Annotated in this window: 38 protein-coding genes; 17 read left to right on the top strand and 21 right to left on the bottom strand. The window is 60.8% G+C overall.

Going from position 1 to position 40,776, the window contains the following annotated elements:
• Window positions 1-542 (bottom strand): chromate transporter (locus AAIS01_RS25350; RefSeq protein ID WP_343471212.1); only part of this gene is annotated, 542 nt, incomplete at its 3' end.
• A 120-nt stretch (window positions 543-662) separates the two neighbouring features.
• Window positions 663-1,880, bottom strand: a complete 1,218-nt coding sequence (mhpT, locus tag AAIS01_RS25345; protein ID WP_343471211.1) for a 3-(3-hydroxy-phenyl)propionate transporter MhpT — start codon at window positions 1,878-1,880, stop codon at window positions 663-665.
• 335 nt (window positions 1,881-2,215) lie between these two features.
• On the opposite strand from mhpT, the gene AAIS01_RS25340 reads away from it, so the two are divergent.
• Window positions 2,216-3,526 (top strand): OprD family porin, encoded by a 1,311-nt coding sequence (locus tag AAIS01_RS25340; protein ID WP_343471210.1) that lies wholly within the window; start codon window positions 2,216-2,218, stop codon window positions 3,524-3,526.
• A gap of 103 nt (window positions 3,527-3,629) precedes the next feature.
• Here AAIS01_RS25340 and AAIS01_RS25335 read toward each other — a convergent pair whose 3' ends face one another.
• From AAIS01_RS25335 to AAIS01_RS25320, 4 genes are all read right to left on the bottom strand, one after another.
• On the bottom strand, window positions 3,630-4,130 hold the full coding sequence (locus AAIS01_RS25335) for a lipocalin-like domain-containing protein (protein ID WP_343471209.1): 501 nt from the start codon (window positions 4,128-4,130) through the stop codon (window positions 3,630-3,632).
• 51 nt (window positions 4,131-4,181) lie between these two features.
• The gene (locus AAIS01_RS25330) at window positions 4,182-5,570 is read right to left on the bottom strand and encodes a tripartite tricarboxylate transporter permease (protein WP_343471208.1); all 1,389 of its coding nucleotides are present in this window, start codon (window positions 5,568-5,570) and stop codon (window positions 4,182-4,184) included.
• On the bottom strand, window positions 5,567-6,043 hold the full coding sequence (locus AAIS01_RS25325; protein ID WP_343471207.1) for a hypothetical protein: 477 nt from the start codon (window positions 6,041-6,043) through the stop codon (window positions 5,567-5,569). Before AAIS01_RS25325 ends, AAIS01_RS25330 begins: the two co-directional genes overlap by 4 nt.
• 69 nt (window positions 6,044-6,112) lie before the next feature.
• Window positions 6,113-7,411 (bottom strand): hydroxymethylglutaryl-CoA reductase, degradative, encoded by a 1,299-nt coding sequence (locus AAIS01_RS25320; protein ID WP_343471206.1) that lies wholly within the window; start codon window positions 7,409-7,411, stop codon window positions 6,113-6,115.
• Window positions 7,412-7,548: 137 nt separating this feature from the next.
• Between AAIS01_RS25320 and AAIS01_RS25315 the strand changes: the two genes are divergently transcribed.
• A complete protein-coding gene (locus AAIS01_RS25315) occupies window positions 7,549-8,919 on the top strand; it encodes an aminotransferase-like domain-containing protein (RefSeq protein WP_343471205.1) in 1,371 nt (456 codons plus the stop codon).
• Window positions 8,920-8,952: 33 nt separating this feature from the next.
• Here AAIS01_RS25315 and AAIS01_RS25310 read toward each other — a convergent pair whose 3' ends face one another.
• Window positions 8,953-9,195, bottom strand: a complete 243-nt coding sequence (locus AAIS01_RS25310) for a hypothetical protein (RefSeq protein WP_343471204.1) — start codon at window positions 9,193-9,195, stop codon at window positions 8,953-8,955.
• Window positions 9,196-9,725: 530 nt separating this feature from the next.
• Here AAIS01_RS25310 and AAIS01_RS25305 point away from each other — a divergent pair.
• The 7 genes from AAIS01_RS25305 to AAIS01_RS25275 all read left to right on the top strand — a co-directional run bounded on the left by AAIS01_RS25305 (window position 9,726) and on the right by AAIS01_RS25275 (window position 17,369).
• Window positions 9,726-11,468 (top strand): OPT family oligopeptide transporter, encoded by a 1,743-nt coding sequence (locus AAIS01_RS25305; protein ID WP_343471203.1) that lies wholly within the window; start codon window positions 9,726-9,728, stop codon window positions 11,466-11,468.
• Window positions 11,469-11,559: 91 nt separating this feature from the next.
• Window positions 11,560-12,000, top strand: a complete 441-nt coding sequence (gene tspO / locus AAIS01_RS25300; protein ID WP_343471213.1) for a tryptophan-rich sensory protein TspO — start codon at window positions 11,560-11,562, stop codon at window positions 11,998-12,000.
• Window positions 12,001-12,319: 319 nt separating this feature from the next.
• Window positions 12,320-13,024 carry a heavy metal response regulator transcription factor gene (locus AAIS01_RS25295; protein ID WP_343471202.1) on the top strand — a complete coding sequence of 235 codons (705 nt, stop codon included), beginning with the start codon at window positions 12,320-12,322 and terminating at the stop codon, window positions 13,022-13,024.
• Complete coding sequence (locus AAIS01_RS25290; protein ID WP_343471201.1) at window positions 13,021-14,397, top strand: heavy metal sensor histidine kinase; 1,377 nt, start codon at window positions 13,021-13,023, stop codon at window positions 14,395-14,397. Before AAIS01_RS25295 ends, AAIS01_RS25290 begins: the two co-directional genes overlap by 4 nt.
• Before the next feature lie 133 nt (window positions 14,398-14,530).
• Complete coding sequence (locus AAIS01_RS25285) at window positions 14,531-14,791, top strand: DUF2790 domain-containing protein (protein ID WP_186653136.1); 261 nt, start codon at window positions 14,531-14,533, stop codon at window positions 14,789-14,791.
• A 45-nt stretch (window positions 14,792-14,836) separates the two neighbouring features.
• Window positions 14,837-15,892: an oxidoreductase gene (locus AAIS01_RS25280; RefSeq protein WP_343471200.1), complete on the top strand. Its 1,056-nt coding sequence runs from the start codon at window positions 14,837-14,839 to the stop codon at window positions 15,890-15,892.
• A 70-nt stretch (window positions 15,893-15,962) separates the two neighbouring features.
• Window positions 15,963-17,369, top strand: coding sequence for an NTP/NDP exchange transporter (locus tag AAIS01_RS25275; RefSeq protein WP_343471199.1), 1,407 nt, complete (start codon window positions 15,963-15,965; stop codon window positions 17,367-17,369).
• Between the two features lie 5 nt (window positions 17,370-17,374).
• On the opposite strand, the gene AAIS01_RS25270 is transcribed toward AAIS01_RS25275, so the two are convergent.
• Window positions 17,375-17,869 (bottom strand): DoxX family protein, encoded by a 495-nt coding sequence (locus tag AAIS01_RS25270; RefSeq protein WP_343471198.1) that lies wholly within the window; start codon window positions 17,867-17,869, stop codon window positions 17,375-17,377.
• A 230-nt stretch (window positions 17,870-18,099) separates the two neighbouring features.
• Between AAIS01_RS25270 and AAIS01_RS25265 the strand changes: the two genes are divergently transcribed.
• Complete coding sequence (locus AAIS01_RS25265; protein ID WP_343471197.1) at window positions 18,100-19,008, top strand: LysR family transcriptional regulator; 909 nt, start codon at window positions 18,100-18,102, stop codon at window positions 19,006-19,008.
• A gap of 11 nt (window positions 19,009-19,019) precedes the next feature.
• On the opposite strand, the gene AAIS01_RS25260 is transcribed toward AAIS01_RS25265, so the two are convergent.
• The 4 genes from AAIS01_RS25260 to AAIS01_RS25245 form a co-directional block, all read right to left on the bottom strand.
• Window positions 19,020-21,155 carry a xanthine dehydrogenase family protein molybdopterin-binding subunit gene (locus AAIS01_RS25260; RefSeq protein ID WP_343471196.1) on the bottom strand — a complete coding sequence of 712 codons (2,136 nt, stop codon included), beginning with the start codon at window positions 21,153-21,155 and terminating at the stop codon, window positions 19,020-19,022.
• Window positions 21,156-21,197: 42 nt separating this feature from the next.
• The gene (locus tag AAIS01_RS25255) at window positions 21,198-21,653 is read right to left on the bottom strand and encodes a (2Fe-2S)-binding protein (protein WP_343471195.1); all 456 of its coding nucleotides are present in this window, start codon (window positions 21,651-21,653) and stop codon (window positions 21,198-21,200) included.
• Window positions 21,654-21,939: 286 nt separating this feature from the next.
• Window positions 21,940-22,854 (bottom strand): hydroxymethylglutaryl-CoA lyase, encoded by a 915-nt coding sequence (locus tag AAIS01_RS25250; protein WP_343471194.1) that lies wholly within the window; start codon window positions 22,852-22,854, stop codon window positions 21,940-21,942.
• Between the two features lie 58 nt (window positions 22,855-22,912).
• Entirely contained in the window at window positions 22,913-24,115 is a 1,203-nt protein-coding gene (locus tag AAIS01_RS25245; protein WP_092396567.1) for a CaiB/BaiF CoA transferase family protein, read from the bottom strand.
• Between the two features lie 182 nt (window positions 24,116-24,297).
• Between AAIS01_RS25245 and AAIS01_RS25240 the strand changes: the two genes are divergently transcribed.
• On the top strand, window positions 24,298-25,218 hold the full coding sequence (locus tag AAIS01_RS25240; RefSeq protein WP_343471193.1) for a LysR family transcriptional regulator: 921 nt from the start codon (window positions 24,298-24,300) through the stop codon (window positions 25,216-25,218).
• A 119-nt stretch (window positions 25,219-25,337) separates the two neighbouring features.
• Window positions 25,338-26,345, top strand: coding sequence for a DctP family TRAP transporter solute-binding subunit (locus AAIS01_RS25235; RefSeq protein ID WP_343471192.1), 1,008 nt, complete (start codon window positions 25,338-25,340; stop codon window positions 26,343-26,345).
• 51 nt (window positions 26,346-26,396) lie between these two features.
• On the opposite strand, the gene yghU is transcribed toward AAIS01_RS25235, so the two are convergent.
• From yghU to denD, 6 genes are all read right to left on the bottom strand, one after another.
• On the bottom strand, window positions 26,397-27,236 hold the full coding sequence (gene yghU, locus AAIS01_RS25230) for a glutathione-dependent disulfide-bond oxidoreductase (RefSeq protein ID WP_343471191.1): 840 nt from the start codon (window positions 27,234-27,236) through the stop codon (window positions 26,397-26,399).
• A gap of 128 nt (window positions 27,237-27,364) precedes the next feature.
• Window positions 27,365-28,018 carry a substrate-binding periplasmic protein gene (locus tag AAIS01_RS25225; protein ID WP_343471190.1) on the bottom strand — a complete coding sequence of 218 codons (654 nt, stop codon included), beginning with the start codon at window positions 28,016-28,018 and terminating at the stop codon, window positions 27,365-27,367.
• 106 nt (window positions 28,019-28,124) lie between these two features.
• Entirely contained in the window at window positions 28,125-29,468 is a 1,344-nt protein-coding gene (locus AAIS01_RS25220) for a diguanylate cyclase domain-containing protein (protein ID WP_343471189.1), read from the bottom strand.
• Between the two features lies 1 nt (window position 29,469).
• Window positions 29,470-30,240, bottom strand: coding sequence for a substrate-binding periplasmic protein (locus tag AAIS01_RS25215; RefSeq protein WP_343471188.1), 771 nt, complete (start codon window positions 30,238-30,240; stop codon window positions 29,470-29,472).
• 380 nt (window positions 30,241-30,620) lie between these two features.
• Window positions 30,621-32,027 (bottom strand): GntP family permease, encoded by a 1,407-nt coding sequence (locus tag AAIS01_RS25210; protein ID WP_343471187.1) that lies wholly within the window; start codon window positions 32,025-32,027, stop codon window positions 30,621-30,623.
• Between the two features lie 59 nt (window positions 32,028-32,086).
• Entirely contained in the window at window positions 32,087-33,043 is a 957-nt protein-coding gene (denD, locus tag AAIS01_RS25205) for a D-erythronate dehydrogenase (RefSeq protein ID WP_343471186.1), read from the bottom strand.
• A 191-nt stretch (window positions 33,044-33,234) separates the two neighbouring features.
• On the opposite strand from denD, the gene AAIS01_RS25200 reads away from it, so the two are divergent.
• The 5 genes from AAIS01_RS25200 to otnI are packed head-to-tail and all read left to right on the top strand — an operon-like array spanning window position 33,235 to window position 37,572.
• The gene (locus AAIS01_RS25200; protein WP_343471185.1) at window positions 33,235-33,951 is read left to right on the top strand and encodes a FadR/GntR family transcriptional regulator; all 717 of its coding nucleotides are present in this window, start codon (window positions 33,235-33,237) and stop codon (window positions 33,949-33,951) included.
• 21 nt (window positions 33,952-33,972) lie between these two features.
• Complete coding sequence (gene ltnD / locus AAIS01_RS25195; protein ID WP_343471184.1) at window positions 33,973-34,881, top strand: L-threonate dehydrogenase; 909 nt, start codon at window positions 33,973-33,975, stop codon at window positions 34,879-34,881.
• A gap of 2 nt (window positions 34,882-34,883) precedes the next feature.
• Window positions 34,884-36,155 carry a 3-oxo-tetronate kinase gene (gene otnK, locus AAIS01_RS25190; RefSeq protein ID WP_343471183.1) on the top strand — a complete coding sequence of 424 codons (1,272 nt, stop codon included), beginning with the start codon at window positions 34,884-34,886 and terminating at the stop codon, window positions 36,153-36,155.
• Window positions 36,152-36,790, top strand: a complete 639-nt coding sequence (otnC, locus tag AAIS01_RS25185) for a 3-oxo-tetronate 4-phosphate decarboxylase (protein ID WP_305389779.1) — start codon at window positions 36,152-36,154, stop codon at window positions 36,788-36,790. Before otnK ends, otnC begins: the two co-directional genes overlap by 4 nt.
• A 5-nt stretch (window positions 36,791-36,795) precedes the next feature.
• A complete protein-coding gene (gene otnI / locus AAIS01_RS25180) occupies window positions 36,796-37,572 on the top strand; it encodes a 2-oxo-tetronate isomerase (protein ID WP_076384251.1) in 777 nt (258 codons plus the stop codon).
• Between the two features lie 87 nt (window positions 37,573-37,659).
• Here the strand turns inward: otnI and AAIS01_RS25175 are convergent, their stop codons facing one another.
• From AAIS01_RS25175 to AAIS01_RS25165, 3 genes are all read right to left on the bottom strand, one after another.
• Window positions 37,660-38,883, bottom strand: a complete 1,224-nt coding sequence (locus AAIS01_RS25175; protein WP_343471182.1) for a zinc-dependent alcohol dehydrogenase — start codon at window positions 38,881-38,883, stop codon at window positions 37,660-37,662.
• A 97-nt stretch (window positions 38,884-38,980) separates the two neighbouring features.
• Window positions 38,981-39,934, bottom strand: a complete 954-nt coding sequence (locus AAIS01_RS25170) for a sensor domain-containing diguanylate cyclase (protein WP_343471181.1) — start codon at window positions 39,932-39,934, stop codon at window positions 38,981-38,983.
• Between the two features lie 3 nt (window positions 39,935-39,937).
• Window positions 39,938-40,776: response regulator (locus AAIS01_RS25165; RefSeq protein WP_343471180.1), on the bottom strand; the 839-nt coding region annotated here is incomplete at its 5' end.

Below are 40,776 nucleotides of genomic sequence, written 5' to 3'. Positions count from 1 at the left end.
AACAGCACGAGGCCGATGATCGCTGCGATGGCAATGACCGTTACCTGTCCCCATGCCGTCGGCATCAGGAGGACGAAGCAGGCCGCTGCCGCCATGAGGGTGATGCGCGGTGCATCCGGGCAAAGATTGCGCGCCATCCCCCATACCGCTTGGGCCACCACGGCGACCGCCACCACCTTCAAACCATGCAGCACGCCGGAAGGCAGCGCATCGCCGTAACGGGCGATGCCCAGCGCAAACAGAATCAGGGCAATCGCTGACGGTAGTGTGAAGCCTGCCCATGCGGCGGCCGCCCCGGCGTAGCCAGACCGTGACAGCCCGAGCGCGATCCCGACCTGGCTGCTGGCGGGCCCTGGCAGGAACTGGCACAGAGCAACCAGATCCGCATAGCTGCGTTCGCTCAGCCACTGTCGCCGCGTCACGAACTCTTCGCGAAAATAGCCCAAGTGGGCAATGGGGCCACCGAAAGAGGTCAAGCCCAAGCGTAAGAAAATCAGAAAGACCGCCCAAGGGCTACGGTCAGTTCCAGCGGGATCGGCCATGGTCACACCTGGGGTTGTGGCAGTGTGGGGGCGATCATAATCCAATTACATTAACGAAAAACGATATATAGGCGAGCACCACCGAACGCTGACTGAGCGGGCGGTGCGCCCCTGCGGTTATCAGGCTTTGGCCTTGTTCATCGAGACGGTCAGCGGGGCAGAGCGGACAATGACGCTGATGACCGTCAATGCCGCAATCACCAAACCGGGCGAGGTGGCCAGCAAGACACCGGTGGTGCCGGCTCCGGCCGCCAGAATCTGCCCGGCGGCCAAAGGGCCGGCCACCGAGCCCAAACGACCGATCGCTACCGCTGCGCCAACGCCGGTGGCCCGCACCGACGTCGGGTACGAAGGTGGCGCCAGGGCGTAAAGCACCAGTTGCGCGGCCATCACGAACAACCCGGCTGCAAAGCCGGCGATGGCCATCGGAACGATGCCCACGGACAGGCCGACCCCGCCCAGCGCCGCCAATAACCCGGTGTACACGAACAGCACCACCTTGATGCCGTTGCAGCGATCCAGCAACAGGCCGCCAAGCAGGGAGCCGAGGGCACCGCCGATATTGAACAGCATCTGCACCAGGCCTGCCTGGGGTTTACTGAAGCCCTGTTCCAACAGCAGCGAGGGCAGCCAGTTGAGCAACATGTACATCACGGTCAGGGTGAAGAAGTAGCTCAGCCACAACGCCAGGGTCACGCCGGCCCGGCCTTCACCGAACAAGGCCTGGCCGGTTGAAGTGCGCGTGGGGTTGGCGGTGTCTTGTTGCTGGCGAAAGGCGCTGGACTCGGGCAGCAACACCATCATCAGTGGCACCACCAGCAACGGCGCGAGCCCGCCGATGATGAAGGTCGTCTGCCAGTGTTCGGGAAACAGCATGGCGACCACCGCCGCCAGAGCCCCACCCAATGGCACGCCGGCATACATGATGCTGATGGCCGTACCGCGCCGTTGCTCGCCCACGGCTTCGGCACACAGGGCAATCAGGTTGGGCAGGGCGGCGCCCAAGCCCAGGCCAGTCATGAAGCGCACCAGCAGCAGGCTGGAAAAAGAGCCGACATAGGCCGTGCTGAGCGAAAACACGCCAAACAGCAACACCGCGGCGATGAGGATTTTCTTGCGACCGATGCGATCGGCAATCCAGCCACCGAAGAAGGCGCCCGGCAGCAAACCGATGATGCCGGCACTGAACACCCAACCCATCATTTTCGGGTCCAGGGCGAAGGTCTGGCGCAGCCCTGCGGCGGCAGTGCCAGCAGCTTGCAGGTCAAAGCCTTCAATCAAAGCGACGATAAAACACAGGGCAATGGTCAGCGTCGTGCGACGTGATGGGGTGTCCATGGCAAACCTCTTTATTGTTTTTGTGAGTGTGCTGACGTGCACGCAGGCTTGCTCGCATCCCGCTATGTCAAGCCGCAATTAAGATTAACAAAGATAACTAAAAAATGAACATTCATGAAAATGACTTGGAAAAAACCGAATAAATCTATGTGGATCAATAGGATGACACCTACGTGTTGTCTTATTTTAAAAGTAGATACGAATATTAACGTTCGATTATCGGCCATTATGGATTGACGGCGCTTCAGGCTTTTCCCACTCTCAGGCCCAAGAGATCCCAGGGACGTACCTGGCGATCCCGTTCAAAAAACAACAACAATAAGTGGACATCGACCATGACGGATTCACCCCGGGGCGTCTTTGCGACGGTCTCAGTCTCACCTCTTTGCACGCAACGTCTGGTTCTGCTGGGCTTGTGGGTGATTGCCACCCCAGCCCTGTCGGAAGGCTTCATCGACGACAGTCATGGCACATTGACCTTGCGCAACTTCTACCTGGATCGGGATTACAAGGACGAGGGGGCAAAAACCGCGGCTCGGGAATGGGCTCAGGGCTTCATCATGAATGTGGAGTCGGGTTTTACGTCGGGCATTGTCGGTTTCGGCCTGGACGCCCGTGGGTTGATGGGGGTCAAGCTGGACTCCTCACCGGACCGCAGCGGCACTGAATTGCTGCCGGTGTCCAGCAGCGACAAGCGCGCGGCGGACGAATATTCGCGCCTGGCCATGACCGGCAAAATGCGCTTTGCGCAAACCACGGTGAAGAGCGGCGATGTGTCGATCTTTCTGCCGTTCGCCTTCGCCAGCCCCTCGCGGTTGCTGCCGCAGACGTTTCGCGGCACCACGCTCAGTTCCAAGGACATCGACGGACTGACGCTCAATACCGGCTACATCGATCGCATCAACAAGCGTGACTCCACCGACTACCAGCCAATGAGCATCGCTTCGCCGAACGGTCGTTTCAACGGTGCGGCCACCTCATCGCACATGGCCTATGTCGGTGGCGATTATCAGGTAAACAAAGACCTCAGCCTGCGGGCTTATCACGCTGAAGTAGCCGACCTGTACCAGCAGAACACCCTGGCCTTGCTGCATAACGTGCAAGTGGGCGAAGGCACGTTGACCTCCGATCTGCGCAGCTTTTTCAGCGACGAAGAGGGCAGTGCCAAGGCCGGCAAGGTGGACAACCGCAACCTCTCAGCGTTGTTCGGTTATCGCTTTGGCGGTCATCGCCTGAGCCTGGGTTACATGCATGCCAGCGGCGATACAGCGACGCCTTATGTGTCAGGCACTGAGTTGATGGGCATGAGCGAGTTGACCATGAGCTCGGACTTTCTCAACGCCAAGGAACGGACCTGGCAGGCGATCTACGATTATGACTTCGCCGCCGCCGGGGTGCCCGGCTTGAAGAGCCGGCTGCGTTACGTGCGCGGTGACAATATCGAACTGGCGGCACTCAATGCCGACGACCGTAAGGAGCGGGAATTCCAGATGGAACTGGGCTATGTGATCCAGGGCGGTCCGCTGAAGAATGTCGGGTTGATGGTGCGCAAATCGATCTATCGCAACGACTTCCCGGCCGGGGCGGCGTTTCGCGATGAAAACCAGACCCGCTTCCTGGTGCTCTACACGGTGCCGATCTGGTAAGCCGTGGGGCAAGTGGATACCCGCGTTGCGCAAGCGTGGGCTGAGCTGTGCTCAGCTCACCTTGGATTGAGCCGGCCCGGTCTGGGCTGCTCGCGACGCACAGCTACTTCACCCGCTCAAAGATGATATGGACCTTCGTACCATCGGGACGCTGGAAATTTTCCACCATCCGGTTGCCCTCGACTTTCAGTTGCAGGTCATCTTGAGTACGTGTCGCGCCCACCCAATTCGGGAACGTCGATCCTTCGACGGTATTGCCGGTGAATTCACCGTTCTGGTCGACGGTATATCGTCCGAAAAAACCGATGCTCCCAGCCATCGCTGCTCGGTTTTCCTCATCGGTTCCTTCGCCCCGAACGCTGGATCGAAACGCGGGCACTCGCGGATCGGTGAGCACCTCGACAAACGTCAAATCTTCAGTGAACACCAGCCATCCATGTGGATTGGGGCCGTACGCATCCGATCGGATGCCCTCGCGTTCAATGGTTGCGCTGACCATTTTCCATGTTCCGACCAGTGGGCTTTTCGTAGCGGAAAACGCTGCGGTGCAAAGCGAAAAGGCCATGATCGCACCCGCTGCCAGTACCGATATTTTCAGAGTCATTCGCATCACCGTTGTGGGTTATCTGAACACTGTTGTAGAGGGTTAAAAACATCACGCATTCATCAGGGCAACCAGGGCGGGAACAGACAGTACGGCTGTGTAATAGCCCATGAACTGCACACCGATGTTGAACCCCAAAAAGCGTGAGAGGAAACCGCCCAGCAGGCCGATGGTGACGATCACCAGCAACCCCAGCAGGCCACCTTCCCAAATGCCGATCACCAGGATCAGGCCGACAAAGGTCGAGATCACCGCTTCGTGACTGATCTTGCGCGACACGTAGGACGCGGCTCTGTGGGCGTAATTCATGGTGAAGGGGTAAGCGATCAGGATGGCGACGACCACCGCCAATAACCCGTAGCCAAAAAACTCCCAGGTGCTGAGCAGTGAATGCAAGTTGTTCACCTCGCCTGTCGCCGCGTCCACGCTAAAGCGCGGCGGAGCGTTGAACAGTGGCGCTGCCGGGCCCGCTGCGACAGGGCTCAGTGGCAGGCCGAAGGCGATCAGCGGGATCAAGGCTTCGGCCAGGTAGGTTGATTCCGTAACGCCGTTTCGGGCGGTGATGACCGTGGTCAGGCGATGGTAGACATGCTTGACCCTCGAACCGACGAGCTCGCCCATGATGACGGTCATGGCCACCGGACTGAACACAAAGGTCGCGCTGGAGATCACCGCAGTAATGGCCGTCCACAGGCTCTGCTTGCTGTCCAGAACCCTGAGCGGATTAGGAAAAAATCCGCCCCAGCTTTTTACGTCGGGCGACAGGGAAAACGTGCGCACTTGTTGGCGTCGCATGGTTTCCCGCTCGGCGGGCGCGAGCAGCGAGAACAGCGCGGCGATCAACGGGCCAATGGCGATGCCCAGAAAGTAACTGACACTGAGCTTGACCCCGAACTGTGCGGTCATGGTTTGCAGGCCAACGATGATCATGACGAACGGAATCAACGTCAGCACGGCCGCCAGACGACCTTTGGAGAACCACGCGATCGCCACCGCCGCGAGCAGGAACACCCAAGGCGCAGCCTGCTTGATCATGTCCCCGAACGGCGCCAGCATCAGCGCGAACAATACGGCCATTGGCACGGCGATCAACGCGGCAATGACCGCCCCGGAAATCATCTTGCGCAGGGCAATGTGGGGCACGCCCAAGTTGCGCAGAAAGTTGGCCTCGCGCATCAATGGCGTCGCCATGGTGTCGCCAGGAATACCCAGCAACGCCGTCGGGACAGCATGGGTCATATGTTTGGCGACGGCGCCGGCCAGAAAGAACGTCAGCACGCCGGGGGCCGGGACACCCAGCAGGACGACCAGCAAGGTCAAAGGGGCGAGGGTGGTGGTTTCATCGCTCCCGGAGATGAGCCCGATCCCGGCAAAAATCACCGCCCCCAGGATCCCCATGCCCAGTGCCATCAGGACCTGATCCATCAGTGGAACGATCATGATTGACCTCCATTGCCACTGACTGCGCCGACCCCAACGGCAGCGGTTGCAGCAGGACTTTTCGCGGGCGCACCAAGGCCTTTCTCGTAATCGGCGAACAGATCATACAGGTCCATTTCACGCAGTTCCGCGATCGTGGCCGGCGGCAGATCAGCCAGACTGCCCAGTGGGCCGTACTCGTTCTGCAACTCAATCAGGATTTTTGCGCGCCAGGCCGGATCAGCCAGGTGTTCTATGACATGGCGCTTGGGTTTGAAAAGCAGCGCACTGATGGCGCCACCTGCCAGGCAGCCCACAATCCCTACCAGCATCGCGTAGGCGCGGGCCATCTGCGCGGAGTCCACCCAGCCGACAAGCAGGTGCTGGGCGATAAAAAAAGCGCCAAGGCTGACGGCTGCACCAATGCCTATGGAGTAGAGCAGGTGGCGACCATCAACCGTGTCGCCCCATACTTCGAATAGTTCGGATTTCATCAGGATTCTCCCACTGCCCCTGGAGGGTTTTATTGTTATGAATGTGAAGAGATGTGCTTGTGTTCGTGGCTACGAGTCCGACGCCTGCGCGCGTTTTTGCTCAAGAAGTTCAGCGGCTTTGTCCGAGCGTACGTCCCGAGCCTGAACCATCTGCGTGACCAGCCAATCGACCTCATCGCCCCTGGCTCCTGCCGAAAGCGCAATGTTGCGGGCATGCAAGGCCATGTGCCCGCGTTGTATCCCCTCGGTAGACAGCGCACGCAACGCCCCCAGGTTTTGGGCGAGGCCGACCGCCACGGCTATCTCGGCAAGTTCCTGAGCGGTTTTCACGCCCAGGATGCGTAACGACAATTGCGCCAGCGGGTGAGTCTTGGTCGCGCCGCCGACCAGGCCAACGGGCATGGGCATTTCCAGCGTTCCCACCAGATGGCCCCTGCCATCTTTTTCCCAGGTCGTCAGTGACCCGTAATGTCCGTTACGACAGGCATAGGCGTGTGCCCCGGCTTCCACCGCGCGCCAGTCGTTGCCGGTGGCGACGATCAATGGGTCGATGCCGTTCATGATGCCCTTGTTGTGGGTGGCTGCACGATAGGGATCGACCACTGCAAAGTTGTAAGCATCGAGAATGCCTTCAATGACGTCTTCACCCCGGTAGGCCTTGGTGGTGAGATGTTCCGGTGCAATGCGGATCTGGGCCCGGGCAAGCCGCAGGTCGGCCAGGTTCGACAGAATGCGCAGGCGTACCTTGCCGCCAGTGATCTGTTCCATCAACGGGGCCACGGCTTCAGCCATCGTGTTTACGGTATTGGCCCCCATCGCATCGCGTACATCCACGATAAGGTGGGCAACCAGCATGGGGCCGCGGGGGCTCTGGGCGAAGGTATGCACTTCGATATCGCGGCAACCGCCACCCAACTGGTTCAGCAGTTGATCCTTGCGGTTGGCCAGTTCGATGATTTCGTCCTTGCGGCGCAACAGACTCAGACGGGCATTGAAGGGATCGTCGATGTCTACGATCTGCACTTGCGCGCGCATCAGCGGCAGCGAGCTGGAGGTCTGGAAACCGCCGGCTTCGCGCGCCAGTTTGGCCATGAACGAGGCGGCGGCGACCACCGAAGGCTCCTCGACGACCAACGGCACGATGACGTCGCGGCCGTTGATCTGGAAGTTGCTCGCGACAGCGTAGGGCAATTCAAATTTCCCGATGACGTTTTCGATCATGCCATCGGCTATTTCCAGGGGCAGGGCGCCGGCATCGCGAAGCAGGGCAACATCAGCTTCTGCAAGCTCAAGCAGCTGTTGCAAGTGGTTCAAGCGTTCGGCTGGCGACAGGTTACGGAACATCGGGAGGCGGGAGTCGATACTCATGGAAGGCACCCAGTTGCAGTTATTGTTTTTCAATGCCTGCCACCCTATGCGTATGTGTCCTGGCAAAAAAGGTACAGTTTGGACAGACAGTACCTAAGCTGTACCCTCTGCGAATCATTCATCCAGGACTTCGTACAATGGCGCGACTGACGCTTGCCCAGGAGCTGACGGCTTCATTGGTTGCGCAGATCGGCAACGGCACCTACCAAGTGGGGGACCGTTTACCGTCCTTGCGCGAGTGCATGCGTTTGTTTGGTCATTCGAAAAATACGGTGATCAACGCTTATGAATCGCTGGCCTCCCAAGGGCTGGTCGAGGCGCGTCACGGGCAGGGGTTCTTCGTGACACGAGGTGCGCCGAGCAGCAGCGAACCGGAAGAGCCGCTGCCCTTTACCCGGGCGATGGACACCATCTGGCTGATGCGCCAGCAATTTGTCCGTGAGCCGGGTCACTCGCCCTTGGGTGAAGGTTTTCCGCCTGTAGAGTGGCTGATGGATCTGCGCTTGGACAAGTTCACGCGCCAGATCATGCGCATGGGGGTCACCACGCTTTTTCGCTACGGCAACCGGCTGGGCAACGCTGCACTGCGCCAACACCTGGTGCAAAAACTGGCGAGCTATTCAATTACCGCCAGTGCGCGGCAAATCGTAACGACCCATGGGGCCAATCACGCACTGGATCTGATCATCCGCCGTTTCATTGCCCCCGGGGATCACGTTTTTGTCGAGGATCCAGGCTATTACCCGCTGTTTGGCAAGCTGCAACTGCAAGGGGCGCGGATGTTATCCGTGCCCCGATTGCCGGACGGGCCGGACCTGGACGTGCTGGAGCAGCATCTTCTGTTGCACAAGCCGAAATTATTTTTCATTCAGTCGGTTGGGCACAATCCGACGGGCTCCGATATCTCCCCCGGCAAAGCCCATCGACTGGTCCAGTTAGCCCATGAGCACAACTTTATCCTGGTGGACGACGACGCGTTGGCTGATTTCAAACCGGCGTCGGCCATCAAGGTGTCTGCGCTGGATCAATTGAACCGTTCACTGTACGTGGGCAGTTTTTCCAAATCGGTTTCTGCGGCATTGAGGGTGGGGTTTATCGCAGGAAGCAAGGACGTCATCGACGAACTGGGTGATCTGAAAATGCTCCTGCACACCAGCACTTCGGAGCTGTGTGAGCGAACCATTGATGTCATCCTGACGGAGGGGCATTTTCTGCGACATCAGATCCGCCTGCAGGAGCGGCTCAAGAGCGCCACTGCGGCAGGTTTGCAGATGCTCGATGAGATAGGCGCCGAGGTGTTCTTTCGGCCAGAGCAGAGTCTGTATCTGTGGGCCCGGTTTGCCCACATTGACGACGCCAGGGAGCTGACCCGGCAACTGCTGCCGAAGGGATTCATGATTGCTCCTGGTCACATATTTTCACCGGAGCAGTCGCGTATCAATCCCTGGACGCGATTGAATGTCGCGTACCTGAATGACCCGTTGCTTAAGGCGGTGTTGAGTGGCTGATGGCTCACCGCTCACCGCTCACCGCTCACCGTGCTAAGGCTGGGTGTGCGCGCCGGTTGAAACAACGCTTTCGTTGCCGTCTACGCCCCGCGCCTCAACCGGCACCCAGAGGCGCTCACTGCGACATTTGAATTTCACGCTTTTGCGCGGCGCCATCGCCCGGGCGTTGTCCATGCACACCGCCCTGGAGGCAAAAGTCGGCCCCGGCTTTCGCTCTTCTACACAACCTTCAACGCCGCTGCAGATCGCCATAACCACAAAATAAACAGTCATCATCCTGAATGCTCCTATAGAGCGATGCGATTAATTGCTCTGCCGTCAGGCCCTGAAATGCTGGCGGTGACAGTCGGATGATGGGCCTGCTTTCAAATCCTCAGCAATGGCCCGCACGGTCCAATCGTCGGAAAAACGTCGTTTGTTCAGTTTTTTTCAGATTTCAAATATCGGCGCCAATTCGTTGGCGTTTTTCGCGGGGCAAGCGGGTATTCCCTATGGAAAACGCGACAAGGGAAAAAATCTGAGGTCTGCCATCAGCCGTAGTTAATGAGTCGGTTTGACCCGTTGCGCGATGAGTGTTGTGATTGCCCTCGGCTGGGCACCTGCTCAGGCTTGATCCAGAAAATGGGTGATGAACAGGAGCAGCAGTTGAACGCGACTTCTTAACCCCCCCGCGAACGCCTGGGCAGGAACGTCCCGTGCTGGCAGGGGCTTCTCGCAGTCATGTGAACCTTCCGCCAATGCAGCGCTCATTTGTTAAGTCGCCGCGTTGAGTGATCGCGCTGTCTCATTGCCGATAAGGAATTCGCATGCACCCAACCTCGCCAACCATCGCCCTGGCTTACCCTGTCGAACGTGAACTCAGTCTGCGAGCGGTCAGTACCGGCATCGTAATCGGTATCCTGTTGACGCCCTCCAATGTCTACGCCGGCCTCAAGATCGGCTGGTCATTCAACATGTCGATCATTGCCTTGCTGATCGGCTATGGCATCTGGCAAGGCCTGGCCAAGCGTTCGGCCGCTCAACTGCCTTGGACGCTGCACGAAAGCAACATCAACCAGACCGTGGCCTCGGCCGCTGCGTCAATCATTTCCGGTGGGCTGGTTGCGCCGATCCCGGCCTATACCTTGCTGACCGGTCAACAATTGGACGTCATCCCGATGGTCGCCTGGGTGTTTTCGGTGAGCTTCCTGGGGGTCTGGATCGCCTGGTACCTACGGCCCTCATTGCTCAACGACAAGGCGCTGAAATTCCCCGAGGGCATGGCGACCCTGGAAACCCTCTTGCACATCTACAACCACGGCCACGAAGCGGCGAAGCGCTTGAAGGTGCTGCTCAGCGCTGCGTTGCTGTCGGGGTGGGTCAAAGGGGTTGATACCTTTCTGTGGGCCTTCCCGCGCTGGTCGCCGACCCCGCAGTTGGAACGCCTGACGTTTACCGCTGATCCTTCGCTGTTGTTGGTCGGTTTTGGCGCGATCATCGGGATTCGCGTCGGCCTGACCCTGCTGCTCGGCGCTTTGCTGGCGTGGGGCGGGTTGGCGCCGTGGCTGCTGGCGCAAGGTCTGGTGCAACTGCCGCCGGACAGTAGCGGTCCGCAGTTCGCGGCGCTGGTGGAGTGGTTGCTGTGGCCGGGCGTGAGCCTGATGGTCTGTGCGACCCTGACCTCTCTGGCGATTCGCTTGTGGGCCTTGCACAAGTCCACCAGGGCAGGCGGTGGGACGACCTGGGTGCCCCCCAAGGCGGGGCCCGCCACCGGTTTCCTGCTGGCGATTATCTTGGTGGTGAGCTTGCAAACGCTGTTGTTCGGCATCAACCCGTGGATGGCCTTGTTGACCATTCCCTTGGCGATCTGCCTGGCGGCTGTGGCCGCCCGTGTGGTCGGCGCCACGGGCATTGCCCCCATCGGGGCCATCGGACAATTATCCCAACTGAGTTTTGGCATCGTCGCCCCGGGGCAGGTGCCGATCAACTTGATGAGCGCCAACACCGCCGGCGGTTCGGCTGGGCAATGCACGGACTTGATGAACGACTTCAAGGTGGGCCGGGCGATTGGCGCCACGCCGGGCAAGCAGTTGATCGCGCAAACCCTGGGGATATTCGTCGGCAGCATCGTCGGGGTGTTGGCCTACCTGGCCCTGATCCCGGACCCGCAAGGGATGTTGCTCACCCAGGAATGGCCGGCCCCGGCGGTCGCCACCTGGAAAGCCGTGGCGCAAACCCTGACCCTGGGGCTGGACTCACTGTCAGCGAGCATTCGCTGGGCGGTCATCATCGGCGCCGTGGCCGGCTTGCTGCTAGGGATCCTCGACAGTGTACTGCCCGCGCACCGGGCCCGTTACCTGCCAAGCACGGCGGCTTTGGGCCTGGCCTTCGTCTTGCCAGCCTCGGTGTCACTGATGATGGCCCTCGGCGCGGTACTCACCTGGCTGGTGAGCTGCCGCTGGCCGAGCCTTGCAGAACGCTTTGCCATCACCGCGGCGGCGGGGTTGATTGCCGGGGAGAGCATTACCGGGGTGGGGGCGTCGTTGTGGCAGATGTTCGGGAATGGGTAAGGGTGGGGAACGTTCGTCTACGCGCTGATGACTCAATGATTCCAGCATGACCGCTCTACACCAGACGATTAACTTGAACCAAGGGCAGATGATGACTTTCTTTATTTTTCTCCTGGCCTGTGGTGCTGCGGCGAGCACCGGCATCCTGTTCAAACCCGGCCCATGGTACGAATCCCTCGCCAAACCCAGCTTCACACCGCCCAACTGGCTGTTCCCGGTCGCCTGGGCGTTGATCTACCTGCTTCTGGCTTGGGCAGGGTATCGCTTGACGCTGATACCGGGCAGCCAAGTGGTGCTGGCATTGTGGGCGGCGCAGATAGCCCTCAACACCTTATGGACACCAGTATTTTTTGGCGCGCATCAAGTTTTCGCAGGCATGTTGATCATCACACTGCTGTGGCTTGTCGTGGCTGCGATGGTGGTGTTGGCATTGCGCCTGGACCTGATCACCGGTCTGATCCTGTTTCCCTACCTTGCGTGGCTCTGTATCGCTGCGGCGTTGAACTTTTCCATCTGGCGCGCCCACCGCTGAGGGGACACTCACATAGACATACCGAAGCGCACCCTGTGTTTTGGCCGCACGGCCATCGTTGACTGCGTGGCGGTGATCGTTCAACGATATTTGTCCAGGGCTAGTGCCCGCTAAGCGCCCTGCGCAAACGCTCCGGCCCTATTCGTTTTCTGCTCAGCCGATTCTGACAAGAATGTCAGGAAGCGGTCAGTTTGTGGACACCTTCATTGTCTAGACTGGCGGAGGGTAGCTACAGGCTACTTTGCAGGTCGTGTGCAAAAATAACGCAAACCGGGCTCCTGTTTGTCTGGTTGTCCCGCTTTCCGAGAGGAGTTACCTGATGCGCCTGCTCATCGTCGAGGACGAAGAAAAGACCTCCTCCTATGTGCATCGTGGCCTGAGTGAGCTCGGCTACATTGTTGATGTGGCGAGTAACGGTATCGATGGGCTGCATTACGCGCTGGAGATGGAGTATGACGTCGTGATCCTTGATGTCATGTTACCGGGCAAGGACGGCTATGGCGTGCTGGAGGGCTTGCGCCTGCAGAAGAAAACCCCGGTCATCATGTTGTCGGCCAGGGGCACGGTGGATGATCGCGTTCGCGGATTGCGCGAGGGCGCTGATGACTACCTCGGCAAACCCTTTTCCTTTGCCGAACTGGTCGCCCGCGTCCAGGCATTGATCCGTCGGCGCACCGCAGACTCGGCTGACCTGACCCATCTGCGCATCGACGACCTGGAGGTCGACCTGCAGGCGCGCAAGGTGACCAGGGCCGGCCTGCGGCTGGACCTGACGGCCAAGGAATTTTGTCTGTTGAGCCTGCTGGCGCGCCATCAAGGAGAGATTCTTTCCAAAATGATGATTGCCGAGCAGGTCTGGGACATGAATTTCGACAGTGATGCCAACGTCGTCGAAGTGGCGATCAAGCGTGTCCGGGCCAAGGTCGATGTACCTTATTCGCGCAAACTGCTGCATACCGTGCGGGGCATGGGCTATGTACTGGAAAGCCGTGAAGCCGACGGCAGACAAAGTGGTACGTCATGATGAAAGGATCGATATCCAAGCGGCTCGCCCTGATGTTTGCGCTTTCGGTCATGCTGATCACCGCGATCAGCGCGACGCTGCTGCGCTGCTCCTTGAAGACGTCGCTCGAAGAGCAGATGCAAAACGAGTTGATTCTGCGTCATTCCGTCCTTGATCCGGTGCTCGCAAAATACGATTCACCGGCGTTCTGGATCGGCTTGCGGGAAAAGCTGGACGGCCTGACGCCCACGGATGAGCGGGTGCGTTATTGGGTCTTGGTGGACAACCCGGCCTACAGCTATGGCGGGGGGATGCCGGACGGCCAGGATTGGTCGAAGCGCCCGGATGGGTTCTTCAGCATGGCGATACCCGAACGGGATCGTCCCATGGTGCTGCAAGTCAAGACCATCCCCGCCATGGGTAATCGCCCGGAGTTGCGCTTTATCGTGGGGCTCGATTCAACGCCGTTCATGAAGACCCTGGACCATTTCACCAAGACGCTGATCCTGACGTCGGCGCTGGGCGTCGTACTGGTGGCGCTGTTGGGTTACTGGATCGCGCGTTTCGGCCTGGGACCGGTCAGGCGCCTGAGCCGTCAGGCCAATAGCCTGCCGCCGGGTGATTCAAAGCAGCGACTGGACACCGAGGCACTGCCCGACGAGTTACAGGAACTGGCGGTGTCGTTCAACGGGGCCCTGGCTCGCCAGGAGGCCGCGTGGTGCCAGCTCGAAGGGTTCAATGCCAATGTCGCCCATGAGTTGAGAACGCCGCTGACCAACCTGATCGGGCAGACCCAGGTCGCGTTGGCTCACGGCCGTGATGTGGCTGAGCTTCAGGATCTGCTGCAGTCGAATCTGGAAGAGCTTGAACGCATGGGCACCATCGTCAATGACATGCTGTTCCTGGCGGGTGCGGAAAGTGGGCAGCGTGCAACCGAGCTCAGTGATGTCTCGCTCTACGAGGAGGCGTCAAAGACGGTGGAATACCTTGAGCCCGTGTTGCTCGACAAACATTTGAACGTGGCGATCGAAGGCGACATGTGCGTGCGCATCGACCGGCGCCTGTTTCATCGCTCCCTGGCCAATCTGCTGCACAACGCAGCGCGTTACGCGGTACCGGGGAGCACCATCACGGTGAATCTGGTCAGCCACGGTATGCAGGTCGAGGTGAGCGTTTCCAATGCGGGTGAGCCCATTGACGACGTGCACCTGCAGCGCTTGTTCGAGCGTTTCTATCGCGCCGATGTCGCCCGGGCGCGAAGCGACGCGCACCATGGCCTGGGTCTGTCCATTGTGCGGGCAATAGCGTCCATGCACGGTGGACGAGTGTTCGCCCACAGCAAGGATGGCTTCAATACCTTTGGATTTTCCCTGATCAGCCAAGCAGCCCGCTAGTCATCGTCACGCGATGCCCGGCGTGGCTCGCCGGCGTTTGACATCTTCCTGTCAGTCAGCAGTCACCTTGACGTCAGTCGCCCCTCCTTAGAGTGCTACGACCATCCCGGTAAGGACAGTCGTGGAGTCCACTATGAATATTCAAAACGTGTCGATAGCCAGTCTTCTGGCATTTATCACTCTGAGCGGTTTGCCTCTGTTTGCCGAAGAAAAAAACGATGTTCCCGCCTACGAATATGGCATGCCGCTGGACATCGCCAGGGTCATCCGCATTGAAGAACCGAAGTCGCAGGTGTGCGAGGTCGTGCGCGCCAAGATGACTTACGTGAATACCCAGGGGGTCACCGAGCGCGTCAGCTTTCTCCAGCAGTCTGAGGTGTGCACGCTCCAGTGACCGTCCGGCGGTGCTGGTTCTTCATCCAAATAAAGGGCTAAAACCATGAGCATCAGAACAGCAGCAACCGAAACTGGCCTATCGAATCATTTGAGCCGACTGGTGAAGCTGGCTCGAACACTGACCGTTGGCGCCGTGCTGCTCAGCGCGGTCAGTATCGATGCGTCCAGTCGCGCCGAGCCGAAACCGGACTGGTCGACCCGCGACATGCCTTCCCAGAAAGGTCGAATTGTCCTGATCACCGGCGGCACGAGCGGCATGGGCTACGAGGACGCACTGGCACTGGCGCGGGCCGGCGCCGACGTGATCATTGCTGCGCGCAACCCGGAGCGGGGCGCGCAGGCCATCGCGCAAATCAAACAGTCCGTACCCGACGCCAAGGTGCAGTTCGAGGCCGTGGATCTGGCCAATCTTTCATCGGTACGCGACTTGGCCCAGCGTCTCAACCAGAGACTGCCGCGCCTGGATGTATTGATCAACAATGCCGCCATCATGGCGCCTCCTGAGCGGGGCGTCTCTGCGGATGGCTTCGAACTCCAGTTGGCGACCAACTACCTGGGTCACTTCGCGCTGACTGGCTTGCTGGTGCCGTTGTTACGTCAAAGCCAGGACGCCCGCGTGGTGAGCCTGTCGAGCATCGCCGCAGCTCGCGGAACAATCAACTTCAACGACTTGCAAGCCGAGCAGCAGTACCAGCCACTGGCCGCTTATGCGCAATCCAAACTGGCCATCCTCCACTGGACATTGGCCTTGCAGCAGCGCAGCGAGGCCGAAGATTGGGACATTCGCAGTATTGCTGCGCATCCTGGCGTCGCCGTCACCGAGTTGGTCGCGCGTGGACCGGGTCTGAACAGCGAGTTCGGCCAGCGATGGGCCAAGGATCGCGACGCCTACCATTCCGCTGCACAGGGGGCGCTGCCCACCCTGTATGCCGCCACCGCACCTGAGGCGGTGGGTGGTGCCTATTACGGGCCGACCGGTGACGATGAAAAACGCGGCCCGCTGGGCTTCGCCAGGCTGCCGCCGGCCGCCACCGATGAGGCAGATGCCGAACAGCTCTGGAGCATCTCCGAGCAACTGACCGGCGTTACCTACCGCTGATCAACGCTTGGGCACGGCAATCCGTTCCGTGCCCAGCCCCTCTGGCCTGTTGCGCCTTCCAGGAGTTTCCATGCGTACGCCTTCCTACCTGCATCGGCTGAGCCACGCCGTTAACGCCCGTGATGATGAGCTGCGCCCGGCGCTGTGCGGGTTCTTGTTGTTTCTCTGCCTCTTCACCGGCTACTTCATGCTGCGCCCGATACGTGAATCGATGGGCATCGCGGCGGGCGTGGAGAATCTGCAATGGCTGTTCACGGCGACTTTCCTGGTGATGCTGGCGGCCGTTCCTCTGTTTGCCTGGGTCAGCTCAAGGGTCCCGCGCCTGCGTCTCGTCGATTGGGTGTATGGCTTCTTCGGGATCAACTTGCTGATGTTCGTCGAACTGTTTGAGTTTCAATCGGACAGTGTCTGGCTGGCCCGGACTTTTTACGTATGGATATCGGTTTATAACCTGTTCGTGGTGTCCGTGGCCTGGAGCCTGATGGCGGATGTGTTCGACAGTGAGCAGGCCAAGCGTTTATTTGCTTTCATCGCGGCCGGCGCGAGCATCGGCGGGCTGCTGGGGCCGGCCCTGAGCGCGGCACTGATTGACGCCATCGGCGCATCGGGGTTGATGTTTCTGGCGGCCCTGTTGCTCGGTGTCACGTTGGTATTGAAGCGCGCGTTGATGGGATGGCGCGAAAAGGGCGGGGCTGGTCGGCCCGGTGCAGCGCCGACGCAAAGCCCCAGGCAGCCACTGCAGGGCAACCCGTTCAGCGGTTTGACGGCGGTGCTCAGGTCTCCCTATTTGTTGGGGATTGCCGGGTTCGTCGTGCTATTGGCGACGGTCACCACCTTTCTCTACTTCGAGCAGGCGCGCCTGGTGGCCGAACATTTCCCAAGTCGCGAGGCGCAAGTCCGGGTTTTCGGCACCATTGATTTCATCGTGCAGGCAGGCGCCCTGGTCTCTCAGTTGTTCATCACCGGACGCATTGCGCCCAAGTTGGGGGTGCGTGCGTTGCTGGCGATCGTGCCGCTGCTCATGTGCATCGGGTTCGTCGGCCTTGCGTTGGCCCCCGGCTTCGCGCTGCTTGCAGCATTGATGATCGTGCGACGAATCGGTGAATACGCGTTCGTCCGACCGGGTCGGGAAATGTTGTTCGCACCCTTGGACGCCGAGAGTAAGTACAAGGCCAAAAACTTCATCGACACCGTGGTGTATCGCGGGGGTGACGCCGTGAGCGGTTGGGCCAAGAGCCTGCTCGACATGCTGGGGCAGGGCGCCGGCCTGGCGGCGCTGATTGGCGCCGGTTGCGCGTTGCTGTGGGCCTACCTGGGGTGGCAGCTGGGACAGCGTGCTGATAATCGGCAGGATGCATTGGAGGTGGGGACTGGTGCCGCCATGTCTACAGAGAGCGGCACGTCCTTCGCCGTTGAGCGAATGGATCCGCACGCCGAGCTCGTGGCCGACCGACATCGGCGGCACCCATTACCTTGAAGGGATCAGATTTCACGACCAAGCAAGCGGTCCAGTGAATGACGACCGGCCCCCTTGAAGGCGATATACGTGAAAAGAAAGCCCATCAATACCGGGTATTCGATGCCTCGGTCTATCCAGGGCCAGTTCGGGCCAAGGATGTAGGCGATCGCCGCCATCTGTATGGCCATCGCCACTGCCAATGGCCGGGTTGCCAATCCTAGGGCTAGCAGCAATCCACCCAAGCCTTCCAGCCAGGCGACGAACAGGCCCAATAGTTGGGGGAATGGCAAATGCAGCACGTTTTCGATCAAGTGAATCGAACCGGCCATGGGGTCGGCCATTGACCCGTGTGAAGTTCCCAAGAGCTTGGGCAAGCCATGGGTCACCATGATGATGCCCAGGCATAACCTGAGCATTGCATAAGCCAGAGGCTCGCCCGATTGGTAAAAAACACCCACGGCCGGAAAGAGCAGCTTCGAGGGCTGTTCAGCATGGGGAGCAGGAGAGGTCGGTTTCATCTGAATGATGTCCTGGGTTGGTTTTATCAAAGGCTGACGAGGAGATTGTGGTGTCTTCCTGTCGATGGATAAATCGACCGGGCTGCAATGACAATTCACCTCCCATGAACAATCGGCGCACCGTGCCCCCTTGCGCCGTCGTGAAAGTAATACTGATTGCTTCAAAGGGCTGGATTAGTCAGGTATCGCAGGTAAGACTGTTCATCCCTCACCCATAAAAGGCGTCAACGATGGACAAATTCGATGCCTTGCAACTGTTCATCCGCATCATCGAGCAAGGCAGCTTTACTCGTGCAGCCAATGGTCTGGATATCCCGCGGGCTACGGCGACGCTGGCCATCAAGCAACTGGAGCGCCAACTCGGGGCGCGTCTGCTTGAGCGAACAACCCGGCAGGTGCGGCCGACACTCGACGGCCAGGCCTTCTATGAGCGGTGCAAGGCTGTGCTCGCCGATCTGGAGGATGCCGAGTCTTCACTCAGCACGGTCGTGGCGAATCCACGCGGCACCTTGCGTCTGGATTTGCACGGCAGCCATGCGACCCGGATCATCCTCCCGAACATCCAGGATTTTCATCGGCGCTATCCCGAAATCAATCTGGTCATCAGTTGCGGTGACCGGTTGGTGGACCTGGTCAGCGAAGGCGTCGATTGCGTGGTCCGTGCAGGTAATCCGCGTGATTCTTCGCTGGTGGCCAAGCGGCTGGCGTTGATGCCTGAAGTCGTCTGTGCCAGCCCCGGCTATCTGGCCGAACACGGCACGCCAACGTCTCCACAGCAGCTTGCTGAACATCAGGCCGTGGGCTTCTTTGCCAGCAACCACGACATACGTTACCCCTTCACCTTCGTCATTGACGGCCAGGCGGTCGAGCTGGAGCCGGGCGGCTGGATTTCAGTGAATGACGCCGAGTCCTACTGCTGCTGTGCGTTGAACGGCTGCGGACTGATCCAGGTGCCGCGCTTTCGCGTGGAGCAATACCTGGCGTCAGGGGCGTTGGTCGAGGTCCTCAGTGATTGGCCCAGTCCCGGACTGCCGATTTCGGTGCTGTATCCGTATCACCGCCAGCTCTCCCCGAGACTCAAGGTGTTTGTCGAGTGGGTGAGCGCTCTTTATGTCGAACGTTTTGGCCCCCTGACCTGACGGCCTTCGCTTCATGCGCTGCTCGATGGACGCAACGGCAGGTCACGCAAGCGTTGACCCGTCAGCGCGAAAACCGCGTTGGCCACGGCCGCAGCGATAGGGGGCGTTGCCGGTTCGCCTACACCGCCAGGGCTCTCGGTGCTGGGCAGTACATGCGCCTCGATCCGCGGCATTTCGTTGATGCGCAGTACCCGGTAATCGTGAAAGTTGGATTGTTGGACCCGGCCCTCCTTGATGCTCATCTGCCCGAACAACGCTGCACTGAGACCGAAGACAATAGCGCTTTCCATCTGTGCCTTGATGTTGTCAGGGTTGACCGGGATGCCGCAGTCGATCGCGCACACCACGCGATGTACGCGGATATTCCCCCCTTCGATGGAAACCTCCACCGCTTGAGCACAGTAGCTGCCAAATGATTGATGCACGGCGAAGCCATGGCCGCGTCCGGGTGCCGGCGTGCGCCCCCAACCGAAGCGTTCGGCGGCAAGGTTCAACACGCCCAGGTGCCGTGGGTCCGATTCAAGCAGCAGGCGTCGATACGCCAATGGGTCCTGCCCGGCGGCGTGCGCCAGTTCATCCACCGCGCTCTCCATGACGAACGCGTTGTGGCTATGGCCAACGGAGCGCCAATACCACACGGGAATGTTCGACCGGGGGGCGTGCGCTTCGACCCGATACGCCGGGCTGCGCATGATGTAGGGCGAGTCGCTCATGCCTTCGACAGACGTCGGATGAATGCCCGGCGCATCCGGAAATATCGACTGACCCGCCGAGGTTTGCGACCAGGCCACCGGTCGCCCGTCCGACCCCAGGGCAACACGCAGGTGTTGGGCGAAGGCTGAACGGTAGTATCCACCTTGCATGTCATCCTCGCGGCTCCAGAGGGTCTTCACCGGCACGTTCACAGCCTTGGCGACCTCCACCGCTTCGGCAATGAAATCCTGCAACGCCCGCCTGCCAAAACCGCCGCCCAGGAAGGTGGTGTGAATACGTATTTGCTCAGGGGCAAGGCCGGTGATCTTCGCGGCGGTTCGTTGATTGAACGTTTGCATCTGGCTGCCGACCCAGATGTCACAGCCGTCGTCGCTGAGCTTCACGGTGCAGTTGAGTGGCTCCATTGTGGCGTGCGCGAGGTAGGGCACGGTGTAGGTCATCTCGATTATTATTTGGGCCGTCTTCTGTGCTGACTCGACCTCGCCGTGTTGCGTGACGACTGGGCCCGGTGTGTGGGTCAGGGCGGTCAAATCCTGGCGTTGCTGATCGCTGTCGAGGATGACGGTGCCGCTTGCAGCCTCCCATTGCACTTGCAGCGCATCGCGCCCGCGCTTGGCCGCCCAGTAATGATCAGCGACGACCGCAATGCCGCTGGGGATCTGAACCACATGGCGTACGCCAGGCAGTGCCTTGGCCTGGGTCGCATCGAAGGTGCGGACCCTGCCGCCGAGCATCGGCGCCCGTGCAACCACGGCGCAGAGCAAGCCGTCGAACTGGATGTCGATGCCATACTTCGCGCGACCGCTGATCTTTTCTGGCGAGTCCAGCCGTAAGGCGCCCTTGCCGATCAGCGTCCACGCCGCCGGATTTTTCAGGGGAAGCGTCGCCGGATCTGGCGACGGCAGCGTGGCGGCCTGTTCGGCCAGTTCGCCATAGCGCAGACGGGTATTGCCGGCGATGACCTCGCCATGCTCTGTGCTCAATGAGCTGGGTGCCTGGCCGAGACGAATGGCCGCCGCCTGGATCAACAGCGTCCGCGCCATTGCGCCCGCCCGGCGATAACGCTCGAACTCATCACGAATGCTGGAAGAGCCGACCGTGCCCTGAAACCCCCGCCGGAGACTGGCATAGACGGCGGCGGCCGGCGCATGCTCGACCTTGAGTGTGCTCCAGTCAGCGTCCAGTTCTTCGGCGATGAGCAGGGTCAGGGTGGTCCAGACCCCCTGACCCATCTCGGCATGAGCCAGGAAAATGGTGATGCTGTCATCCGGTGCTATGCGCAGGAAGGCATTGGGCGCAAATTCGGCGGACTCCAGGTCTTGCGCCATCAGGCGTTTGCCGGCGGGCACCGTGAAACCGACAATCAGGCCAGTGCCGAGCACGGCACCAGACTTAAGAAAACTGCGACGAGAAGAGACAATCGTGGCATTCATTGCAGAGCACTCCCTGGCTGAAAGGTGGCTGATGGGATGGGGTCAGGCCTTGCTCAATTCGGCGGCGCGGTGGATGGCCAAACGAATGCGCTGGTATGTGCCGCAGCGACAGATATTCCCGGCCATGGCCTGATCGATGTCGGCGTCGGTGGGGGCAGGGTTGCTCGTCAGCAATGCCGCGGCGGCCATGATCTGGCCGGACTGGCAATAGCCGCACTGGACGACATCCAGTTCGGTCCAGGCACGCTGAACCGGATGGCTGATATCGGCTGACAGGCCTTCGATGGTGGTGATCTTTTTACCGGCCAGGGCACCGACCGGCGTGATGCAACTGCGCTGGGGCGAGCCGTCGATATGCACGGTGCAGGCGCCGCATAAACCCATCCCGCAGCCGAACTTGGTGCCGGTCATGTTCATCAGGTCTCGAACGACCCACAACAGCGGCATATCGGCGGGCGCATCCACCTCCAGTTCGCGTTCATTGACCTGTAGCTTCATCGTTGACTCCCAGTCTGCAAAGAGAAGATCCGTGGCGACATTGAAGACACTGATTGGCGAGGGACACCATCGGGTTCAACCCCGATCGATGATCGGCAATGACTCGTGGGCTTTGTCGTCAATGGGATCGAGATGGAGCTTACAAGGCAGGTGCGCTGGCGATAAAGCCAGCAGGTTTGAATGGTCTGTGCAGGACGCCATAACAATTTTGGCGGACGCTGGAGCGCGCGCTGAGGCGCTTGCCTATCGGTGCGGTAGCCTCGGGCCGAGGCTGCCGGCCTGGGTTCTATTGAGCTTTTGCATAGCGTCGGTCGGACTTGCCGGCCTTGAGGATTGCCCCAGGCACCGGGTGGCCGACCAGCGTTGGCAGGGTGGCCGCTGCCGCCAGTAACTTGTCCAGGTCGACGCCGGTGTCCAGCCCCATGCGCTGGAACATGTGCACCAGATCCTCGCTGCAAATGTTCCCGCTGGCACCCGGCGCATAGGGGCAGCCGCCCAGCCCACCGAGGGAGGCATCGAAACGATCGATGCCGGCCTCCAGTGCCGCCAGCGCATTGGCCAGCCCCATGCCTCGGGTGTTGTGAAAGTGCAGGGTAAACGGGGTGTGCGGCCAGCGCGCCAGGGCTTCCCGGCAGATGCGCGCGACCTGCGCCGGATCGGCCATGCCCGTGGTGTCACACAAGGTCACGCCCTGCACGCCGATGTCCAGCAAGCGCTGGATCAGCCCATGGACCCGCGCTTCGGCGACCTGGCCTTCGAACGGGCAGCCGAAGGCGGTCGACAACGAGGCGTTGATGAACACGCCGCTTCCCTGGCTGACGGCGACGATCTGGCGGAACTGCTCGAGCGATTGCTCGGCGGTCATGCGCAGATTGGCTAAACCGTGGCTGTCGCTGGCCGACATCACCAGGTTGATCTCGTCAACCTCGCAGGCCAATGCCCGCTCACAGCCCTTTACATTGGGCACCAGCACGCTGTATTCCACCCCTGGCACGCGACGGATGCCGCGCATCACCTCTTCGGCGTCGCGCAGGCTGGGAATCGCCTTGGGCGAGGTGAACGAGGTGACTTCGATTTTCGCCAGGCCGGTTTGCGCCAGGCGATCGATCAGGGCGATCTTGTCTGCGCTGGGGATGAACTGGGCTTCGCTCTGGAAGCCGTCGCGGGTGACGACTTCCTGGATGTACAGGCGTTTGCTCATGGGGCGGTTCTCCGGGTAACGGTGAGGGGCGCAAGCTTTTTTGCAGGCGTCGCCTTGTTCAGATGATGCCGCGTTCGCGCAGGCCGCGGACCTGTTCGCCGCTCAGGCCCAGACCGGCCAGCAGGTCGTCGGTGTGCTCGCCCAATTGTGGGCCGCCGGCGCCGAGACGCCCCGGGGTGCGGCTGAGTTTGGGCAATACGCCCGGCACTTTCAGCGCGCCGGCGCTGGTCTGCACGGTCTCGATCATCTGGCGCGCAAGGTAGTGCGGGTCCTTGACTATATCGGCGGCGGTGTAGGGGAATCCGGCCGGCACCAACGCCTGATTCAGTGCCTCCAGGACCTGATCTCGATCGTGTTGCCGGGTCCATTCGGCGATGGCCGCATCGATACGCTCGGCGTGTTCGCCACGCCCGTCGTTATGCGCCAGGCGCGGGTCGTCGGCCAGATCCGGGCGGCCGATCAGTTGCATCAATCGCTTGTAGATACTGTCGCCGTTGCCGGCGATCAGTACGTATTGACCGTCGTTGCAGGGATAGGAGTTGGACGGCGTGATACCCGGCAGGGCGCTGCCGGCGGGCTCGCGAATATAACCACAGGCGTCGTACTCCGGGACCAGGCTTTCCATCATGGCAAACACCGATTCGTACAGCGCCACGTCAATGAACTGGCCCATGCCGCTGGTGTGGCGCTCCTGCAAAGCGAGCAGCACGCCGATGACCCCATACAGGGAAGACAACGAATCGCCCAGGCTGATGCCGACCCGTACCGGGGCCTGTCCCGGGTGACCGGTGAGGTGGCGCAGGCCGCCCATGGCCTCGCCGATGACACCGAAGCCGGGGCGGTCGCGATAGGGGCCGGTCTGGCCGTAGCCGGAGATGCGCAGCATGATCAGGCGCGGGTTGATCTTCGACAGCGTGTCCCAGCCCAGCCCCCAACTTTCCAGCGTGCCGGGGCGAAAGTTCTCGACCAGTACATCGGCTTCGGCCACCAGCCGGCGGACAATCTCCTGACCTTCCGCTGCTTTCAGGTTAAGGGTCAATGACTGCTTGTTGCGTGACTGCACATGCCACCAGAGCGAGGTGCCGTCCTTGAGCTTGCGCCACTTGCGCAGCGGGTCACCAACGCCCGGCGGCTCGATCTTGATCACCTGGGCACCAAACTCCCCGAGCATCTTGCTGGCGAAGGGGCCGGCGATCAATTGGCCCATTTCCAGGACCTTCAGGCCTTGCAGCGCCATGCTGCTTACGTGTTGTTCTGTCATGTCTGCACCTTCGGGTCGCGCGCTGTTCTTTGTCAGGCAGGATGGCTCAGGCCCTGAGGCTGAACAATTGATCAATGACCAAGCCAGGCTTCGTATCCTGCGAAGTGTCTCCTGTGAGAACCTTGAACCTGTTCTTTATCGTGCTGCACGTCGTGATACACGACTGACAGGAGGCCGCGCCTATGCGTCGTATCGATTTCGTCACCCTCAAGCTGTTTGTCGCCATCGCCGATGAGCGCAGCCTGACCAAGGCCGCCGAGCGCGAGCACCTGGCCCTGGCGGCGGTGAGCAAACGGGTCAGCGACCTGGAAAACCAGCTGGGTATCGCCTTGCTCTACCGCCAGCCCAAGGGCGTCGAACTGACGCCGGCCGGGCATGCCTTGCTGCATCACGCCCGCAATATGATGGACAACCTTGCGCAGTTGAACGCTGATCTCAGCGAGTTCAGCGAAGGGGTCAAGGGACATGTGCGCCTTCACGCCAATACCTCGGCGGTGATCGAGTTTTTACCCGAGGACCTCAGTGCTTTTACCCGGTTGCACCCGCAGGTCAAAATCGACCTGGAAGAGCGGGTCAGCAGCGAAGTCATTCGCGCGGTGCGCGAAGGGCTTACCGATATCGGCATTTTCGCCGGCCATGTGCCCGCCGACGAGCTGCAGGTATTCAACTACCGTCACGACCGTTTGGTGCTGGTCACCCCACGCGCGCATCCGCTGGCCGAGCGCAGCCGCATCAGCCTGCACGAAGCGGTCAGCTACGACTTCATCGGGTTGCAGCAGGACGCCTCGTTGCACGGCCTGCTGCAGCAGGCTGCGCGTCATCTGGGCATGCCATTGCGCCTGCGGATCCAGGTGCGCAGCTTCGAAGCCATTTGCCGGATGATCCACACCGGCATGGGGATCGGCATCCTGCCGGAGCTTGCCGTGCGGACCTATTTGCCGGCGCTCGATGTGCAGGTCATTGCGCTGGACGATCCCTGGGCGCGTCGCGAGTTGAAGATTGCCGTGCGCAGCCTGGAAGCGCTGTCGATGACAGCACGCCAGATGCTTGAACACCTGATGAGCAGCGAGCAACGGGAAGCGTCCATGACTGAGCCTTCGTGAAAGCCGAAGGCAGCATTGTTCAAATATGAATTTCAGTCGCGCAGGGACGGGGGGTAGAGTCCAAACGGACTGAGGGGGATGCGTCCCCAACGCTCACACAAAAACAATAGGAGCTCACCATGAAGTATCCATTCGTGCGCCGTGGCCTGACCGGCCTGCTTGCCAGCGTTGCCCTGGTCGGCGCGTTGTCGGCCCAGGCCGCCGAGCCGATTCTGATCAAGTTCTCCCACATCACCGCCGACAGCACGCCCAAGGGGCAGGGCGCCCTGATGTTCAAGAAGCTGGTGGAGGAGCGCCTGCCGGGTAAAGTGCAAGTGCAGGTCTACTCCAATTCGTCGTTGTACGGCGATGGCAAGGAGATGGAAGCCCTGTTGCTCGGCGAGGTGCAAATGTTGGCGCCGGCGCCCTCGAAACTTGAGCAGTACACCAAGCAATTGCAGTTGTTCGACTTGATGTTCCTGTTCGACGACGTCTCGGCGGCGCAGCGCTTTCAGCAGTCGGACAAAGGCAAGGCACTGCTCCGGTCAATGGAAGGCAAAGGCATCACCGGGCTGGCCTACTGGCTCAACGGCATGCGCCAGTTGACCGCGAACAAACCGCTGGTCAAGCCAAGCGATGCCCGCGGGCAGAAGTTTCGCGTGCAGCCGTCTGACCTGCAAGCCGCGCAATACAGCGCGTTGCGCGCCGTGCCGCGCAAGATGGCTTTCGCCGAGATCTACCAGGGCCTGCAAACGGGTGTGGTGAATGCGCAGGACAACCCCTGGTCGAACATCTATTCGCAGAAATACTATGAAGTGCAGAAGTACATGACCGAGTCCAACCATGCCATCGGTAACTATTTGCTGATCGCCAACACCCAGTTCTGGAATGGCTTGCCGGTGGATGTGCGCGATGAACTGGAGCAAATCATCGATGAGGTCACGGTCGAAGTGAACAAGCAGGCCGAGGTGCTCAATCAGAAGGCCAAGCAGGGCATCATCGATTCGGGCAAGAGCGAGATCATCAGCCTCACCGCGCAGCAACGTGATGCCTGGCGCGACGCCGTGCGTCCTGCCTGGAAAGCCTTCGAAGCCCAGATCGGGACTGAATTGATCGAAGCCGCCCAGGCGGCCAACCAATCCAACTGAAAGAGCCTCAGTGGCGGCCCGCGATTGATCTGGGCCCGCCGCACTGTCCCTTTAATCCAGATCCTCAGCCCGATGCCGCTCCGGCACTTGGCTTGCTTCATCACCCCACGTGCGGTTGACGCGTTGCCCACGAATCACCGCCGGCCGATTGGCGATCTCCTCGGCCCAGCGTTGCACATGGGTGTATTCGTGGGCAGCCAGGAACTCGGCAGCCGAGTACACATTGTTGCGAACCAATTGACCATACCAAGGCCAGACCGCGATATCGGCGATGGTGTAGCTGTCTGCGGCCAGGTATTGGCTTTCGCCAAGACGGCGATTCAGGACATCGAGCTGGCGTTTGGTTTCCATGGTGAAACGATTGATGGGGTATTCAAGTTTATCCGGCGCGTAAGCGTAGAAATGCCCAAAGCCTCCGCCCAGATAGGGGGCTGCGCCCATCTGCCAGAACAGCCAGTTCAGGGTTTCGGTGCGCCCGGCCGGATCAGTGGGCAGGAAGGCGCCGAATTTTTCCGCCAGGTACAGCAGGATCGAACCGGACTCGAAAACCCGGATCGGTGGCTCCACGCTGCGATCGAGCAACGCCGGGATTTTTGAGTTCGGGTTGATCTGGACAAAACCACTGGAGAACTGGTCGCCCTCGCCGATGCGAATCAGCCAGGCGTCATATTCGGCGCCGGTGTGCCCCAGCGCCAACAGCTCTTCCAGCAGGATGGTCACTTTCACGCCATTGGGCGTGGCCAGTGAGTACAGCTGCAACGGATGTTCGCCCACGGGCAATACTTTTTCATGGGTCGGCCCGGCGATAGGGCGGTTGATGTTGGCGAACTGGCCGCCGGAGGCGGCATTGTGTTCCCAGACTCTGGGCGGTACATAGGGCGTTTTGCTCATGGGAGGGGCCTCATTGCCGACGTTTAGTGACCGCGTGAACCGCGAAAAAAACTCTGGCTCAAGCCTGCCATAGGAAGGTCAGCGTCAGCAAATCACCCCGCGCGCAAGCACAGCATTAGCCTCACCGGCTAACGCTCTTGGGTCATGATCCGATCCACTTCGCCTGAAGACTTGAGCTTCGCGAAAGCCTGTTGAGCCCGGGTGACGATCTCATCCGGGGTGCTCAGACTAAACGCCATGTGAACTCGGTGGGGTTGTTCATCCAGGGAAAAGACCTCTTCCAGGGAGGTGAAATCCACTTGGGCATCTCTGCTCATCAGGCGCGCCGTGTTCTCGGGCATCGGCAGCAACTGAATTTGCTGATTCAGCAGTTTCTGAAAGTTATCGTGGTTGTCCGCTGATACCACCAGCCGGGTAAAGCCTTTCTGCTGCAGGTAAACCTGCTTGGCGTCATTTCGCACCACGCCTATGGTGTACTGCTTGGCATCTTCAAGGCTGTCAACGGCAATGCCGTCACGTCCACGCAGCTTGTAAAGCTTGGTCGTCGCCCGATGTATTTCACCCACCCACTTGAACAGCTGTTCACGAGCCGGGGTGCGATCGAGCGGGAAGATCATCACATTGGGTTCATGCAGTGCTTTTTCGTAAGCGCGTGCCCAGGGGTACAGCAACATACGGTAATCGCTGATCCCCGCAGCTTTTAACGTTTCGTCGGCTATTCGAGTGCCCGGCCCGACGAGCTGGCCTTCACGCAGGTAGGCGTATAACGAGTCTTCGGTCACGACTTCGATCGCCGCGGCGTGGCTTTTCACGCTGATCAGAGCCAGGAGCAAGCACGAGCAGAGCATCAGACGGTAGTGCATACAGACCTCGCGGCACACGATGGTTTTATAAAGCGACGCAATTGCGTCCCTGGTGTTTGGCCCGATACAACGCTTGGTCGGCACGTTGCAGCAGTTGATCGAAGTGATCCATGGTTTTGGGGTCCAGCTCGGCGACGCCGATGCTCAGGGTGACAAAGGGCGAAACCGCTGAGCCGCCATGGGGCAGTGCCAGTTCAGCCAGGCTTTCACGAAACCGCTGGGCGGCCTCGCATGCCTGGCTGGCATTGATATTGGGCAGCACCACGACAAATTCCTCACCCCCCAGGCGAGCCGTCAGTTCGCCGGAGCGGCCGAAGACACTGCGCAGGGTCCCGGCGATCTGTTTCAAGCACTCGTCGCCCTTGATGTGGCCGTAGGTGTCGTTGTAGATCTTGAAGAAATCCACATCGCACATCAGCACGGCCAGCGGGGTGTTGTGGCGGATCGCACGGCGAAACTCGACGTCCTTCAGTTCATCGAAATAACGACGGTTGGCCAAGCCCGTCAAGGCATCGTGACGCGACAGCGCTTCGAGGGCCTGGTTGGCGGCCTTGAGTTCCGAGGTGCGCGCTTCGACCAATTCGGCCAACTGGTCGCGGCTGGCTGCAAGGGCCAGTTCATCCGAGTGCTGGCGCTCCAAATGGGCGTGCAGGTTGTCTTGCAGTGCGTTGACTTTGGATTCGAGCAGGCTCAACTCGTCCTGGCGCCGGACTGAACGTTGCAGCTTGAGGTGGACGTTGAGGGCTTGTGGTGAGAGCTTCCCCAGATGTCGGGCGATATGGACAACGTGTACGGTCACCAGGCGGTTGAACATGGTCATGACCAGGCCGGCCAACAGCAACGACTGGATCACCTGAGTGATGACGATGCTGCGTGCTTCGTCCCAGAGACGCTCCCAAAGCAGGTTGTTATCGCCCTCGATGGTCAGTTCACCGACCTTTTCGTTGGCGCCGATGTAGGGGTGTGCGATGAGCTGGCGATGCAGCACCGGTGCCACGCTGGATGGATTGCTGGCATATCGATTGAACTCAATGACTTCTGGCGACTGTCCAGGGCGCAGGATATTCAGTACCACGCGTCCAACCGGCGCCGCCTGCGCGACGCTGGTGATCTGCTTGTCCAGCGACTCACGGTCCATTTCCCAAATGGCATGGGCCAGGGTGTTCTGGAACACCTGGTCGATCAGGACCAGCTCCGAATTCATCTGCGCCAGATTGTTTTCCCAGGCCTGCCAGGTACGCAGGGTAACCATCGCCAAGGTAAAGCACAGGCAGAACAACAGCGTGGCCAACACCAGACGCCGTCCCAGCGAACTGAACGTCCTGGTTTTGGGTGGGTGGAGGGGCGCAGTCCGAAAGTCGTCGGCCATCTCATAACCACTTGCGCATGATGGCATCGTAAACGCCATTGCGGCGGATGGTCTCCAGGCCGGAGCGGAATTTATCGACTGTCGCGGCCGGCGTCTTGCGACTGAACGCCATGCTCAAGCCATCCTGACTGCTCAATTCGGGGAGCGGCAGTGAGCGGATCAATACTTTATCCGGGTCTTCACCATTCTGGCGGGTCAGGTACACCGCGTTGAGCTCATTGGAAATCCATAGCTCCACGTGGTCGACCTTGAGCTTGCGATAGTTGTGTTCGTACTTGTTGCTCGACTGCAGGTCTTCACCGATGCGGAAACCTTTTGACACCAGGTATTGCTCACCCACGTCCTGATTGACCGTGGCGATCTGATGGCCGTGCGCGTCGTCCAGTGAATTGAGTTTTACCGGGCGCTCAGCCAGCGAGTACATGTACCACTGGGTCGGCGCAATGGCCCCGACCCATTGGAAAAGTGATTCACGCGCAGGGGTCCGGACGATTGAATAGATCAACACGTTGCTTTCATTGAGCGCCAGTTCGTAGGCCCGCGCCCAAGGCATGGGCTGGATGGACGCCTCTACGCCGACCTCCTTGAGCACTGCCTGGACCACTTCGGTGCTCATACCGGTCACTCGCCCGTTCTGCGTCATGTTATAGGGCGGCAGTTCTTCCGTAACGATGCGCAGCGCAGTCTCTGCGACGGCCTTTGGCACGGGTGCGCTTGCAGCCAGGAACATCAGGACGCAGCACATCAGCAGACGGTTAAACGGCAAAATCATCGAGAGTTACCCTATGCAACCAGCAGTGCCGGCGCGGCCTGGGGGCCGTTGACTTAATGTGTTATCGGCTGGGCCTATACGTGCTTGAGTGTTATCCGTCGAAACCGGGGGGACATTGAACCTGGGCGGTCGGCCCAGATCATGTGGAAAACTTGAGTGTGGCCTGTCTTTTTCCAACTGTCGATTCGGCGACATCTAACTAAACGCGGGTTCGTTTATGAGTTGCAGAAGGTTTTGGCTGGATGAATGGGGGATGCTGAAACGGTTGAACAAATAGGGCGCCCGTTCCTGCGCAACGATTGTGGGCGAATGAGCAAGCGCTAAGAGCAAGGGCACCTGGGCAGGATTCATCAGTTCCTGCCCAGGTGCCAGGCGCTTGGTTATCCGAGAATGGCGTTGAAGAGCAGCAGCGTGAGCAGGGAGGTGAACCAACCGATCGTGGTCGGAACCGACCAGGTCAGCATTTGATGCTTGGCGTTGGTGACCCCCAGCATGCGGTTGACTACCCAGAAATAGCTGTCGTTGAAGTAGCCGAAAACCATCGAGCCAATGGCCGCCGCCTGGGCGGCGAAGACCATGTTAACGTCGGGAATCGAAGCCAGGATCGGCGCGGAAATCGAGGCGCCGGTGATCATCGCCACGGTGCCGCTGCCCTGGATCAGGCGCACCAGCGAAGCGATCACGAAGGGGATCAACACCGCCGGCAGTGGCAAGGTGGCGACCCATTCGCCCATGTACTGGCCCGCGCCGCTGTCGCGCAGCACGGCACCCAGTGCGCCACCGGCGCCAGTGACCAGCAGGATGATGCCGGCGCTTTCCACGCCTTTTTCCATGTGCGCGATGACTTCCTCGCGCGGGCGCCGTGGTACCAGGCCATACAGTGCCGCGACCACCCCGAGGCCGACGGCAATGACCGGGTTGCCGACAAACGCGATGGTCTGGCCGAACAGGCTCTGGGTCAGGGTACTGTCACCGTTGAGTTTGCCGAGGGCCACGACCAGGGTGTTGCCGAAGATCAGCACGATGGGCAGCACGATGGGCAGCATCGACAGCCACAGCGGCGGCAGCTCGGCCTCGCGGGCATCGGCGCGCTCGAGTACTTCGCGGTAGGCGGTGGCGGGTTCGACCGGTTGCTGGCCGCTTTGCGCGATCATCGCCTCGATGCGTGGGCCCATGAAGCGCGCGTAGGCCACCAGCACGAAGGTGCCGGGAATGGTGAACACCACGCCCCAGAAAATCATCAAGCCCACATCGATATTGAAGATCCCGGCAATCCCCAGCGGCCCCGGCGTTGGCGGAACCGCATGGTGGGTCAGCATCAGGCCGCTGGCCAGGGCAATACCCAGGGTCAGCATCGATTTTCCGCTGTTGCGCGCCAGCGCACGGACCAACGGGTTGAGGATGACAAAGGCCGAATCGCAGAAGATCGGCACCGAGACGATGTAGCCGGTCACCATCATCGCCCACTCTTCGCGCTTGTTGCCCAGCCAGCGCACGAAGGTATAGGCCATTCGCTCGGCGGCACCGGAGACTTCCAGCAGGCGACCCATCATCACACCGAAACCGATGACCAGGCCGATGGTCGACAGCGTGGCACCGAAACCGGTGGTGATGGATTTGACCAGCGCGTCCGGTGCCATGCCGCCACCCAAGCCGGCGATCGAGGCGGCGATGATCAGCGCCAGCAGGGCGTGGATGCGGGTTTTGAGAACCAGCACGATGAGTATGACGATGGCCAGGACCAGGCTCACCATCAGCTGTGGACCGGCGATAGAAGTTGCGTCCATTGGGTAATCACTCTTGTTGTTATTGGATGGAACGACGGCACCGCCAGGGGCCGTCTGGGTCAGTGATTCATGCTGAGCTGGTGCGCCCTTACCACGCTGTCAAAATCGGCGTCACCGCGAAAGCCCAGTTGCAGCGGCCTTTGGATGTCGAAGTTGCCGGGCCAACTGCAGACGATGCGCTGGATCCGCTCGTCCGGTTCAAAGCTGACCCGCGCGCGGGCCGCCTCGCCACCGACACGGGCGAGACTGTCGAGCATTTCGCTGACGCGCACGCTGATGCCGGGCAGGTTGAGGGTCCGACGCAGGCCAAGCGCCTGGCCGTCCAGGCGCGCGGCATGGACCAGGTTGTCGACCACGGTCTGCGGCGAAGACAGCCACATGCGGGTATCCAGCGGTACCGGACAGTTGCTCGCCTCGCCGGCCAGAGGCTCACGCAAGATGCCGCTGGCAAATGAGGAGGCTGCTGCGTTGGGTTTGCCAGGGCGAACGGAAATGGTCGGCAGGCGACACACCCGGCCATCGATGAAGCCCTTGCGCGAGTAGTCGTTGATCAGCAGTTCGGCCATTGCCTTCTGCGCGCCATAGGACGACTGCGGCAGCGGTGCGAGTTCTTCGGGCACCTGCTCGGGCATCGGCCCGCCGAATACCGCCAGGGAGCTGGCGAACACGAAACGCGGCGCCTGGGCCTGGTGGCGGCTGGCTTCGAGCAGGGCGCGGGTGGCCTCGAAATTGACCCGCATGCCCAGGTCGAAATCGGCTTCGGCCTGGCCACTGACGATCGCGGCCAGGTGGTAGACCAGGGACGTCTCTGGGCCGATCAGTGATTGGATAAAGGCCGGGTCACAGATGTCGCCCGTGTGCGACACCACACGCGGGTCATCGATGGGGCAGGGCGCCAGGTCAACTGAGACAAGGCTAGCGCCGGGGGGCAGCAGGTCGCTCGCAGTGGGCGCCAGCAGCGCTTCGATCAGGCGGGCGCCGAGAAAGCCAGCGCCGCCAGTTACCAGGATCTTCATGTATTGCACTCCGCTTAAGGAGAATATTCGGGGCAGCGTGCCGAACGCCCCGTATTCTTGTTATTTGACGAACCAGGTGACAAGCAGTTGTCATGTTGTATGATGAATTTAACGTGGACGCAACCGTTGCGTGTTTTCTTCTTGCTCACCGCGAGTGGCAGGGCAGCGCGACGATTGCCGGGAGAATCTGAGTGGACAGTCTGAACGACGTTACCCCCAAGCTGGCCGAACGGCTGGCCAAACGCCTGAGTGCGGCGGTCCATGAGGGCCAGTTGGCCGCCGGTAACCGCTTGCCCACCGAGCAGGCCTTGTGCGAGCAATACGGTGTCAGCCGCACGGTGGTGCGCGAAGCGATTTCGATGCTCAAGCGCGAGGGCATGCTCACTTCGCGCCAGGGCAGCGGCACCTTCGTCGTGCCCAATCCCAGTGTCGCGTTGCGCCTGTCTCCGCCCCAGGGCAACTTCGAGGCCGTGGTGGAGATCCTCGAGTTGCGCAGCGCGCTGGAGATCAAGGCCGCCGAATTGGCCGCGGCGCGGCGCACCAATGCGCAATTGCGGGCGATGCAAAACGCCTTGGCCGAGCTCGACGAAGCGGTCGAGCGGGGTGAAGACGGCGTGCGCGAAGACCTCGCCTTCCACCGTTCGGTGGTGGCCGCCACCGGCAACCAGCACTTTCTCGAAACCATCGATTTTCTGCACCAACTGCTGCAACAGGCGATCCGAGTGACCCGTTGCAATGAGGCGCGTAACAGCCAGTACATGCAGCAGGTCGACCAGGAGCACCACGCGCTGCTCGAGGCGATCGCTGCCGGTGACAGCGAGGCGGCGCGTAACGCGGCCTCCTCGCACTTGCGCAACGCCGAAGTCCGCCTGCGCGAAGCGCGAAGCGAGGCCGACGCGTCCGGATAACAACCACAAGAGGATTCACCCGTGACAGCAATATCCAATATTGGTGTGGTCGGCCTGGGCTCCATGGGCCTGGGCATGGCGCGCTCCCTTTTACGTGCCGGTCTGCCCGTGTGGGGCTACGACATCCGCGAGGACGTGCGCCAGGCCTTCAGCGCCGAGGGCGGCCAGCCGGTCAGTGCCCTGAGTGACAGTGCCGCGCTCAGCGATCTGCTGTTCATTGTGGTGGTCAACGCCGCGCAGACCGAGCAACTGCTGTTCGGCGCGCAGGGTATTGCCGCGCGGCTGCGTCCGGGCTCCGTGGTCATCGCCTGTGCAACCATCTCGGCTGCGGCGGCGCGGCGCATCAGCGAGCGCTTGGCCGAGCACCAGGTGCTGATGCTCGATGCGCCGATTTCGGGGGGGGCGGTGCGTGCCGAGGCGGGCGAATTGACCATCATGGCGTCGGGGCCGCAAGCGGCCTTCGAACGGGCGCAAACGGCACTTGCTGCGGTGGCCGCCAAGGTCTACCGGCTGGGTGAAGAGGCCGGGCAAGGCTCGCAGATCAAGCTGGTCAACCAGTTGCTCGCCGGGGTCCACATTGCCGCGGCAGCCGAAGCCATGGCCTATGGCATTCGCCAGGGGTGTGATCCCGAGGCGCTCTACGAGGTGATCAGCCATAGCGCCGGCAATTCCTGGATGTTCGAAAACCGCGTGCCGCATCTGCTGGCGGGTGATTATCGGCCACGCTCGGCGGTGGATATTTTCGTTAAGGATCTGGGGCTGGTGCTCGACAGCGCCCAGGAGGCGGTCTTCCCGTTGCCGCTGACCGCCAGCGCCCACCAGATGTTCAAGCAAGCGTCGGCTTCCGGACTGGGGCGCGAGGACGATATCGCCGTGGTGAAGATATTCCCCGGTATCAGCCTGCCTGCCGCCGCCAACGAGGAGCTTTGACCATGCCCCTGATCGGATGCATCGCCGACGACTTCACCGGAGCGACCGACCTTGCCAGCATGCTCGTGCGCGGCGGCGCCCGCACTGTGCAGACCATTGGCGTTCCACGCGGCCCCTTGGCGCTGGGCGAAGCCGACGCGCTGGTGGTGGCGCTCAAGTCGCGCAACCTGGCGCCCGAGGAGGCAGTCGCACAGTCGCTGCAGGCGCTGGAGTGGTTGCGCCAGCAGGGCTGCCGACAGTTCTACTTCAAGTATTGCTCGACGTTCGACTCCACCGCCGAGGGCAACATCGGTCCGGTCAGCGATGCGCTGCTTCAAGCCCTGGGCAGCGACTTCACCGTGGCCTGTCCGGCGTTCCCGGAGAACCGCCGTAGCGTGTTCAACGGCTACCTGTTCGCCAATGACGTGCTGCTCAACGAAAGCGGGATGCAGGATCATCCGCTCACGCCCATGCGCGACGCCAATCTGCTGCGCGTGTTGCAGCCGCAAACCCGCCACCCGGTCGGCCTGATCGACTACCGGACCCTGCGCGCCGGCGTCGAGGCGACCCGTCAGCGGATCGCCGCGTTGCGCGCTGAAGGCGTGGGCATCGCCGTCAGCGACGCTATTGATAATGAAGATTTGCAGGTGCTTGGCGCCGCCTGTGCCGACCTGCCGCTGGTGACGGCCGGGTCGGGGCTGGCGTTGGGCATGGCCCAGGATTGGCAGGCCAGAGGCTTGTTACAGGCCAACGGCGAAGCCAGTCGGCTGGAAGTGGGTTGGGGGCGTCAGGCGATTCTCAGCGGAAGCTGTTCGCGAGCGACCCTCGGCCAGATCGAGCGGGCGGCAGCGGTCTATCCGGCCTTTCGTCTGGAGGCGGCCGAGCTGATGGCCCGCGGTGACGCCCTGGTGGCCGAGGCTCTGGCCTGGGCTGCCGGCTACCAGGGGCCGGTGTTGATCTATGCCAGCAGCCCAGCCGATGAGGTTCGCCGGGTGCAACAACAGTTCGGCGCGCAGCAGGTCGGTGAGCGCATTGAAGCGGCCCTGGCGGCGATTGCCCGTGCGCTGGTCGAACAGCAGGGCGTGGGTCAGTTGCTGGTCGCCGGTGGTGAAACCTCCGGCGCAGTGGTCGGCGCGCTGGGCATCGAAGGTTTGCGCATCGGGCCGAGCATCGACCCCGGCGTGCCCTGGACCCAGACGCTCGGCCAACCTGGTCGGCCGCTGACCCTGGCGCTCAAGTCCGGTAATTTCGGCAGCGCCGATTTCATGATCAAGGCCTGGGAGATGCTGACATGACAGAAAGCCAATTGCGCGAAGAGATCGTCGAGATCGGCCGTTCGCTCTACCTTCGTGGGCTCAGCCCCGGCTCTTCCGGCAACATCAGCGTGCGGCTGGACGATGGCTGGCTGCTGACTCCGACCAATGCCTGTCTCGGTCGCCTGGACCCGGCGGACATCGCCAAGCTCGATTGGCAAGGTAACCACCTGGCCGGCAAGCCCGCTTCCAAGGAAGCGTTCCTGCATCGTGCGGTCTATGAAGGTCGCGAAGATTCGGGGGCCATCGTGCATTTGCATTGCACGCATTCGGCGGCGGTATCCTGCCTGGACTGTCTGGACGCTACGTCGTGCCTGCCACCGCTGACCCCTTACTTCGTCATGCGCGTGGGCCGCTTGCCGCTGATTCCGTACCACCGGCCCGGTGATCCGCGGTTGGGCGAGGCGATTCGCGGACTGGTCGGGCAGCACAGTTCGGTGTTGTTGGCCAATCACGGGCCGGTCGTTTCGGGCAAGAGCCTGGAGGCGGCCACCTACGCCATCGAAGAACTCGAAGAAACCGCCAAGCTCTACCTGTTGCTGCGCCAGCAGCCGGTACGGGCGCTGGACGACGAACAAATCGACGAACTGCGCCAAACCTTCGGCGCCCAATGGTGACTGCAATGCCACGTTTCGCTGCCAACCTCAGCATGATGTTCAACGACGCACCCTTCCTCGATCGCTTCGGCCGGGCCGCCAAGGCCGGTTTCAAGGGCGTGGAATACCTGTTCCCGTATGAATTCGCACCGGCCGAGCTGGCCGGGCGTCTGGCCGAGCACGGGCTTAGCCAAGTGCTGTTCAACCTGCCGCCGGGGGACTTTGCCGCAGGCGAGCGCGGTATCGCGGCGTTGCCGGGGCGCGAGGCGGAATTTCGTGAAAGTGTCGACCGCGCCATCGAATACGCCCACGCGCTGGGCTGCCCCAAACTGCACGCAATGGCCGGGCTGGTGAGTGACGAGAGCCAGCGTCCGCGCATGCGCGAGGTCTATCTGGAAAACCTGCGTTACGCCGCACGACGTTTGGCCGAGCACCAACTGACACTGCTGATCGAGCCGATCAACACCCGCTCGATTCCGGGTTACTTCATCAATCGCCAGACCGAGGGCCATGCAATCCTGGCTGAACTGGGCGAGCCGAACCTGCGCGTGCAACTGGACCTGTTCCATGCACAAATCATGGAAGGCGATCTGATTGCCGGTTTCCAGCGCTTCCAGGCCGGCGTCGGGCATATCCAGATTGCCGGCGTGCCGGACCGACACGAACCCGACCTGGGTGAAGTGAACTACCCGTACCTGTTCAAACTGCTCGACGAGGCCGGCTACGACGGCTGGATCGGCTGCGAGTACAACCCCCGCGGCCTGACCGAGGATGGCCTGGGTTGGTTTGCGCCCTGGCGCTGAGTCGAGACGGAATAGGGCGTTCAGGCGGGGGCGTGAGGGCATGCGACGAATGCAAACTCTCGCGTCCCAGGCGCCAGATAAATGCACTTACGTACTCAGCAGAACGGCCTGGTCATCATTGACCGGTAAGGCAATATCGGGCTCGCCGGGTGTCAGGATGACCTTGCGGCAATCTTCCTGTTTTTTGTCGAATAGCTTGTAGCCCTCGGCAGCCTGTTCCAGGGACAGGCGATGGCTGATGATGACTTCAGGGCTAAGGCGACCGGTCTCGATATGGCCCAGCAGCTCGGGAAGATATCGCTGCACGTGGGTCTGGCCCATTTTGAAGGTCAGGCCTTTGTCGAAAGCGTCGCCAAACAGGAAGCCGTGGATGAAACCGGCATACACGCCCGGTACGCTTACGACGCCACCGCGCCTGACGGCCGCAATGCATTGGCGTAACGCCTTGCCGCTGCTGCCTTCGAGTTTAAGCGTAGCCAGCACTGTTTCGGTGGTACTGCCTTTGGCTTCAAAACCCACGGCATCCACCACACCGTCCACGCCCCGCATGCCCTTGGTCTGGCGAATGATCGTGTCCGCCGGGTCGTCGTCTTCATCAAAATTGATGGGAATAACGCCATAGGTTTTCTGTGCATAGGCCAGACGATAGGGGTGATGATCGACCATGAAGATCTGGTCGGCGCCCAACATCCGCGCGCAGGCGGCGCTCAATAAACCGACCGGCCCGGCGCCATAAATGGCGATACTCGAACCACTGCCGATCCCGGCGTTGGTCACCGCTTGAAAGGCGGTTGGCAAGATGTCCGAGAGGAACAGCACCTTCTCGTCCGAGAGGGTTCCCGGCACTTTGAAAGGCCCGGTGTTGGCCTTCGGTACCCTTACATACTCAGCTTGCCCCCCAGGTATGCCGCCGTACAAATGGCTGAAACCGAACAGAGCGGCCCCGGGCGCGATTGCCTTCTTGTTCAGAATCGCTCCACGCCCCGTATTGGTCGTTTCGCAAGCGGCGAACAAATCCATCTGACAGAAGAAACAGCTGCCGCAGGCGATAACGAAAGGAACAACCACTCGATCGCCGGGTTGAACGGCGGTCACCGCTGAGCCGGCTTCTTCAACGATTCCCATGAACTCATGGCCGAAGATGTCGCCATGTTCGACAGCGGGAATTTTTCCGCGATAAAGGTGCAGATCGGAACCACAAATCGCCGTTGCCGTGACGCGCAGAATGATGTCGTCACTGTCCTCCAGGACCGGGTCGGGGACCGTGTCGACTTTTACACTGTGCGCACCGTGGTAAGTGAGTGCTCTCATGACGTCCTGCCTCTGGGTAGCGTGGTGATATAGGGCAGAGGCGGGGGACTGGATGGAAGTTCACAGTGTTAGCGCAGGCACGTGACTGGCGGTCATTTTACTCATGCACCGTCACCCGATTGCGCCCGGTTTTCTTCGATGTGTACAACGCCTGGTCGGCCCGGGCGATCAGTTCGGCGTGGCCGGTCGCGGGTTGGCTCAGGTCCGCCACCCCCAGGCTGATGGTGAATCGGATGCTCTGGTCGTTGAACAGCACTTGCAGCTCCTCGACTGCATGGCGCAGGCGTTCGGCGAACATCCGGGCGCCGACCTTGTCGGTGTCCGACAGCACCACACCAAACTCTTCGCCACCATAACGCCCGGCCACATCGGAGTCGCGTACATGTTCGTGCAGAAGCCGGGCGACCTGCTCGATGACCTGATCCCCGGCCTGGTGGCCATAGGTGTCGTTGACCCGTTTGAAGTGGTCGATATCGAGCATCACCAGGCTCAAGGCATTGCCGTAGCGCTGATGCCGAGCATAAGCGGCCTTCAGGCTCGCCTCCCAATGACCGCGGTTGTACAGCCCGGTCAGTCGATCGGTGCTGGAGAGCTGTTGCAATTGCGCATTGGCGGCCTGTAGTTGATGGCGGTTGGTGGCGACGTCGGTGACGTCATAGATCACCAGGCAAATGTGACTGATCTTGCTGTCGGGAGAGCGCAACGGTAACAGCGTGGTGTTCTGGTACATGAACTCTTCCTGGCCGGTGATGGGCTGGTAGCTCTTGAACCGCACCAGATAGGGACGCTGCTCCCAGACAGTGAACGCTGGGGTGCCCAGGGCCGCGACGCTTTCCACCTTGCGGCTGAACCACTGGCGATCGATTTCGGGAAACAGGCTGAAGAAATGCTGGTTGTGGGCATCCTTCGGCTGCACCCCGGAGCGGTTCTCCATGAACGTGTTCCAGACCTGTACGCGGTAGTCGCGGTCCAGCACCACCACACCCACATCGATGCTCTGAACAATGGCCAGCAACCAGTGAAACTCGTTCAGATCAATGGAATCAGGCATGGCTCAGGTCATCAGATAGGTGAGTTTTTGGGTCAGCCGCTCGATCGAGTCTTCCGTGAACAGCAATAAGAGGTCGAAACGAATATCGTGCCCTTCCAGGCTGTAGCTGATTTCCACCGCCAGGGTCTTTTTCCAGTGCTTGCGGTTGACGTGAATCAGCTCCTCGATGGCCGCGTGCTGGCCGAGAATCTGCGGATGACCCTGCGAGAACACCACGTCGATCTGTTCGGCAATACTGCTCAGGCAAGCGCCGATCAGAACGCTGGAGAGGTCCAGCAGCATTTCCAGGTCCGAATAATCGCTACTTTGGCGCTGCATCAGTTGCGCGATGTCGGCGATTTCCGATTCGTGAAATATCAGCAGGGCTTCGCCGGCAATACCACTGCCGATAAAGCCCTGGCAGATGGCCGTGAGTTGCTGGGAGCTGCCGGCATCGTTAAGCGCCATATGCAGCTCACCCACCTCAAGGATGTTCACGTTCGGTACTGGTAACTGCACAAACACACCCAGCACGTTGGCGATCAGGGCGGCGGCCTGGCCGATGGCAACGTTGACCGTCTCGCGGAACGCATCGTGAAAACTGATGGCTGTGTTCGTCAGCGAACGCGTTTGCGGCGGCGTCTGGCCGGGCTGCGTCAGCAGGCCCAACTGACTGAGCGTCTGGCGCAGCTCGTTTTCATCGAATGGTTTTTTCAGGAATGCCAATGCGCCCAGCTCCAGCACGCGGTGTACCGCCTGCTCCTGGACGTCACCGGAGATCACGATGACTTGCGCCTTCAAGCCTTCGGCGCGCAAGGCGCTCAACACCTGATAACCATCCATCTCCGGCATGGTCAGGTCCA

Origin of the sequence: Pseudomonas halotolerans (assembly GCF_039581215.1) — a bacterium.
Lineage (GTDB): Bacteria > Pseudomonadota > Gammaproteobacteria > Pseudomonadales > Pseudomonadaceae > Aquipseudomonas > Aquipseudomonas tehranensis.
This window is presented reverse-complemented; position numbering and strand designations above follow the sequence as displayed.

Bases quoted from the DNA above. Each gene is read 5' to 3' on its own strand.
- AAIS01_RS25310 (WP_343471204.1), bottom strand. From the start codon at position 9,195: ATGATGACTGTTTATTTTGTGGTTATGGCGATCTGCAGCGGCGTTGAA.
- AAIS01_RS25240 (WP_343471193.1), top strand. From the start codon at position 24,298: ATGCGTCGTATCGATTTCGTCACCCTCAAGCTGTTTGTCGCCATCGCC.
- AAIS01_RS25330 (WP_343471208.1), bottom strand. From the start codon at position 5,570: ATGATCGTTCCACTGATGGATCAGGTCCTGATGGCACTGGGCATGGGG.
- AAIS01_RS25270 (WP_343471198.1), bottom strand. From the start codon at position 17,869: ATGAAACCGACCTCTCCTGCTCCCCATGCTGAACAGCCCTCGAAGCTG.
- AAIS01_RS25170 (WP_343471181.1), bottom strand. From the start codon at position 39,934: ATGCCTGATTCCATTGATCTGAACGAGTTTCACTGGTTGCTGGCCATT.
- AAIS01_RS25315 (WP_343471205.1), top strand. From the start codon at position 7,549: ATGGCGCGACTGACGCTTGCCCAGGAGCTGACGGCTTCATTGGTTGCG.
- AAIS01_RS25245 (WP_092396567.1), bottom strand. From the start codon at position 24,115: ATGACAGAACAACACGTAAGCAGCATGGCGCTGCAAGGCCTGAAGGTC.
- AAIS01_RS25250 (WP_343471194.1), bottom strand. From the start codon at position 22,854: ATGAGCAAACGCCTGTACATCCAGGAAGTCGTCACCCGCGACGGCTTC.
- AAIS01_RS25340 (WP_343471210.1), top strand. From the start codon at position 2,216: ATGACGGATTCACCCCGGGGCGTCTTTGCGACGGTCTCAGTCTCACCT.
- AAIS01_RS25320 (WP_343471206.1), bottom strand. From the start codon at position 7,411: ATGAGTATCGACTCCCGCCTCCCGATGTTCCGTAACCTGTCGCCAGCC.
- denD (WP_343471186.1), bottom strand. From the start codon at position 33,043: ATGAAGATCCTGGTAACTGGCGGCGCTGGCTTTCTCGGCGCCCGCCTG.
- otnC (WP_305389779.1), top strand. From the start codon at position 36,152: ATGACAGAAAGCCAATTGCGCGAAGAGATCGTCGAGATCGGCCGTTCG.
- AAIS01_RS25255 (WP_343471195.1), bottom strand. From the start codon at position 21,653: ATGAAGCTACAGGTCAATGAACGCGAACTGGAGGTGGATGCGCCCGCC.
- tspO (WP_343471213.1), top strand. From the start codon at position 11,560: ATGACTTTCTTTATTTTTCTCCTGGCCTGTGGTGCTGCGGCGAGCACC.
- AAIS01_RS25235 (WP_343471192.1), top strand. From the start codon at position 25,338: ATGAAGTATCCATTCGTGCGCCGTGGCCTGACCGGCCTGCTTGCCAGC.
- AAIS01_RS25290 (WP_343471201.1), top strand. From the start codon at position 13,021: ATGATGAAAGGATCGATATCCAAGCGGCTCGCCCTGATGTTTGCGCTT.
- AAIS01_RS25280 (WP_343471200.1), top strand. From the start codon at position 14,837: ATGAGCATCAGAACAGCAGCAACCGAAACTGGCCTATCGAATCATTTG.
- AAIS01_RS25325 (WP_343471207.1), bottom strand. From the start codon at position 6,043: ATGAAATCCGAACTATTCGAAGTATGGGGCGACACGGTTGATGGTCGC.
- AAIS01_RS25335 (WP_343471209.1), bottom strand. From the start codon at position 4,130: ATGACTCTGAAAATATCGGTACTGGCAGCGGGTGCGATCATGGCCTTT.
- AAIS01_RS25285 (WP_186653136.1), top strand. From the start codon at position 14,531: ATGAATATTCAAAACGTGTCGATAGCCAGTCTTCTGGCATTTATCACT.
- AAIS01_RS25275 (WP_343471199.1), top strand. From the start codon at position 15,963: ATGCGTACGCCTTCCTACCTGCATCGGCTGAGCCACGCCGTTAACGCC.
- AAIS01_RS25210 (WP_343471187.1), bottom strand. From the start codon at position 32,027: ATGGACGCAACTTCTATCGCCGGTCCACAGCTGATGGTGAGCCTGGTC.
- AAIS01_RS25175 (WP_343471182.1), bottom strand. From the start codon at position 38,883: ATGAGAGCACTCACTTACCACGGTGCGCACAGTGTAAAAGTCGACACG.
- otnK (WP_343471183.1), top strand. From the start codon at position 34,884: ATGCCCCTGATCGGATGCATCGCCGACGACTTCACCGGAGCGACCGAC.
- yghU (WP_343471191.1), bottom strand. From the start codon at position 27,236: ATGAGCAAAACGCCCTATGTACCGCCCAGAGTCTGGGAACACAATGCC.
- mhpT (WP_343471211.1), bottom strand. From the start codon at position 1,880: ATGGACACCCCATCACGTCGCACGACGCTGACCATTGCCCTGTGTTTT.
- AAIS01_RS25215 (WP_343471188.1), bottom strand. From the start codon at position 30,240: ATGATTTTGCCGTTTAACCGTCTGCTGATGTGCTGCGTCCTGATGTTC.
- AAIS01_RS25295 (WP_343471202.1), top strand. From the start codon at position 12,320: ATGCGCCTGCTCATCGTCGAGGACGAAGAAAAGACCTCCTCCTATGTG.
- AAIS01_RS25260 (WP_343471196.1), bottom strand. From the start codon at position 21,155: ATGAATGCCACGATTGTCTCTTCTCGTCGCAGTTTTCTTAAGTCTGGT.
- AAIS01_RS25265 (WP_343471197.1), top strand. From the start codon at position 18,100: ATGGACAAATTCGATGCCTTGCAACTGTTCATCCGCATCATCGAGCAA.
- otnI (WP_076384251.1), top strand. From the start codon at position 36,796: ATGCCACGTTTCGCTGCCAACCTCAGCATGATGTTCAACGACGCACCC.
- AAIS01_RS25305 (WP_343471203.1), top strand. From the start codon at position 9,726: ATGCACCCAACCTCGCCAACCATCGCCCTGGCTTACCCTGTCGAACGT.
- AAIS01_RS25220 (WP_343471189.1), bottom strand. From the start codon at position 29,468: ATGGCCGACGACTTTCGGACTGCGCCCCTCCACCCACCCAAAACCAGG.